Source organism: Saccharopolyspora indica (genome assembly GCF_027853965.1).
Classification (GTDB): Bacteria; Actinomycetota; Actinomycetes; order Mycobacteriales; family Pseudonocardiaceae; genus Saccharopolyspora; species Saccharopolyspora indica.
This window is the reverse complement of record NZ_JAQGLB010000016.1, coordinates 57,672-115,342: the sequence shown is the minus strand read 5'-3', so window position 1 is coordinate 115,342 and position 57,671 is coordinate 57,672. Positions and strand designations below refer to the sequence as shown.

The following is a 57,671-nucleotide window of genomic DNA, read 5'->3' as shown; positions in this document are numbered from 1 at the left end:
GGACCGCGCTCGACGTCAAAGACCTGCGGATGACCTACGGCACGACCGACGTGCTCAAAGGCGTCGACTTCACCGCCCGCCGCGGTGAGGTGGTGGCGCTGCTGGGGCCCAACGGGGCGGGCAAGAGCACCACGATCGAGATCCTGGAGGGCTTCCGGATGCGCTCGGGCGGCGACGTCCGGGTCCTCGACGCCGACCCGGCGCACGGCGACGAGCGCTGGCGGGCGCGGCTCGGCATCGTGCTGCAGTCCTGGCGCGACCACGGCAAGTGGCGGGTGCACGAGCTGCTGTCGCACCTGCGCGGCTACTACACGCCCTACGCCGAGCCGTGGAACACCGACGAGCTGATCCAGGCCGTCGGCCTGACCGAGCACGCGGGCAAGCGGATCCGGCAGCTCTCCGGCGGCCAGCGACGCCGGCTGGACGTGGCGATCGGCATCGTCGGCCGCCCGGAGCTGCTGTTCCTGGACGAACCGACGGTCGGCTTCGACCCGCAGGCCCGCCGCGAGTTCCACGACCTGGTGCACCAGCTCGCCGACGACAACACCACCATCCTGCTCACCACGCACGACCTGGACGAGGCCGAGAAGCTGGCCGACCGCATCCTGGTCCTGGCGGGCGGGCGCATCGTCGCCGACGGTTCCGCCGACCAGCTCTCCCGCCAGGTCGCCGCCGATTCCGAGATCAAGTGGTCCGTCGACGGCACCAGGTACGTGCACTCCGCGGCGGACGCGACCGGTTTCGTCCGGGAGCTGTTCGCGCAGCACGGCGAGGCCGTCGCCGACCTCGAAGTGCGCCGGGCGACGCTGGAGGACACCTACATGGCGCTGGTGCAGGCGCACGAGTCCGGGCGCGGCGAGGCCGCCGCGCTGCAGTTCGCGAACGTGGAGGTGCAGCGGTGAACGCCAACGCGGTGCGCGTCGGACTGCGGCGCGGGTGGATCGAGTTCCGCCAGACCTGGGGCAACCGGCAGGACCTGCTGGGCTACCTGATGCCGACCCTGATCCTGCTCGGGGTGCTGTCCTTCCAGCGCGAAGCCGTGGTCCCGGGCATCTCGCTCGGCGCCACCAGCGTGCCCGGGGTGCTCGGCATGACCATCGCCTTCGGCGGGCTGGTCAGCCTGGGGCAGCTGATGGTCACCGAGCGCGAGGACGGCACGCTGCTGCGCGCCAAGGCCATGCCGCACGGCACGCTCGGCTACCTGATCGGCAAGCTCGTGCTGGTCACCGGCATGACCCTGACCAGCATCGCGATCCTGCTGATCCCGTCGCTGGTGATGTTCGAGGGCTTCACGCTCGGCATCGGCTCGCTGCTGGGCATGCTCGGCATGACGGTGCTGGGCCTGGTCGCGACGATCCCGATCGGGGCGACCGTCGGTTCGCTGTTCACCAGCCCGAGCAGCATGGCGCTGATCATGCTGCCGATGATCGGGCTGATCGTGATCTCCGGGATCTTCTTCCCCATCACCACGTTCCCGGAGTGGGTGCAGTGGATCGCGCAGGTCTTCCCGGTCTACTGGCTCGGCCTGGGCATGCGCTCGGCGCTGCTGCCGGACGAGATGATGGCGGTCGAGATCGGCGAGTCCTGGCGGCACCTGGAGACCATCGGAGTGCTCGGCCTGTGGTCGGTCGTCGGGCTCGTCATCGCCCCGGTGGTGCTGCGCCGGATGGCGCGGCGCGAGTCCGGCTCCACCGTGGCGGCACGGCGCGAGAAGGCCATGCAGCGCGTGGTCTGAGAGGGAACATGAGCGAAACGATCTACAACCGCATCGCGATGCTGCGCGCGGAACGCGGAACCTCCCGCCGCGAACTGGCCGAAGCCCTCGGCGTGCACTACCAGACGGTGGGCTACCTGGAGCGGGGCGAGTACAGCCCGAGCCTCCACCTGGCCCTCCGGATCGCGGAGCACTTCGAAGTCCCGGTGGAAGTGGTCTTCTCCACCCGCCCCTTCCCCCGCCTCGGCACCTGATGCGGCGGAGCCGGGTGACCTGGACGTCCTGGAAGTCGACGTCCGGGCCACCCGGCTCATGACACCGGTGCAGCGGCTAGTTCTCAGCCGGCGTACCAGTACCAACGTCGGGACGGCTGGCGGTTGAAGATGCGTCGCAGCGTGGCCATGGTGCTTCACCTCCTTCCAGGAACGCGCTTCCCCTGGTGGCTCGGGTGGTGCGGTGCAGCGTGAAGGGCCGGGGGACGGCAACCTCCTCCACCGTCGGGCGCGTGTCAGCGCTGGAAACGGCCATGTCGGCATTCCTGGCCACCGCGGTCACGACTTCGACCACCAGCTCCTGCGCGACGGCGGCCCCGGAGCAGATGAACGGCCCTGCGCCGAAGGGGATGTACGGGCCGCGCCCGCCCGGTTCGCTCCAGCGCTCGGGCCGGAATTCACCGGGGTCGGTCCAGTGCTGTTCGTCGTGGTGGAGCAGGTAGGGGCTGATGGACAGCAGGTCGCCCGGCCGGAAGGTGATTCCGGCGATGTCGGTGGCAGCTGGAACGGGGCGGCTGATCATCCACACGCTCGGGCGGTGCCGCGACGATTCGCGCACGACGGCGTCGATCGGCCAGGGCCCCGACGACCCGTGAACGCAGGCCAGCAGCACCGACCACGCCACCGAGGAGCTGATGGGCACCACGATCGCCCTGAAGAACATCAGGTACAGCACAGCGGTATCCCGGTGGGTGAGGGAACCGGGGCGCGCTCGGATGACGGCGTCCAGCATGTCGCGGGGCCCGCGAACAGCAGCGCCAGCTGCCAGCCGCCGCCGCACTTCCTCGGTCAGCGCAGACAGGAACCGCTTGCGCAGCACCTCCGCCCACGCTCGTTGCCGCACGCGTGAAAGGCGGACGATCACGCCACCGCGCACGGCCCGTTCGGCCAGCCGCCGCAGCTCGGGCGGGGAGTCAGGAGCCAGCAGCAGGTCGCCCAGGGCCCGGTGCACGAGTCCGGTCGCCGCTTCGGGCCACCGGCTGTCGGCGGGCAGGCCGGCGACGGCCGCCACGAGCCGGTCGCGGCACTCGGGCATCCGCGCTCGGAGGAAGTCCCGGACGGCGCGGCCGACCTCGACTTGGGACTGCCGCGAGGTCAGCAGCGGCCCGAAGAAGCCGGACGGCCCTTCGTGGAAGTCCGGGTCCCGAAGCAGGTTCCACGCGAGATTCGTGTTCCTGACGCACCAGCCGCCCCCGGGCAGCCGGAACACGTCCGCTGAGGTGCTGCGGTACAGATCCTCCATGAGACCCAGCGGGTCTCGCCGAAGTCGGCGCCTGTCCGCGATCCCCATCGGAAGACCGTCCCCGAGTGCCGGTCTGGTGCTGCGTCAACGAGTACCGGCTCGTGGTCCTCCCCGCCCGCGGCACCACCCGACGGCGCCGGGGTTCACCTCGCGATGGTGGCGCTCACTCACACCGGCGAGCCCCGATCGCCGGATCCGGTTTGCGGTCTTGCGGAAGTCCGCACCGGACGCGGAGATCCGGGTCGCACGAGATCAGCCCGCGAGGTGCTGCCCGGCGAGCCAGGACTCGAAGGTGAGCAGGCCCGGGTGGATCTTGCGGAGGGCCGGGACGTCCACGGCGCTGAGGTCGAGTTCGTTGAGCGCCTTGTAGGCGCGGTACAGGACCGGGTTCTGGTCGCGGAGCGGTTCGAGCGGCATCTCGACGTGGCGGAACTCGCGGCCCGCCGCGCGGGAGAGCGCGGCGGCGATCTGCGGCGGCGTGAGCGAATCACCGGCGATCTCCAGCGCTTCACCGACGTAGGTGTCCGGGTTCTCGAACGCCAGCGCGGCGAAGGCCCCGATGTCCTCCAGCGCGATCAGCGGTTGCGACACGTCCGCCCGGACCGCGCTGACCAGCTCGCCGTCGCGGGCCGACTGGCCCGGCATCATCGCCAGGTAGTTCTCCATGAACGACACCGGCCGCAGCATCGTGGCCGGTACGCCGAGCTCGCGGATGTGCTGCTCGACCGCACGCTTGTTCTCCAGGGTCGGGATGCCGGTCGCCCGCTCCGCGTTGAACGCCGAAGCGTAGACGAGGTGCCCGACTCCGGCGTCCTTCGCAGCACTGGCCACGTTCTCGCCCCACCGGACTTCGTCCTCGGGCTCGATGTCCGGCGTCAGCTCCTGCGTGACGAAGGTCGGCTGAACGCTGAAAACCCCTTGCACACCGCGCATCGCCGAGTCGAGCGCCGCCCGGTCGCCCATGTCGCCTTCGACCACCTCCGCTCCCGCGTCGGCGAGCCTCCGGGCCGCCGCGCCCGCGGCGCTGCGGGTGAAGGCGCGCACTCGCCAGCCCCGCTTCAGCAGGTGGGTCGCCGTGGCACCGCCCTGCTGACCGGTGGCACCGACGACGAGCACGGTCTTGTCTGCTGTGGACACTGCTGCCTCCGCTGATCCGGAACGAAGCGGAACGGTCGCCCCGCTTACCTCCGGCGACTATACGGAACGCACGCCCCGGTTGTCCACGGGCGCGCTAGGATCAGGACGTGACGGCCACGAACAACCAGGGGAAACGACTGCGCGCGGACGCCCAGCGCAATCGGGATCGCGTGCTCGCCGCGGCTCAAGAGCTGTTCGCCGCTGAAGGCCTCGCGGTCCCGCTGGACGACATCGCCCGCCGCGCAGGAGTGGGCCCGGGCACGGTCTACCGCCACTTCCCCACCAAGGAAGCGCTGTTCAACGCGGTCGTCTCCGAGCGGATCCGGCGCATGGTCGACCGGGCCCGCGACTTGGCGGAGGCCGACGACCCCGGCCAGGCCTTCTTCGACTACTTCCGCCTGGTCGTCGAACAGGCCGCGCTCAACAAGGACATCTGCGACGCGCTGGAATCGACCGGCAGCCGAGCGGAAGCGACCTGCCTGGCCCACGACTTCGACATCGCGCTCGGAATCCTCCTCGAACGAGCGCAGCGCTCCGGTGCGGTGCGCGCCGAGATCACCCCGGCGGAGCTCCACTCGCTGATCATCGGCTGCACCACCATGCACCGCCGCGCAGCAGCCGAGAAGCGCGCGCCCCAGGAGATCGAGCTCGTCCTCAACGCCCTCCGCTCGCCCCTCGCCATGCGGTGATGGTGTCCTCCGCCCAGGCGGTGACGCGTTCCGGGAAGCCGTCGGCGGGGAAGGTGCCGTCTCGAGCGACGTCGGCGATGGTGACGCCGAAGACTGCGGGCGGGTCTGACATGCCGGGCCCGCTGTCGGGTAGCGCGGCGCCGCTGTTTCGGTGGGAGTTGGCGCGGCGAACTCGTTCGGTGAGCCGCGTGGTGGCCGCAAGACCTTCGTCGACGTAGGTGTTCAGGATCGCCCAGGCCCGGCCGCGCCCAGAGGCGGGCGAGCGGCGGGGGTGCTGGAGGAGGAAACAGGCGACCGTGACGCCGTGCAGAGGCCCCCATGGCGGACGGCGGGAGTGATCGAGCGCGAGCACGTCTTGGAAGAGCTCCTCGCACGAGCGGGGTTTCGCCGGCGCTCCGCACTCAGGACAGACCAACTCGCTTCCCGGAGCGTCACTTCGAACAGTCATGGCGGCCCCTTCCTCGCGCGATGTGCGGACAGCAGATCAGCCATCGCCAACGTGATGACTCCAGCCGATGGGGAGTCAGCGGCGGGCGTTCGTGCGCGCCCTCGAGAGCGGCGCGCTCGGCGGGTGAACCACTCGGTCCGGTGATGAGTGAAGGGCACCTTTCGCCAACTAACTTGGCGAAAGGTGCCCTTCACCTCGACGAGCTTCGCGTCAGGAGACCACGTGGGGGCGTTCCTCCGCGAAGTGGCAGGCCGAGGGGTGGTTGCCGAGGCGGACCTCCAGCTGGGGGACCTCCTCCGCGCAGCGGTCCTGGGCCTTCCAGCAGCGGGTGCGGAAGCGGCAGCCCGACGGGGGGTTCGCCGGGCTCGGGACGTCACCGGTCAGGCGGATGATCTCGCGCTTGCCGCGCAAGGTCGGGTCCGGAACCGGCACCGAGGACAGCAGCGCCTGCGTGTACGGGTGCTGCGGGTGCTCGTAGATCTGCTCGTCCGTGCCGATCTCGACCATCTTGCCCAGGTACATCACCGCCACCCGGTCCGACAGGTGGCGGACCACCCCGAGGTCGTGGGCGATGAAGACGTAGGACAGGCCGAACTCCTTCTGGAGGTCTCCGAGCAGGTTCATCACCTGCGCCTGGATGGAGACGTCCAGCGCCGACACCGGCTCGTCGCAGACGATCACCTTCGGCTTGAGCGCCAGCGCCCGCGCGATGCCGATGCGCTGCCGCTGACCGCCGGAGAACTGGTGCGGGTAGCGCTGGATGTGCTCGGGGTTGAGCCCCACCACCTCCAGCAGCTCCTGCACCTTGCGCCGCCGCTCGCCCTTCGGCGCCACCTCCGGGTGGATCTCGAAGGGCTCGCCGACGATGTCGCCGACGGTGCGCCGCGGGTTCAGCGAGGTGTACGGGTCCTGCAGCACGATCTGCAGGTCGCGCCGCAGCTTGCGCAGCTCGGCGCCGCGCATCTTGAACATGTCGCGGCCCTCGAACAGCGCGCTGCCGCTGGTCGGCTTCTCCAGCCGCATCAGCACCTGCGCCAGGGTCGACTTGCCGCAGCCGGACTCGCCGACCACGCCGAGCGTCTCGCCCTTGTTCAGGTCGAACGACACGCCGTCGACGGCCCGCACCTGCCCGATGGTCCGCTTGAACAGCACGCCCCGCGTCACCGGGAAGTGCTTGACCAGGTCCTTCACCTGGAGGATCGGCTCAGCCACGGCTCATCAACTCCTCGGCGAAGTGGCAGGCGCTGATCCGGCCCAGCCCGAGCTGGTGGTTCGCTGGAACCTCCGTGCTGCAGCGCTCCTCGGCGCGCGGGCAGCGCGGGTGGAACGGGCAGCCCGGCGGCGCCGCGAGCAGGTTCGGCGGCAGGCCCTTGATCGTCTCCAGCTCCTGGCCCTTGAGGTCCAGCCGCGGGATCGACCGCATCAGCCCCTCGGTGTAGGGGTGACCCGGCTTCTTGTACAGCGAGTACGCGTCGGAGGACTCCACGATCCGCCCGGCGTACATCACCACGATCCGGTCCGCGACCTCGGCGACCACGCCCAGGTCGTGGGTGATCAGGATCAGGCCCATGCCGCGCTCGCGGCGCAGCTCGTCGAGCAGGTCCATGATCTGCGCCTGCACCGTGACGTCCAGCGCGGTGGTCGGCTCGTCGGCGATGAGCAGGGTCGGGTCCAGGGCCAGCGACATCGCGATCATGGCGCGCTGCCGCATGCCGCCGGAGAACTGGTGCGGGTACTCCTTCACGCGCTGCTTGGCGTTCGGGATCTTCACCTGGTCCAGCAGGTCGACCGCCTTGTTCATGGCGTCCTTGCGGGACATGCCACGACGCAGCCGGAGCTGCTCGGCGATCTGGAACCCGACCGTGTAGACCGGGTTCAGCGCGGACAGCGCGTCCTGGAAGATCATCGCCATCGACTCGCCGCGCAGCTCGCGCCGCCGGCTGTCGGAAGCGGCCAGCAGGTCCTCACCGCGGTAGCGGATCGCGCCCCCGGTGATCGCCCCCGGCGGGATGTCGAGGATGCCCATGACGGTCTGCGCGGTGACGCTCTTGCCGGAGCCGGACTCGCCCAGCACCGCCAAGGTCTCACCGGCGTCGACGTGGTAGTTGACGCCGTTGAGGACCTTGGCCACCCCGTCGCGGGTGCGGAACTCCACGTGCAGGTCCTCGACCTCCAGCAGGCGTTCCCCCGCGGTCTTCTCGTCCTCAGTAGACAAAGGGATTCTCCTACTTCTGCTTCGGGTCGAGCGCGTCGCGCACGGCGTCCCCGAGCATCACGAACGCCAGCACCGTGACCACCAGGAACGCCGCCGGGAAGACCAGCAGGTGCGGCGCGACGGTGATGTACTGGCGCGAGTCGGCGATCATCACGCCCCAGGACACCACCGGGGACCGCAGCCCCAGGCCGAGGAACGACAGCGTCGCCTCGACGGCGATGAAGGACCCGAGCGCGATCGTGGCGTACACCAGGACCGGCGCCAGGCAGTTCGGCAGCATGTGCCGCAGGATGATCCGCACCGGTCCGGCGCCCAGGGCGCGCGCGGCCTTGACGTAGTCCTGGTTGCGCGCCGAGATCGCCGCGGACCGCATGATCCGCATCGAGATCGGCCAGGACAGGATCGAGATCGACAGGATCACCAGCGAAGTGATCTTGAAGGCGTCGGGGATCTCGGTCGCCGGGTTCAGCGTGGTCAGGATGACGATCGCGCCGAGCACGAACGGCAGGCCGAGGAAGATCTCGCCGAACCGGGACAGCAGGTTGTCCAGCCAACCGCCGAAGTAACCGGCGATCAGGCCGAAGATCGAACCGATCACCACCGTCAGCAGGGTCGCCATGACGCCGACGATGATCGAGGCGCGGGCCCCGTAGATGGCGCGGGCGTAGATGTCGCGGCCCTGCGTGTCGTACCCGAACCAGGCCTCCGCCGACGGCTTCTGCCGGGACCTGGCCAGGTCCATGTGATTGGGGTCCACCGAGGTGAACAGCTGCGGGAAGGCGGACATCACCAGCAGCACGAAGATGATCGCGATCGAGATCAGGAAGATCGGCCGCTTGCGCAGGTCGCGCCAGGCGTCGCCCCACAGCCCGCGCGCCTTCTGGTTCTTGGCCGGTTTCTCCGCCGCGGTCTCCGGCCCGGTCGGGGCCGGATCTGAGGTCAGGCTGGCAGCGCTGGATTCAGTCATATCGGATCCTCGGGTCGAGCACCGCGTAGAGCATGTCCACGAGCAGGTTCATCAGCAGGTACACCAGGACCAGCAAGGTCACGATGCCGACGACCGTGGTGCCTTCCTTGGTGAGGATGGCCTTGTAGACCAGCCCGCCGATGCCCCGAATGTTGAAGATGCCCTCGGTGACGATGGCACCGCCCATGAGCGCGCCGAGCTCGGTGCCCAGGAACGTGATCACCGGGATCAGCGAGTTGCGCAGCAGGTGCACGCCGACGACCCGCTTCGGCTCGAGGCCCTTGGCCACGGCGGTGCGCACGTAGTCGGCGCGCTTGTTCTCCATCAGGCTGGTGCGGGTCAGCCGCGCCACGTAGGCCATCGACGTGCTGCCCAGCACGAAGCCCGGCACGATCAGCTCGCCCCAGGTGGCCTGGGAGCTCACGCTCGGCGTGATGATGCCCAGCTCGGTGCCCAGCACGACCTGCAGGATGAAGCCGGTGACGAACACCGGAAGCGAGATCAGGAACAGGGTCGAGACCAGCACGAGGTTGTCGGCGAACCCGCGCCCGCGCAGACCGGTCAGGATGCCCGCGCCGACACCGATCAGCGCAGCGAAGGCCAGCGCCACGACGGCCAGCCGCAGGGTGATCGGGTAGGCGTCGGCAACCAGCTGGTTGACCGCGATGCCCGAGAACGTCTCGCCGAAGTCACCTGTGAGGATCTGCCCCAGGTACTTGAAGTACTGAACGATCACCGGGTCGTTCAGGTTGTACTTCTCGGTCATCTCCGCGATGTAGGCGGGCGGGCACGGCCGGTCCCCGCAGCGGCCGGCGAACGGATCACCGGGCAACGCCCAGATAAGGGCGTAGATGATGAACGTCGTCCCGATGAACACCGGGATCAGCTGCAGCAACCGCCGCAGCACGTAGCGTCCCACGTCAACCTCCTCCAGGACGCAAGTCGGGTCCGGCCCGCATCGGGCCGGACCCGGACTCACCCGATCAGGACTTCAGCTTGACCGTCTCGAAGTTCAAGTTCCGGTCAAAGGTCACCGTCGCACCTTCCAGCCGGTCGGACCAGCCGACGACGGCCTTCTGGTTCCAAAGCGGGATGGACGGCATGTCCTTGGCCAGGACCTTCTCGGCCTCGAAGTAGAGCTTGTTGCCCTCTTCCACGCTGGGCGCCTGGTCAGCGCGGTTCATCGCCTCGTTGAACTCGGGGCTGTCGTAGCGCATGTAGTTCGACGACGCACCGGTGCGGTAGATCTTGCCCAGGAAGGTCTCCGCCGCCGGGTAGTCACCCAGCCAGCCGAAGCGGAACGGCCCGTTGTGGGCGTTCTCCTTGTGCATCTTCAGGAACTCGGCGAACGTCGGCACCGGGTTGTAGACGCAGTCCACGCCCAGGTTGTTCTTGAACTGGCCGCAGATCGCCTCGATCCACTCCTTGTGACCACCGTCGGAGTTCGAGGTGATGGTGACCGGGCCCTGGAAGCCCGCCTCGGTCAGCAGCTGCTTGGCCTTCTCCGGGTTGAACTCGCAGAACTCACCGCAGCCGCCGGCCTGGTAGCCCGGGATGGCGTCGGCGATGACCCAGCCGGTGGCCGGCTCGTAGCTGTTCTGGAAGACCGTCGAGGTGATCTGCTTGCGGTCGATGGCCATCGAGAGGGCCTGCCGCACCTTCGGGTTCTGGTACTTCGGGTCGTACAGCGGGACCTGCAGCGCGTTGTTGCTCAGGATCGCCTTGGACTCGCCGCGGTCCTGCAGGTCGGTCTTCCACTTGTCACCGACCATCGCCGACGGCGGCAGCTGGTCGACGAAGTCGAGGTTGCCCGAGACCAGGTCCTGGTAGGCGGTCTCCAGCTCGTTGTAGATGCGGAACTCGATGCCGTTGATCGCCGGCTTGTTCTTGCCCGCGTACTGGTCGTACTTGGTGAGCTTGATGAACGCGTTCGGCTGCCGCGAGTCCCACTTGAACGGACCGTTGCCGACCGGGTGCTCCTCGAACGCCTTCTGGTCGGCGTAGAAGCTCTCCGGCAGCGGCGAGAACGCGGTGTAGCCGAGCATCACCGGGAAGGTGGCGAACGGCGCGTCGAGGGTGACCTCGAAGTTCAGGTCGTCGACGACCTTCAGGCCGGACATCTCCTTGGCGGTGGGAGCCGGGCCATCGCCCTCTTCCCCGCCCGGGTTGACCTCCTTGTAGCCCTCGATGTGCTCGAAGAAGGACGTGGCGGACTGGCCGTTCGGGCCGTAGGCGGCGAAGTTCCAGGCCTTCACGAAGCTGTTCGACGTGACCGGCGTGCCGTCGTGGAAGGTCCAACCCGGCTTGAGCTTGATCTTGAAGACCTTGTTGTCGGTCGTGTCGATCGACTCGGCGACCGCGTTGTACGGCTCGGTCGTCTTCTCGTCGTAGTCGACCAGGCCGGTGAACATCGCCTTCAGCACGTTGCCACCACCGGTCTCGGTGGTGTTGCTCGGCACCAGCGGGTTCTCGGGCTCGGTGTGGTTGACCGAGACGATGCCGTCACCGGCCTGGGCACCACCGCCACCGCCGCAGGCGCTGGCGAACAACCCCACCGCGAGCGGGGCCGCGACCCAGGCGACCAAGCGTCGTTTCCGCATTTAGCGTCCTCCTGTTTCCACGCGCTCCCCGGAGGTTCATTCCCAGGGCATCACGCGCAGCGGATCATTCACCGCCGCGTCAGACGAGCGTAAACATAAGGGAGAACCAGATCACTCCGGTGCACTGTCACAAATCCGTCACTTTCTGATTCGATTCAGAACAGTTGTCACCCAAAAGATGGAATCTGACTTCCACATGGTGAGAACTAGCTGATAGACAGGGCTATACCGTCGAGGATGTCGTGCTCACTGACAGTAACCCCGGTAATCCCGGCCCGCTCCGCCAATTCCTCCGCGAGAACCTTGATCACCAGCGCACCACCGCCGATGACGTCCACCCTCCCGGGGTGCATCGAACCGATTGCGGAGCGTTCATCGTGCGACATGCCGAGCAGATCTTCGGTGATTCGTTCGACCCGGCTCTGGGAAATACGGGAAAGATGAATTGCCGCCGGGTCGTATTCCGGTAGGTCCTGCGCGATCGCCGACAAGGTGGTCGCAGTTCCGGCGACCCCGACCCAGGTCTTCGCGCCCGAGCAGTCCACCGCGGCGAACGCCTCGTCGAGCACCTGCCGGGCCACCTTCTCCGCCTCCCGCACCTCCTCGTCGGTGGGCGGATCGGTGTGCAGGCAGCGCTCGGTCAGCCGCACGCAGCCCACGTCGGCCGAGTGCGCGGCCGCGATGTCGGCGCGCACGCCGTCCCAGGTGCCGACCACGACCTCGGTGGAACCGCCGCCGACGTCGGTGACCACGAACGGGCCGTCCAGCGGGTCGAGGTCGCCGACCGCGCCGGTGAACGACAGCCGGGCCTCCTCGTCGCCGCTGATCACCTCGGCGTCGACGCCGAGCGTGTCCCGCACCATGGCGAAGAAGTCCTCGCGGTTGGCCGCGTCCCTGGTCGCCGAGGTCGCCACCATGCGGATCCGCTCGACGCCCTTGCGGACGGCGATCGCGGCGTAGTCGGCCAGCGCCGCCCTGGTCCGCTCCAACGCCTCGTCGGCGAGCCGCCCGGTGGCGTCCACGCCCTGGCCGAGGCGGACGATCCGCATCCCGCGGTACACGTCGCGCAGATCGCGCCGACCGTCGTCATGCACCGTCACATCGGCCACCAGCAGCCGGATCGAGTTCGTCCCGCAGTCGATCGCCGCAACCCGTGACATCCGAGTCCTCCTCCGCTTCGCGCAGCCCTGATGTCCACGCTACTTGCCGGGTCCACCGGGCCCGGCAAGCCCTGCGGAGCTCACCGCGGAGGCGTGGGAATTCCCGTTGTGCAGGTCGCGAAGGCCCCCGGGCCGAGCTGGACGAAGACCTCCTGGCCCGGCACCAGGGTGGCCGGATCGGTGGTCCCCGGCGCGATCGAGGTGCCCGGCGCAGGCTGCTCGGCGACGAACTCGCCGCGGCGCAGCACGGCCGGATCGCAAGTGCCCGAGGACTCGACGGGCGGCGGAGCGGGGTCGCCCGTTTCGGGCAACGGCTCGGTGACGGACGGTGGCGGCGGCGCAACGCCGGACGGCGGTGCCAACGGCGGTGCGCCGGGGGTCGGCGGAGCGGTTTCCGATGGTGGGGTTACGGCGGGCGGCACCGGTTTCGCGTCGGGCGGCGGGGTGCCGGGGGCCGGCGGAACGGGCTCCGATGCCGGAGGTGCGGCGGGCGGCACCGGTCCCGCGACGGGCGGCGGGGTGCCGGGGCCGGACGCGGGCGGCGGAGCGCCCGGTTCCGACGGAGCACCGGTTCCAGGCGGCGGTGCGCCGGGTTCGGTTGCGGGTGGCGGGGCTCCGGGAGCGGTCGGCTGCGGCGCGGAGGTGTCGGTGGACGGGGGCGCGGACGGCGACGGGGTCAGGTTCGGCGGAGTCGGCTCCGGGATCGTCGGCGGCGCCACGCTGATCTCACCGGCCTGCGCCACCGGACCACCGGTCGGCGTCGGCATCTCCCCGGACGGAATCGGCGGCTCGCCGGACGGCACGGGCGGCCCGGACGACGGTGCCGGTGGCGCGGGAGGCGCGACGGGTTCGGCGGGCAGGGCCAGCACGGCCGGGCCGTCGGGCAGGCGTTCGCCGGCGAGCACGTCGTCGACCTCCGGCGCCAGCTCCGAGGGCGTCGGCGTCACGCCGTTCGCGTAGGCCGCCGCCCAGACCAGCACCGTGCGCACGTAGCTCTCGGAGTGGTTGTAGCGGAACACCGCCGAGGCCAGCTCGCGCGGCGCGCTCAGGTCACCGCCGCCGCTGCAGAGGTACTGCCCCGCGGCGGCGGCCGCGTCGTGGACGTTGTGCGGGCTGGCGGCACCGTCGGCGTTGCCGTCCACCGCGAACTTCCGCCAGGTCGACGGGATGAACTGCATCGGCCCGACCGCGCGGTCCCACACCGGGTCGCCGTCGAGCGCGCCGCCGTCGGTGTCCGGGATCGCCGCGATCCCGGGACCGCCGGACAACCGCGGGCCGAGGATCGCGCGCACCGTGGTGCCCAGCAGGTCGACGCTGCCGGAACGGGCGTGGCCCGATTCGATGCGGCCGATCGACGCCAGCACCGACCAGTGCAGCCCGCAACCCGGAGCGCTCCGGTTCGCCGCGTCCGCGGCCTGGTGGTAGGCGATCAGCACGGGCGCTGGGATGCCGAGCGGACCGGCGGGCAGGTCGATCGGACGTTCGGCGCCACCGGCCAGCTCGCGCGGATCGCCCGCCTGTCCCAGCAGGTCGGGGCCGGGTTGCGGCGCCTGCGGGAGCTGACCGGTCACGCCCAGCTCGCGCGGATCGGTCCGCTCACCCGGCGGGGCCTGCGGTGCCGCGAGGAAGGAGCTGGACGCTCCGACCAGCGTCACCGGGAGCAGCAGCGCAGGCGTCAGCGCGGTGACCGCGACCCACCTCCGCGCCCGTTGCCTGGCCATCCCGCCGAACAGCGGAGCCGTTTTCCACATGTGCTTCCCGTGGCGCTTGCTGCGAGCCGTCACTAGTCCATCCCCCGACGTGGACCGCGAAAACGAATGGCCTCCTGGATACACCACCAGGTGGACGATCGCCGGATGGCGGGCCGGGAGGTCACCCGGACGGCTGGCCGAATGCCCGACCCGTGCTCCGACTGCTCCGTCCGGGCGGTGCGATCCACCGATTTCCCGCTCGGCGGGCGCGATCTGCCTACGCTCCGGACATGACGCTCACCGACGAGCCGCGCGTGTTCGGCACCCACCAGGTGGCCAACCAGCCACCACCGCTGTCCGGATTCGACCCGCTGGCCTGCGACCCGGCGCTGGGCTCGGCGCTCACCCGCTACGCCGTCGGGGACCTCACCGCGCTGGCCAGGGAGGCCGGGTCGGCGGAGGCGCGCGAGCACGGCAGGCTCGCCAACGAGAACCCGCCGCAGCTGCGCACCCACGACCGCTACGGCAACCGGGTCGACGAGGTGGAGTTCCACCCGTCCTGGCACTGGCTGATGTCGCGCGCCGTCGAGCACGGGCTGCACGCCGCGCCGTGGACGCGCGGGCCCGGCGCGCACCTGCGCCGCGCGGCGGGCTTCTACCTGTGGTCGCAGGTGGAGCCGGGGCACAGCTGCCCGATCTCCATGACGTACTCAGCGGTGCCCGCGCTGCGCTACAACCCCGAGCTGGCCGCCGAGTTCGTGCCGAAGCTCGCCGCGACGGAGTACGACTTCGGGCTGCGGCCGCCGGCGGAGAAGGCGGCGCTGCTGGCCGGCATGTCGATGACCGAGAAGCAGGGCGGCTCGGACGTGCGGGCCAACTCCACGACCGCCGAACCGCTCGCCGACGGCACCTACCGGCTGGTCGGGCACAAGTGGTTCACCTCGGCGCCGATGAACGACCTGTTCCTGACGCTGGCCCAGGCGCCCGGCGGGCTGAGCTGCTTCCTGGTGCCGCGAGTGCTGCCGGACGGCAGCCGCAACGAGATCCGGCTGCAGCGGCTCAAGGACAAGCTGGGCAACAAGGCCAACGCCTCGGCCGAGCTGGAGTACACCGGCGCGATCGGCCACCTGATCGGCGAGGAGGGCCGGGGCGTCCGCTGCATCATCGAGATGGTGTCGATGACCAGGATGGACTGCGTGCTGGGCTCGGCGGCCAACATCCGCGTCGCGCTGTCCGAGGCGGCCCACCACGTGCAGCACCGCAGCGCTTTCGGCGAGCGCCTGGTGGACCTCCCGCTGATGCAGAACGTGCTGGCCGATCTGGCGCTGGAGTCCGAAGCCGCGACGACGCTGGCGATGCGCCTGGCCGCGGCGGTGGAGCAGGGCGAGCACGATCTGCTGCGCCTGGCGCTCCCGGCGGCGAAGTTCTACGTCTGCAAGCGCGCTCCCGCGGTGGTCGCCGAAGCGCTGGAATGCCTGGGCGGCAACGGTTACGTCGAGGAATCCGGCATGCCGCGCCTGTACCGGGAGGCGCCGCTGATGTCGATCTGGGAGGGCTCGGGCAACGTCACCGCCCTGGACCTGCTGCGGGCGCTGGGGAAACAACCGTCCACAAGGGACGCGATCGACGCGGAGCTGGACGCGGCGGCGGGCGCGAACTCGCACTACGACGCGGCTCTGCACCGGCTCCGAGCCGAACTCGACGCCCCGGCTCCGGAACGGGCCCGAGCCCTGGCGGAGCTGCTCGCCCTCGTCCTCCAGGCCTCGCTGCTCCTGCGCTACGCCCCGACCAACGTCGCGGAGTCCTTCGCGGCGACCCGCCTCGGCCCGGCGGCCCGCACCTTCGGCGCGACCCCGATCCCCGGCGCCCGCGCTCTCGTCGACCGCATCGCCCCGGCCCGCTGACGGCGAGGAACGCGACGCGATTTCAGGCTCATACGTCGTGTTCGTGGGGGTGAGAGACCTGATGATCGGCGGTAATAGCGGGGTGGAGTCGGTGGGGTGACGGGGCCGGTTGAGTCATGGGGTCGGTTTTGGGTTCGAAGCGGTAGGTGGTTGCTTTGCGGGGGTACGGAGCGTGCAGTAACGAGGTCGCCAATTTCAAGCGAAATCGACGAAGCTCGGCACCGCTGGGACGGTCGTGAACGCGGTCAGCGGTTGAGGAGGTAGCGGTGCTCCGGCCAGCGCTCGGCGATCAGCTCCAGCGCCTCGTCGCCGAACGGGTTCACCCCGGGGCCCTTGGCCAGGGCGTGGGCGATGTGCACGTGGAGGCACTTGACGCGGTCCGGCATGCCGCCCGCGCTGACCTCGGTGCCGAGGGACTCCAGCGCGTTGCGCTCCGCCAGGTAGGAGTCGTGCGCCCGCTGGTACCGCTCGGCCAGCTCGGCGTCGTCGGCCAGCCGGTCCTGCATCTCCCGCATCAGGCCTTCCGCCTCGAAGGTCGAGGCGTGCGAGACCAGCTGCGGCGCGGTCAAGTAGTACAGCGTCGGGAAGGGGGTGCCGTCCTCCAGCCGCGGCCAGGTCTGCACCACCGTCGGCTCACCGGCCGCGTCGCGGGCCGCGATCGCGTGCAGGCCGCGCGGCGGGCGGCCGAGCTGCCTGCGGATGCATTCCCGGTCGGCGTCGCTGATCGCCGGCGCACCCGAGTTCAACGTCAAGATTCCTTCCCAGTGACCGAATTCCAGAGCTCTTCGTACCACGGCAGGCCGTCGTCGGCGGACTCCGCGGGAGGCGGCGGCGGGGCCGGTGCGGTGGGCACCTGCACGATGTAGGGCGTCTCGCCGGGCCGGACGTACCCGAGCCTGGCCCGCGCCTCGGCCTCCAGCTGGGCCGGGTCCGAGAGCTCTTCCTTGCGCTTCTCCAGATCGCCGACCTGCTGCGTCAGGTCGGCGATCTGCTGCTCCTGCGCGCTCAGGTCGGCGCGCTGGCTCAAGTAGGTGCGCAACGGCACCGAAACGCTCAGCGCCATCACGCAGAACAGCATGGCCAGCCCGGCGGCCCGGCGCGTCGAGGAGAGCTTGAACGCACCACCGGTGCTCGACCTCGGGCGGGGCCGGGACGACGACTGCCGCCCCGGCCGCTTGCCCGAGCTCTTGCCGCCGGCGGCGTTCCGGCGGGCGCGCTCGGCCCGGCGCTGCGCCGGGGTCTCCCCCTGGCTGCGCCTCCGCGGATCCGATGCGCGCCCGACCGGCATGGCTCAGCTCTCCGGGGTGAACCGCGGGAAGGCCAGCTCGCCCGCGTACCGGGCCGCGTCGCCGAGGGCTTCCTCGATGCGCAGCAGCTGGTTGTACTTGGCGACCCGCTCGCTGCGGGCGGGGGCACCGGTCTTGATCTGGCCGCAGCCGGTGGCCACCGCCAGGTCGGCGATCGTGGTGTCCTCGGTCTCGCCGGAGCGGTGGCTCATCATGCTCTTGTAGCCGCACGAGGTCGCCAGGGCGACCGCGTCCAGGGTCTCCGACAGGGTGCCGATCTGGTTGACCTTGACCAGCAGCGCGTTGGCCGCGCCCCGCGCGATGCCGTCGTCCAGGCGCTCCGGGTTGGTGACGAACAGGTCGTCGCCGACCAGCTGCACCTTGTCGCCGACCTGCTCGGTCAGGCTGACCCAGCCGTCCCAGTCGTCCTCGGACAGCGGGTCCTCGATGGAGACCAGCGGGTAGGCGCCGATCAGCTCCTGGTAGTACTCCGCCATCTGCTCGGCGGAGCGCTTGGAGCCCTCGAAGTTGTAGGCGCCCTCGGAGTGGAACTCGGTGGCGGCGACGTCCAGCGCCAGCACGATGTCGCGGCCCAGCTTGTAGCCGGCCTTCTCCACCGCGACCGCGATCAGGTCCAGCGCCTCGCGGTTGTTCGGCAGGTCGGGGGCGAAACCGCCCTCGTCGCCCAGGCCGGTGGCCAGGCCCTTGGCCTTGAGGACCGACTTCAGCGCGTGGTAGGTCTCCGCGCCCCAGCGCAGCGCCTCCGAGAAGGTGTCCGCACCGATCGGCGCGATCATGAACTCCTGGATGTCGACGCCGGTGTCGGCGTGCGCGCCACCGTTGAGGATGTTCATCATCGGCACCGGCAGCACGTGCGCGTTCGGCCCGCCGACGTAGCGGAACAGCTCCAGCCCGGAGGTCTCCGCGGCGGCCTTGGCCGTCGCCAGCGAGACGCCCAGGATCGCGTTGGCGCCCAGCCGGGACTTGTCCGGCGTGCCGTCCAGGTCGACCAGCCGCTGGTCGACGACGCGCTGCTCGGTGGCGTCCAACCCGACCAGTTCCGGCCCGATCTCGTCCAGCACCGCCGCGACCGCGTTCTCCACGCCCTTGCCGCCGTAGCGGCCTGCGTCGCCGTCGCGCAGCTCGACGGCCTCGTGCTCGCCGGTCGAAGCGCCGGACGGGACCGCGGCGCGGCTGAGCGTGCCGTCCTCCAATGCCACCTCGACCTCGACGGTGGGGTTACCGCGGGAGTCCAGGATCTCGCGGGCACCGACCTGCTCGATGATCGCCACGTGTGCTCCTAACCAGCCTTTGAACTATGGACGAAGCGGGCCGCCCCGGCGTTCCCGGGCACGGCGAACCGGCCGAGCGCCCGACGACCGCCTACGAGCCTAACCGGGCCGGTAGCACGGCCGCCGGAGGCTCGCACGCCTGGCGATCGAGCTACCCGTTCCGTCCCCGTCCGGATACCCGCCGTTCGGCTGCCGTTCGCCCGGGCACGACGCCGAAGACCATCCGTACGGAGGTCTCGGAACACCGAATCGATACGTAACGTTGTGCCCGCCATGACGACCGAAGGCACCGTCGAAGCGTTCCGCCGGGCGGAGGAACTGCTGACGCAGCGACGCCCGCTCGAAGCCCTGCGCGTCATCCAACCGGTGCTCGACGTCGATGCCGACAAGCCGAGCGTCCAGCTGCTCCTCGGCCGCGCGTACTTCTTCTCCGCCCAGCTGCGCCGAGCGGAGCGCGCCTTCCTGCGGGTCCTGGAGTTCGACCCGTCGGACCACTACGCGCGCCTGGTCCTGGGCCGGACGCTGCAGCGCCAGGGGCGCCTCGACGAGGCCCGCGCGCAGATCCGGCTGGCCGCGATGATGTGCCCGTCCCCCGCCTACCAGGAAGCCCTGGGCGAGATCAACGCGCACATCGCCACCCGCGACATGTGACTCAGCCGCGGCTCTTGTCGATGACGCAGAACCGGTTGCCCTCGGTGTCGGCGAGCACGACGAAGTCGGGGTCGTCCGGGTAGCTGTCCCACTCGACGAGCTCGGCGCCGAGCTCGACCAGCCGCGCCACCTCGGCGGCCTGCTCCTCGGTGTAGAGGTCCAGGTGGACGCGCGGGTGCTCCTGCACCGGTGTCCCGCTGAGCCCGAGCGCCAGCCCCGGCCCCACCCCGTTCGCGGGCACGAGGACCGTCCAGTCGTCCTGCACCTCGTCGCGGGGCACGTAGTCGAGGGCCCGCCCCCAGAAGGCCGCGGCCCGGCGGACGTCGGACGCTCCCAGCACGATCGTTCCGAGATTCAGCACGCACCGATCGTAGGTGCGGTCAGCGGCGCCGGTTGCCCGCTTCGGCGTAGGACTCGGCCAGGGCGAACACCTTCTGCGCGTACTCCACCGAGTTGTTGTAGGACATCACCCCGGCCCACCAGCCGCCGCCGGTGGTCATGTCGCGGCCGCCCGCGCAGAGGTAGCGGGCGGCGGAGGCCGCGGCATCGTCCATGTTCTGCGGGTCGCCGAGCCCGTCGCCGTTGCCGTCGGTGGCCCACCTGCGCCAGGTCGACGGGATGAACTGCATCGGCCCGACCGCCCGGTCGTGCACCGGGTCGCCGTCGAGCCGGCCGCCGTCGGTGTCCAGGATCTCGCGGATCCCGGGGCCGCCGTTGAGCGGCACGCCGATGATCGGGCTGGACGGACGGCCGTCCTCGCGCAGGATCCGCCCGGCGAAGCGGCCGTGGTTGGACTCCACCCGACCGATGCCCGCCAGCGTCGCCCAGGAGATCCGGCAACCGGGCTGGTGCTGGCGCATCGCCAGGTCGGCGTTGACGTAGGAGACGATCGCGCGCGCCGGGATGTCGACCACGGTCGCGATCTCGTCGGCCCACTGGCGCACCGGGTCCGCGCCCGGTTCGAGCTGCCCCGGGTCCACGCCCGGGATCGCCTCCTGCGGCGGCTCCTCCACCGGCGGCGCGGTCGAACCCGGTTGCACCGGCGCGGGTTCCGGTTCGCGCTCCAGCGGCGGTCCGGCCCAGGGCGCCGACGGGGGCGCGCCGAGGATGTTGACCAGGCCGACCCCGATGACCATCGCGGCCAGCAGCCCGAGCGCGGTGGCCAGCCGTCCGATGGCGGCGAACGCGCCGGTAGTGGTCCTGATCACCCAGACAGGCTACTCAACAGTAGGCCCGGGGATCCAGCCTCCGAACGAGGATCAACGGCCGCTGGCCACGACGGGGACGTCGTGGCTGGACCTGCCGTAGTGGTCCGCCCAGTCCAGGACTTCCTGGCCGTAGCTGCGGCTCTGGTTGTAGGTCAGCAGGGCCTTCCAGAACACGTCCACGTCGCGGAGGTCGCCGCCGCCCGCGCTGCACAGGTAGCGGCCCGCGGCCAGCGCCGCGTCGTCGATGTCCTGCGGGTCGGCCACGCCGTCGCCGTCCGCGTCGACCTGCCACTTCGCCCAGGTGGTGGGGATGAACTGCAGCGGGCCGACCGCCCGGTCCCACACCACGTCGCCGTCGAGCCGGCCGCCGTCGGTGTCCGGGATCCGCTTCACGCCTTCGCTGCCGTCCAGCGGCAGCCCGATGATCGGCTCGCTCGGGCGCCCGGTCACGTCCAGCCGGGCGCCGCCGTGCCTGCCGTGGCTCGATTCGACCGAGCCGATCCCGGCCAGCACCGTCCAGCTGAGCCCGCACTCCGGGAGGCTCTCCTCGATGGACCGCTGCGCGTAGCCGTAGGCCTGCAGCGCGGCGCGCGGGATGTTGAGCTCGTCGGCCAGCGACTCGGACCAGTCGGTGAGCTGGCTCTGCGGTCGCTGCGACGGGGGCAGCGGCGGGCCGCCGGGGGCGAGCAGCTGCACTTCGGGAGGGGCGATGCCGGGATCCGGCGGGGCGGTCGCCGATGGCGGGGCGAACGGCGCCTGCTCCACCACCCGCGGGGAAGCCGGCGGCGCGCACGACGCCACCAGGGTGAGCGCAGGGCATAACAGCAGCCAGAGCCGACGCGACACCAGAGTTCCTCCCTCGCGCACTTCAGGGCGTCGGAGCCAGTAGACCGCCCACCAGTGGATACATCGCCGCGTTCGTCAGCCGACGCGCCAGCGGCCAGTGTGCGTCACGGTTCGGAGCGCACCGCGACCGGGTCAGACAAATCCGACATCAGCTCGCGCCACTCGGCCGCCACGAGCTCCGCGGGCTCCCGGCCGGACTCCCGGGCCCGCCGCTCGGCCGCGCGGATCCGCTCGGCGAAAGCCAGCGCCACCGCGCGCAGTTCGTCCTCCGGATCGCCACCGGCGAGCTTCGCCCGCGCGGCGATGGCGAACAGCGCCTCGCCCGGCGATTCACCGGACGGCAGCGCTTCCGCCGGGATTCCGGCGCGGTCGGCGCGCTGCACCAGCTTGGCCGCGAGCGCCACCGCGGGCTGCGCCAGCGCCACTCCATCCACAATGGACTCGCGCTGCTTCTCCTGCTGCTTCAGCTCTTCCCAGCGGGCGTGCTGCGATTCCGCGTCGAGCAGCGCCGCACCGTCGGCGAACACGTTCGGGTGCCGCGACACGAGCTTGCTGACCAGCCCCGCGGCGACCGCGTCGATGTCGAACGGATCGGCCGCGTCCTCGGCGGCGACCCGCGCGTGGAACAGCACCTGCAGCAGCACGTCGCCGAGCTCCTCGCGAAGCGCCTCCCGATCGCGGTCGGCGATGGCGTCCAGCAGCTCGTAGGTCTCCTCGACGAGGTACTTGCGGAGCGTGTCGTGGTCCTGCTCGGCGTCCCACGGGCAGCCGCCCGGCGAGCGCAGCCGGTCCATCACCGTCACGGCGTCCAGCAGCTCCAGCCCGGCCGGAGCGGGCGCGCCGATCACCCGGGCACCGGCGGCGCGCAGCGCTTCGGCGTCGGCGCAGCCGAGGTCGCCGACGAACAGCACGACCGGCTCACGAGCGGCCCGGTCCAGCAGGTCGGCGGGCGGTTCGGGCGCGCCGAGCGCCTCGCGCGCAGCAGGGGCGAGGCCGGGTTCGGCGAAGACGACGGCGCCGCGGAGCAGCGGCACCGCCGCGGCCGGCACGACTTCACCCAGCCGGTCGTCTACCAGGACGACCGCAGAACCTTCCGCCACCCGCGCCTCGCTCATGCTGCAATTGTCGCAAGACCCGGACACGCCCCGTGGCCGCATCCACCGAGTCGTTGGTCACCTCAGGACTGCTGGGCGGACCCCTGCAGGCGGAAGCCGGTGGTCTCGCCCTCGCTGGGCACCGCCGCCAGGCCCACCGGGTCCCACACGCCGTACCGCGGGCTGAGCTGGATCCCGGCCCGGTCGGCCGTGATGCCGAGCAGGTACGTCCCGAACTGCTGAAGCGCGCCGTCCTCCAGGCCGTTGACCTGCTGCGGCGCGGCGTCGACCTTGCGGTCCTTGATCCGCACGACCAGCCACTGGCTGCTCTGCGGCGTCTGCTCGAAGGCCAGCACGGTGCCGGGCGCGGCGCCGAAGAGCGGCGTGGTCGCCGCCAGCTGGAGGCTCTCCGCCGGGCGCAGCTGCTGATCGATCCCGGCCAGCAGCCCGGCCGCCTTGTCCTCGGCGACCAGCGCCGCGGCCTCCTGGGGGCCGAGCGCCATGCGCCGGGCCTTCTCCTCCGCCTGCCTGCGGGTGCTGGCCTGGGTGAGGTCGAAGGTGACCGACAGCCGGTCGATGTACTTGCGGCCCAGCTCGGCGGTCAGCAGCTGGGTGCGGACCATCTCGCCGGCCTCCTGCGGGCCGTAGATCATGCCCTCGGTGGCCGCCTCCGGCCCGCCCAGCTCGGCGAGCCGCGCCGCGATCTGCTGATCGGTGACGGTCAGCCGCTCATCGCGCGCGGCCTGCTCCAGCAGCTCCTGCCGCACCAGCTGCGAGGCCAGCTGCCGCCCGAGGTCGTCCATCGCGCCCTGCTCCCGCAGCTGCGGCTTGACCTCCGGCTGCCGGTCGAGCACCTCGGTGAACCAGGACTGCACGTCGGTGACCGGGATCCGGGTGTCCCCGACGATCGCGGCGGCACCGGCCTGGCTGGGCCCGGAGCCGCAACCGGCGAGCAGCAGTCCGGCCGCGGCGATCGAAGCGAGAAGGCGCCCATGGCGCGTGCGGAAGCTCACAGCCGCACCCTCTCACGAGATCAACCTCCGGTGAAGGCGCTTTTCGGAGTCCCATCGGTTGATCTCGCGGTCGGGTCGTCCCGGCCGGTCAGGCGGACATGTTGACGATGACCTTCTCGCCCTCGACCTTGACGTCGTAGTCGACGTCGCGGGACAGGCCGATGGTCAGCTCACCGGTGCCGTGGGAGTTGTCGTTCACCACCGCGCTCTTGACCAGGGACTGGCCGAAGGTCTCCGGGCCCGCCATGCGGCGCTCCGGGTCGGCGACCTCGATGCGGATGTGCAGGAACTTGGTGCCGGTCATGCCCTCGACCTTCTCGCCGGAGCCGCCCCAGACCGGCGACTGGCCGTTGAGCTCGTGGTTCATCAGCTTCACGCCGTCGACGCCCGACAGCCCGCTGAAGTCGAAGACCACGCGCTCCTCCTTGCCGTGCACTCCCGCGCGGATGGCCGGCTCGTCCGCGGCGGCCTGGAAACCGCTCGGGGTCCCGGACTGCAGGGACTGGACCTGCGGCGGCGCATCCACGGGCTCCGACTGGACGCCCGCCGAGCAGCCCGTCACCGCCAGCGCGATCGATCCGGCGGCCAGGAACAGCTTGCTGCGCAACAACATCGGTAGAACCTCTCCACCACGGGGAACCTTTTCCACTGAGACGCAACTCGCCGCGCGCGGTTCCCGCCGGAGCGAACTGATCTTCAGCACATCTCGCGGCCCTCCTGGCGAACCGGAGATCAGCCGGAAGTCCTCTGTGGACATGAACCGATCGGTCCTCGGGTGATGGAGCGGAGCGCGTCGGCGAGGCGTTCGCGGTGCTCCTGCAGGACTTCCGGATCCACGCCGCCCGCCGTGATGTCCACCAGCTCGTCGGTCGCCGCGCGCAGCGCCGCGCTCACGGCGGCGGCCTGCATCCGGATTTCGAGCGCGCTGCCCGGAACGCCCAGGCGCTCGGCGAGGACGTCGACGAAGGTGGGTTCCGCGCGCTCCCTCAGCACCAGGTAGGCCGCGCGCAACGCGGGCTCGTCGTGCGTCATGCGGATGACCGCGAGGACCGCTTCGACGTCGGACCACTCGGGCGTCAGCGTGTAAGCGGCGCGCAGGTGCTCGGCCAGCTCCAGTTCGGGCGGCCAGCTGCGCAGCACTTCCTGGAAGGCGTCGAGCGTCTTGGTCAGCAGCGGCTCGACGCAGGCCTCCTTGCTGCGGAACCAGCGCCACAGCGTGCGCTCGGAAACGCCCGCGGCCCGCGCGATCTGCTCGCCGGACGTCGCCGCCACGCCCTGCTCGCGGAACAGCCGCACCGCGTGGCGGGAGATGTCGAGCCGCTGCTGCCCGCGCTGCTCCTCGCTCACCGGCGGCCGCCCGCGACGGGCTGTCCGCTGGACCATCTGCACCTCCAACGGGCGAACGGGCGTTGACACACCCTAGCCGACCCGAACATTATTGGCAGTGTCTGCCAATAAATGCGGGAGGAACCATGAGCGTTGCCGCCGAACGCCTGCAGCTGCCCTTCGAGCGGCCGAACATCCTCGACATCGCCCCGCTGTACGAGGTGCTGCGCCGCACCGCGCCGGTCACCCCGGTGACGACTCCGGCAGGCGACCCCGCGTGGCTGGTCACCCGCTACGACGAGGTCCGGGCGCTGCTCGGCGACAAGCGGCTCGGGCGCTCCCACCCCGAGCCCGAGCGCGCTTCGCGGATCACCACCGCCGCGGTGCAGGACGGGCCCACCGGCAGCTACGAGACCGAGGAGGCCGACCACGCGCGGATGCGCAGGCTGCTCACCCCGGCGTTCTCGGCCAAGCGGATGCGGATGCTCTCCGAGCACGTGCAGGAGCTCGTCGACGGTTACCTGGACCGGCTGATCGCCGAGCACGACGCCGCGCCGGACGGGGTGGTCGACCTGCACGCGGGCCTGGCGTTCCCGCTGCCGGTGGCGGTCATCTGCCGACTGCTGGGCGTGCCGGAGAGCGATCGCGAGCTCTTCCACTCGCTGTCCGAGCGGATGGCCAGCCCGTCGGCGGACGGCGAGGCGCACCGGGCGCGCGAGGAGTTCAGCCGCTACATGGCCGGGCTCGCCAAGGCCAAGCGCGGTGCGCTGGGCGAGGACGTCATCTCCGACCTCGTGCGCGCCCAGAGCGCCGACGAGACCTTCGACTACGCCGAGATGGTCCGGCTCTGCGTCGGGCTGCTCTTCGCCGGGCACGAGACCACGGTCAACCGCATCGGCCTGGGCGTGCTGTTCCTGATGACCCGCCCGGAGCAGTGGGCGGCGCTGACCTCCGACACCGGCCGGGTCGACGCCACCGTCGAGGAGATCATGCGGCTCGGGGCACCCGGTGATCTCGGGCTGCTGCGCTACGCGCACACCGACCTCGACGTCGGCGGCGTCGAGATCCGCGCAGGCGATGCCCTGATCCTGTCGGTCAACGCCGCCAACCGCGACGAGTCCGCCTACGCCGACGCCGAGACCTTCGACCCCGATCGCGCCGAACGCACCCACCTCGGCTTCGGCCACGGGGCACACTTCTGCATCGGAGCCAGTCTCGCCCGCACCGAGCTGCGGATCGTCTTCGCCACCCTCGCCCGGCGCCTGCCCGGGATGCGGCTGGCCGAGAACGCGGACGAGCTGCCGGTGCGCCCCACCATCACCGGAGGCGTCTCAGAGCTCCCGGTGACCTGGTGACCAACGAGGAGGAAGACATGAAGGTGACCGTGGACCAGGACCGGTGCGTCGGATCCGGCCAGTGCGTGCTGACCGCCGAGGCCGTGTTCGACCAGCGCGACGAGGACGGCGTGGTCGTCCTCCTCAACGCGAACCCGCCCGAGCACCTGGCCGACGACGTCCACCAAGCGGCCGCCATATGCCCGGCCGCAGCCATCACCACCGAACCCTGACCAGGCGAAGGGCACCTTTGACCAAATATGCAGGCGAAAGGTGCCCTTCACGCTTCCCTCCCCCGAGTGAGCGCGAGCCGCCGAGCGACGCGGGCTCTCGATCGAGGCGAGGCGAAGGGCACCTTTGACCAAATGTGTTGGCGAAAGGTGCCCTTCACCTGGGCTCGCCGTCGTCCTCGACCGGGCCGACCTCGAGCTGGAAGTCGCCGCCGTGGCGTTCGGTGCCGGCGATGACGGCTTGTTCGAGGACTTGGGCGCCCTTCTCCTCGCGCTGCATCATCGGGTCTTCGCGCAGGTCCTTCATGAGCGCTGTGCAGAGGAGGACCATGACCACCGCGAACGGGGCCGATGCCAGGAAGGTCAGGTTCTGGATGCCGCTGAGGGCGTCCTCGCCGCCCACGATGAGCATGATCGCGGCCACCGCGCCCGTCGCGGCGCCCCAGAAGACCACGATCCAGCGCTTCGGCTCGATGGAACCGCGTTGGGACAGGGTGCCCATCACCACCGACGCCGCGTCCGCGCCGGAGACGAAGAAGATCGCGACCAGCACCATCACCAGGATCGTGGTGACCGTCGACAGCGGCAGCGTCTCCAGCACCCGGAAGGTCTGCGCCTCCTCGCCGCCGCTGCGGAAGACGTCGGTGCCGCGCTGCTGCACGTTGATCGAGCTGCCGCCGAAGATCGCGAACCAGACCAGGCTGACCACGCTGGGCACCAGGATCACGCCGCCGACGAACTGGCGGATGGTGCGGCCGCGGCTGATCCGGGCGATGAACATGCCGACGAACGGCGTCCAGGAGATCCACCAGGCCCAGTAGAAGATCGTCCAGCTGGACAGCCAGTCGTTCATCGCCGCGCCGCCGGTGGCGCCGGATCGCGAGGCCATCTCGCCGAAGTCGCGCAGGTAGACGCCGATGGAGGTGGGCAGCAGGTCGAGGATGAACACCGTCGGGCCGACCACGAACACGAAGACCGCCAGCACCGCGGCCAGCACCATGTTGATGTTGGACAGCCACTGGATGCCCTTGGACACGCCGGACACCGCCGAGGCGATGAAGCACACCGTCAGCACCACGATGATCAGCACCAGCACGGTGTTGCCGACCGCGCCGATCCAGCCGGCCGCCTGCATGCCGCTGCGGATCTGCAGGGTGCCCAGCCCGAGCGAGGCCGCCGAGCCGAACAGCGTCGCGAACAGCGCGAGGATGTCGATCAGCTTGCCGATCGGGCCCTCCGCGCCGCGCTTGCCGATCAACGGCGTGAACACCGCGCTGATCAGCTGCTTGCGGCCGCGGCGGAAGCTGCAGTAGGCGATGGACAGGCCGACCACCGCGTAGATCGCCCACGGGTGCAGCGTCCAGTGGAACAGCGAGGTGGCCATCGCGGTCTCCACCGCCGCGTCGCTGAGCGGCGCGACGGTGCCGGGCGGCGGCTCCACGAAGTGCGCCAGCGGTTCGGCCACGCCGAAGAACATCAGCCCGATGCCCATGCCCGCGCTGAACATCATCGCGATCCACGACACGGTGCGGAACTCGGGTTCCTCGTCGTCCTTGCCGAGCGGGATGGCGCCGTAGCGGCTGAACGCCAGCCACAGCGCGAACACCACGAAGCCGGTGGAGGCGAGCACGAAGCCCCAGCCGATGTTGGTCACCAGCCAGGACAGCAGCGAGCTGGACACCACGGCCAGCGACTCGGTGGAGACCACGCCCCAGCCGACGAAGACCAGCGTGATGACCGCGGTGACGCCGAAGACCAGCAGATCGGTGCGGTGCGCGGCGGCGAAGGCTTCCGGCGACCGCGGGATGTCCGGGCGAGCTTTGTCCGGTTCAGAGGCCTTCCTGGTCATGATCCGCGCCTCCTCGTGACCGATGCGGAGCCGGATCAACGGTCACGCCACCTGCCGATCTCGGCAACTCAGGACCGGTCGCCGCAGCGGCCACCACCGGAGCGAGCTCCGTTTCCGCTGGTAAAGGCCCGTGAGTGGTTTGGGGTGCTATAGCCCCACAAACCACTCACGGGTGCTGAACAGCGGAAACGGAACGTCAGGCGGTGGGGGCCGGGGCCGTGGTGAGGTCCGCGAGGAACTTCTCGCACCACTCCAGGAGGGCGTCGTCGCGCAGCGGCGGGGCGCCCATGCGGCCGCCGGCCGCACCTTCGGTCGGGCGCGGCACCGACACCGTGCGCACCGCCGGCTTGTAGACCGCCTTCGGGTACAGGCGCTTGAGGCGCACCTGCTTGGAGTCCAGCAGTTCCAGCGGCGCCAAGCGCAGCGACGTGCCCTGCAGCGTCACCTCGCGGACACCGTGCTCCCGGCAGCGCTGCCGGAACCGCGCCACCTTCAGCAGCCGCTCCACCGGCTCCGGCAGCGGTCCGTACCGGTCGACCAGCTCGGCGCGCACCGCTTCCAGCGCCTCCTCGTCGGCGGCCGCAGCGAGCTTGCGGTAGGCCTCCAGGCGCAACCGCTCCCCCGGCACGTAGTCGTGCGGGATGTGCGCGTCGAGCGGCAGGTCCACCCGGACGTCGGTGAGCTCCTCCTCCGCCTCGCCGGGCTCGGCGCCCGCGTGCTTGCGGAAGGCGTCGACCGCCTCGCCGACCAGCCGGACGTACAGGTCGAAGCCCACGCCCGCGATGTGCCCGGACTGCTCGGCGCCGAGGATGTTGCCCGCGCCGCGGATCTCCAGGTCCTTCATGGCCACCGCCATGCCCGCGCCCAGCTCGGAGTTCTGCGCGATGGTCGCCAGCCGGTCGTGCGCGGTGTCGGTCAGCGGCTTCTCCAGCGGGTACAGGAAGTAGGCGTAGCCCCGCTCCCGCGCGCGCCCGACCCGGCCGCGCAGCTGGTGCAGCTGGGCGAGGCCGAGCAGGTCGGAGCGGTCCACGATGAGCGTGTTGGCGTTGGAGATGTCCAGGCCGGTCTCCACGATCGTGGTGCACACCAGGACGTCGTGCTCGCGCTCCCAGAACCCCTGGATGATCTTCTCCAGCCGGTCCTCGTTCATCTGCCCGTGCGCGGTGACGATCCGCGCCTCCGGCACCAGCTCGCGCAGCTGCCGCGCCACCTTCTCGATGTCGTGCACCCGGTTGTGCACGAAGAACACCTGGCCGTCGCGCAGCAGCTCGCGGCGGATCGCGGCGGCGACCTGCTTCTGGTCGTAGCCGCCGACGTAGGTGAGGATCGGGTGCCGCTCCTCCGGCGGGGTGAGGATGGTCGACATCTCGCGGATGCCCGCCATGCTCATCTCCAGCGTCCGCGGGATGGGCGTCGCGGACATGGTCAGCACGTCCACGTGCGTGCGGAGGGCCTTGATGTGCTCCTTGTGCTCGACGCCGAAGCGCTGCTCCTCGTCGACGATCACCAGCCCCAGGTCCTTGTAGCGGATGCCGGTCTGCAGCAGCCGGTGGGTGCCGATCACGATGTCGACCTCGCCGTCGGCCAGGCCCTTGACGGTCTGCTCGGACTCCATCGGGTCGGTGAACCGGGACAGGCCCTTGATCTTCACCGGGAACGAGCGCATCCGGTCGGTGAAGGTGTTCAGGTGCTGCTGGGCGAGCAGCGTGGTCGGCACCAGCACGGCGACCTGCTTGCCGTCCTGCACCGCCTTGAACGCCGCGCGCACCGCGATCTCGGTCTTGCCGTAGCCGACGTCGCCGCAGATCACCCGGTCCATCGGCACCGCGCGCTGCATGTCCGCCTTGACCTCGTCGATGGCGGCCAGCTGGTCACCGGTCTCGGTGTAGGGGAAGGCGTCCTCCAGCTCCCGCTGCCACGGGGTGTCCGCGCCGAAGGCGTGGCCGGGCGAGGACTGCCGGGCGGCGTAGAGCTGCACCAGCTCCGCGGCGATCTCCTTGACCGCCTTGCGGGCCTTGGCCTTGGTGTTCTTCCAGTCCGAGCCGCCGAGCTTGTTCAGCGTCGGCGTCTCGCCGCCGACGTAGCGGCTGACCTCGTCGAGCTGGTCGGTGGGCACGAACAGCCGGTCGCCGGGCTGGCCGCGCTTGCTCGCCGCGTACTCCAGCACCAGGTACTCGCGGGTGGCGCCGCCGACGGTGCGCTGCACCATCTCCACGTACTTGCCGATGCCGTGCTGCTCGTGCACCACGAAGTCGCCGGCCTTGAGCGCCAGCGGATCGACCGCGTTGCGCCGCCGCGAGGGCATCCGCCGCATGTCCTTGGTGGACGTCCCGCCGCGACCGCCGGTCAGGTCGGCCTCGGTGAGCACCACCAGCGCGATGCCGGGCGCGGCGAAGCCGTCCTCCAGACCGCCGCGCACCACCGTGACGACGCCGGCTTCGGGCTCGGTCTCCAGCCCGTCCTCGGCCAGCCGCGCGGGCAGCTCGGCCTCGCGCAGCTGCTGGACCGCGCGCTGCGCGGTGCCCGCGCCCGCCACGACCAGCATCGCCGCTCCGCCCGACGCGGTGTGCGCGCGCAGGTCGGCGAAGGCCCGCTCGATCTCGCCGCGATAGGCGTCGACCTGCTTGAGGACCAGCCGGATGACCTCGTCGTCCTCGCCCTCTTCGCTGGTCAGCTGGGTCAGCGGCCACCACGGCAGGCCGATGGACACGGTGTGCTCGGCGACCTCGGCCAGGCTCCGGTAGGCCGACGCGCCGAGGTCGATCGGCGCCTTGCCGCCGTCGGCGGCCACCATCCAGGACGCTTCCAGGAACTCCTGGCCGGTGCGCACCAGGTCCGCGGCGCGCGCGTGGATCTTCTCCGGATCGGCCAGCAGCACGTGCGTGCCGGTCGGCAGCAGATCCGTCAGCAGCTGCATCTCGCCTTCGCACAGCGCCGGGATCAGCGCCTCCATGCCCTCCACCGGCGCACCGCCGGCGATCTTGCCGAGCATCTCCGCGAGGTGGGTGTCGGTCTGGTGCTGCTCGGCGAGCTTCGCGGCGCGCTCCGCGACCTGGTCGCTGATCAGCAGCTCCCGGCAGGCCGGGGCGAACAGCTCGGTGTCCTGCGCGTCCGCCAGCGAGCGCTGGTCGGCCACCGCGAACGGGCGGATCTCGGTGACCTCGTCGCCCCAGAACTCCACCCGCAGCGGGTGCTCCTCGGTCGGCGGGAACACGTCGACGATGCCGCCGCGCACCGCGAACTCACCGCGCTTCTCGACCATGTCGACCCGGTCGTAGGCCAGCGCGGCGAGCCGCTCCACCAGCTCTTCGAAGTCGTGCTCGACGCCGACCGACAACCGCACCGGGCGGAGCTCGCCCAGGCCCGGCGCGATCGGCTGGATCAGGCTGCGCACGGTCGTCACCAGGACCTGGACCTGGCCGTGCGCGTGCTCTTCGGGGTGCGCGAGGCGGCGCAGCACCGACAACCGCCTGCCCACGGTGTCCGCGCGCGGGGAAAGCCGTTCGTGCGGCAGGGTTTCCCAGGACGGGAACACCTCCACGCCGCCCGGCCCGAGCAGGTCGGAGACCGCGGCGGCGGCCTCCTCGGCCTCCCGGCCGGTGGCGGTGACCAGCAGCACCGGACGGTCGGCGCCGTCCGCGGCGGCCAGCGACGCGGCGGTCAGCGAGCGCGCCGCGACCGGGCCCTCCAGGACCAGCCGCGGCCGGCCTGCGGCCTTGACGACCTGCTGGAACGCGGGATCGCGCAGCACGATGTGGAGCAGTCCGCGCAGGGGACCGGCCTGGCTCATGGAGCTACCTCGCAGCAGAGATCGCGAAATGCGGACACACCCCTGCCCGGGACGGAGACGTCACGCCGGGAGGAGCGACGACCCCAGACTACGACTCGCCCCGGACACCGACCCAGCGACCCGACGCCGCGGGAACTACTGCGCGGGCTCGAGCAGCGCCAGGAGGATCCTCCGCAGCTCGGTGCGATCGCGAGGCGCGATCCGGGCCAGCCTGCGGTCGAACTCCGCCGCGAGCGCCACGAGCGCGCGGTCCCGCGCCGCCTCGCCCTCGGCGGTCAGCACGAGCCGGTGCCGCCGCAGGTCCGCGTCGTCGATCTCGCGTCGCACGAACCCCTTCGCGACGAGGCTGCGCACGTAGACCGTCATGCTCGCCTTGGGGATCATCAGCGTCGCCGCGAGCTCGGCCGGGTACGGCGACGCGGCCACCTCGGCGAGCACGAAGAACTCCTTCGTCTCGAGGCCGAGCGCGGCCAGTTCGGCGCTGCAGGCGTTCATCACGACGGTCAGCAGGCGGTGGTTCATCGTCCACAGCTGGGCGGCGTCGACCGGCACGCGACCCCCCTCATCAGGTGGTACAGTTCTGAACTAGTTCAAGAACGTACTAGTGCTCATCTCGGACTATCGGACGAACCTTACGCGGAAGGTGCCGCCAGGTGCTCCAGCACGTCACGATCCCGCGCGGGCCGATCGAGCTCGCGGCCGACCTCCACCTGCCCGACGACATCGACGGCGCCGCACCGCTGCGCGCTGTCGTGCTCTCCACGCCCGGCAGCAGCGTGAAGGAGCAGATCGGCGCGAACTACGCATCCCGCCTCGCCGCCCGCGGAATCGCGGCGCTCGTGTTCGACCCGGCCCACCAGGGGCAGAGCGGCGGCGAGCCCCGCGACCTCGAAGACCCGTACCGCCGCGGCGAGGACATCTCCTACGCGATCGACGAGCTCAGCACGATCCCCGGCATCGACCCGGAGCGCATCGGCGTCCTCGGCATCTGCGCCGGCGGCGGCTACGCGGTGCACACCGCCCGCACGGACCACCGCATCAAGGCGGTCGGCGCGGTCGTCCCGGGCAACATGGGCACGTCGTTCCGCAGCTTCCAGCCGGACGGCCCGGCGGCGGCGCTCGACGCCATGGCCGCCGCGCGCATCGACGAGACCCGCACCGGTGAGCTGACCCGCGTGAACTGGCTGCCCGACACCTCGGAAGACGCCGCCGCGGCCGGGCTGACCGATGTCGACACGACCCAGGCGATCACGTACTACCGCACCGAGCGGGGCCGCAACGAGCACTCGACGAACCGCCGCCTCGCGCGCGGCGACTCGCTGCTCCTCGGCTACGACGCGTACCACCTGGTCGAGCAGCTCCTGACCCAGCCGCTGCAGGTCGTCCTCGCCGGACGCATCGGCAGCACCGGCTCCTACGAATCCGGCATGGAGCTCTGGAAGCGGGCGCCCAACCCGGTCGACCTCATGGTGGTCGAGGGCGCCGGCCACTACGAGATGTACGACGAGCCCGAGCACGTCGACGCCGCCGTCGACCGGCTCGCCGCCTTCTACGCCGACAACCTGTGAGTCACTTGGTGGACAGGCGGGGCTTGTGCTCCAGGTGGGACAGGCCGTTCCAGGCGAGGTTGACCAGGTGCGCGGCCACCTCTTCCTTCTTCGGCTTGTGCGCTTCCAGCCACCACTGGCCGGTCAGCGCCACCATGCCCACCAGCGCCTGGCTGTAGAGCGGGGCCAGCTTCGCGTCGTAGCCGCGGGCGCTGAACTGCAGCGCGAGGATGTGCTCGACCTGGCTGGCGATGTCGTTGAGCAGGCTGGAGAAGGTGCCGCTGTTGCTGGCCACCGGCGAGTCCCGGACCAGCACGCGGAAGCCGTCGGTGTTGTTGTCGATGTAGTCCAGCAGCGCCCGCGCCGCCTGCTCCAGCAGATCCCGCGGGTGGCCCGCCGACAGGGCGGAGACGACCAGGTCCAGCAGGTTGCGCATCTCGCGGTCCACCACGACCGCGTACACGCCTTCCTTCCCGCCGAAGTGCTCGTACACCACGGGCTTGGACACGCCGGCGCGGTGCGCGATCTCCTCGATGGAGGTGCCGTCGAAGCCCTTCTCCGCGAACAACGCGCGGGCCACGTCGAGCAGCTGCTGCCGACGTTCCTTCCCCGTCATCCGGACCCGTGCGGTGCGCCCCGAAGGCTGCGCTCCCGGTTCGGGCGCATTCCGCCCGCGTCGCCGTGATACCACTCGCACCACCCTAGGCGGCAAGACCGACAGCCGTGTGCCGACCCGCGCGAAAAAATTACCGCTCGGCAACCGCCGAACGGGCACTTCTCGATTCCGGTCCAGACGCGCGTGAGCACTCCGGGCATCGGCACCCGGAGTGCTCACGTGCTGCGGACGGTCAGCCCTTGTACTCGGTGACCGCGATCCGCGCGAGGCGCTTCTCGTTGGGCCAGCGGACCTTCCAGGCCCAGCCGACCTTCTCGAAGAACCAGATCACCCGCGCCGAGATGTCCAGCTGGCCGCGCAGCACGCCGTGCCGGGCGCAGGTCGGGTCGGCGTGGTGGGAGTTGTGCCAGGACTCGCCGAAGGACAGGATCGCCAGCGGCCAGAAGTTCGCCGCCTTGTCCCGGCTCTTGAACGGGCGCTCGCCGATCATGTGGCAGATCGAGTTCACCGACCACGTGATGTGGTGCAGGAACGACACGCGCACCAGACCGGCCCAGAAGAAGGCGGTCAGCGCGCCCCACCAGGACCAGGTGATCAGGCCGCCCAGCAGCGCGGGCAGCAGCAGGCTCAGCGCCGTCCACACCGGGAACAGCTTGTTGAGCACGACGAGCTCGCGGTCCTTGAGCAGGTCCGGGGCGAACCGGTCCTCGTTGGTCATCTCCCGCTTGAACATCCAGCCCATGTGGGAGTGCCAGAAGCCCTTGGTCAGCGCCACCGCCGAGGTGCCGAACAGCCACGGCGAGTGCGGGTCGCCCTCGCGGTCGGAGAAGGCGTGGTGCCTGCGGTGGTCGGCGACCCAGGTGATGACCGGGCCCTGCACCGCCATCATCCCGGCGATCGCCAGTGCGATCTTCACACCGCGGTTGGCCTTGAACGACCCGTGCGTGAAGTAGCGGTGGAAGCCGACCGTGACACCGAGGCCACTGATCATCCAGAAGGCCACGGCCAGCGCGATGTCGACCGGTCCGATCCCCCAGCCCCAGAGCACCGGGACGGAGGCGATCAGCGCGGCCATCGGAATCAGGAGGAACGCGTACACGAGGGACGCACGCCCAGCGGACTGGGGCCCCGTCGTCAGCGGTTTGGGCCCGGATTCGGCCTTCGGAGGAGCAACACCCTCGGTTGCTGCGGTCATGCTCAATACCTCGAATGGCGTTGAGGAGGTGGGAAAACTGCGAATCGGCGCCGGGCTGCACGGCCCCGCAACACCTCCACCCTACGGGACCGTAACCTACGCTAGCGTAAGTTCTTCGATGCCGAATCGTCACCCCCGCGCGGCAAATTCGCGGCGTGTCTTGCCCGTCCGGGCGTGTCCGGTTCGCCCCCGTTCACCCGAACAGACTGATCGGGAACGCAACCCCGCCCCCGCGGATCACGTCCCACCTACGTGCGAAACCGCCCCGGACCCCGCGGCTCGGCGAGCCCGACGCCCTCCCGCCCCGACCGCCATGTCACGATGTCGGCCGGGCACCACCGCCTGTCGCCCCGGGCCGGTAAGCTCGGGCAGCGGTGCCGGGCGTCACAAGCCGGCACCGAGGGGCGACGACGCCCGATCCGCCGTGGTGTAAAGGCAGCACCTCGGATTTTGGTTCCGATGGTCCAGGTTCGAATCCTGGCGGCGGAGCGAGCGGTCCTCCCGGACTCGACGCGGCGCGCGGCGAGGCGCACCAGCCGGGAGGCGAGGTGAACAGGGGGTGTGCGCCGCTGCGCGACGACACGACCACCGTGCCCAAAGACCCGGTGACCACGCTGAGCGAGGTGTCCGACGCGTGGTTGGTGGGACGCGCACGTGAACTGAACGCGGTCGGCCAGCACAGCGACCCGGCCGGCCAGCGCAGCACCATCCGCGAGGCCGACAACCTGCTCGCCGAGGCTCAGCGCCGCGGTGAACCCAGGATCGTCGCCCAGCTGCTGAGGCACTGCGCTTCGATGCGGCTGGCCACGCCGGGCCTGGTGGACAGCGCCGACCCGCTGCTCGACGAACTCCTCCTGCACTCCCGCCGGCACGGCCTGGACGTGCTGCAAGCCGACGCGCGCGCCCTCCGCGGCCGCCGCGCGCTGCTGGGCGGCAGCGAGGACACCGCGCTGACCGAGATCGCCTACGGACTGGCGATGCTCGACGAGGAGCTCGTCCCCGACCGCACCCTCGGCCGCCGCTCCTGGGAGCGGCTGCTGGCCACCGCGCTGATCGACATCGGCCTGGTGCTCACCCAGCTCGGCGTCTACGAGATGGCCGACGAGGTGATGGCCCGCGCCCACCAGCGGATCCGCGAGAGCGGCGGCCCGCACGAGATCGCGGTGCACATGATCAACCGGTGCCGGATGCTGCTCGGCTGGGGACTGCGGCTGGAGCGCATCGGGCAGGACGAGGAGGCCGCCGCCCGCTTCGCCACCGCATCGGCCATCGCCGTGGCCGTCGAGGGCCCGTGGCGCGAGTCGCTGTTCCCCCGCGTCTCCGACCGCCCCGCCGCCGAGCAGATGCCGGTGCTCGGCGCCGCGCACGCGCTCGCCCAGCCGCACGCCGAGCACATCGAGCGGCTGGAGGTGCTGCGCGACCTGGACCGCGCGATCCACCCGCGGGAGAAGATCATCGTCGCGATCGCCCTCTCCCGCTGCCTCACCCGCGCCGACCGCGGCGACCAGGCCGTGCAGGTGCTCTCCGAGACCAGGGCCGACCTGGACACCGACACCTCCGAGCCGACGCTGCGCATCTCGCTGGCCCGCGAGTACGCGCACCTGACGGACCTGGACAGCGCCGACATCCACGAAGCGCTGCGCGAGTACGCGCTGGAGCTGGAGACCGAGCTGTGGACCATGCGCCAGGCGCGGCTGTCCACTCTGGTCACCCGGCTGGAGCACTCCAGGCTCAGCCACAAGCACGACGCGATCACCCGGCAGGCCCTGCAGGACCCGCTGACCGGCCTGTCCAACCGGCGAGCCCTCGACGACCGGCTGGAAGCGCTGCTCAACGAGCCCGACGCCGACCCGCTGACGGTGGCGCTGGTCGACCTCGACGGGTTCAAGGGCGTCAACGACCGCTGCTCGCACGCGGAGGGCGACGACGTGCTGCGCATCGTCGCGCTGACCTTGCGCGACACGCTGCGCACCGACGACTTCGTCGCGCGCTACGGCGGCGACGAGTTCGTCGTGCTGCTGCCGGGCGCGACGCTGGGCGCGGCCGAGGCCGCCCTGCAGCGCGCGGTCGAAGCGGTGGACCGGCTGCCTGCCGAGCACATCCACGGCGTGACGCTGTCGATCGGCGTCGTCGCGATGCGCCCGCAGGAGTCGGCGGCGCAGGTGCTGGCCCGCGCGGACGCCGCGATGTACCAGGCGAAGCGCGGCGGCGGCAACCGCGTGGCGGCGCTGGCGGGCGGGACGATCCCGCCGCCGAACCAGCCTTCCGAGGATCACTCCGTGTGGATCCCGCCGGACGCTCTCTAACCCGATCGAGTAGGCGACCCCGGGCGTCCCGAACCGGACAGGTCGACCGAAAGTGCTCACCGCCCATCGCGCGCAGGAGTGGGAACGGTCACTGACGAACCGTTCCGAAGATCACATTTGCCCAGCTCGGGGCGCCTGTCAGAACTCATCTCCCACCTGTTCAGCGGTACCATCGCACCCGCCGGAAGTCCCGCAGGGGCACTGGACCAGCAGCCGTACCGGTCCGGTTACCCTTCACCCGCTTGGACGCAAACAGGCACTTGCCGGCCACCTCCAGCCGCACAGAGATAAGGGAGAGCGCAGATGCTCCAGGGCGACACCGCCCCGCCCTCCTCCCGCCGCGCTGACGCGCATCCGGACCCGGTCAGCACGATCGTGCTCGCCGCGGGCGAGGGCACCAGGATGCGATCGGCGACCCCGAAGGTGCTGCACCGGCTCGCGGGCAGACCGCTTGTCGAGCACGCCGTCCGGGCTGCGGCCGGAGTCGAACCCGATTCGCTGGTGGTCGTGCTGGGGCACGGCCGCGATGCGGTCGCCGAGCACCTCGACGGCGTGGCCGCGGCTCTCGACCTCCCGATCAGCACCGCCGTCCAGGAGCAGCAGCTGGGCACCGGGCACGCGGTGTCCTGCGGGCTCGGCGCCCTGCCGTCCGGGCTCACCGGCACCGTCCTGGTCAGCTACGGCGACGTGCCGCTGCTCGACGGCGAAGCGCTGCGCGGGCTGCTCGCCGAGCACACCGGCGCGGGCAACGCGGTCACCGTGCTCACCGCCGTGGTCGACGAGCCCACCGGCTACGGCCGGATCCTGCGCGACGCCGACGGCGGCGTCACCGGGATCGTCGAGCAGAAGGACACCACCCCGGAGCAGGCCGAGATCGCCGAGATCAACTCCGGTGTCTACGCCTTCGACGCCGAGGTGCTCACCGATGCGCTCAAGCGGCTGTCCACCGACAACGCCCAGGGCGAGCTCTACCTGACCGACGTGCTGGCCATCGCGCGCGGCGACGGCCGCCGGGTGGGCGCGCTGGTGTGCGCCGACCAGTGGCTGGTGGAGGGCGTCAACGACCGGGTGCAGCTGGCCCGGCTCGGTGCCGAGCTCAACCGCCGCCTGCTGCTGCGCTGGATGCGCGCGGGCGTCACGATCACCGACCCCGGTTCGGTGTGGCTGGACTGCGACGTGGTGCTGGACCGCGACGTGCTGATCGAACCGGGCGTGCAGCTGCGCGCCGGGACGACCGTCGGCGAGGGCGCCACCATCGGCCCGGACACCACGCTGACCGGCTGCACCGTGCACCCCGGCGCGTCCGTCGTGCGCACCCACGGCGAGGGCGCCGAGGTCGGGCCGGGCGCGAGCGTCGGACCGTTCGCGTTCCTGCGCCCCGGCACCGAGCTCGCCGCGAAGGGCAAGATCGGCACCTTCGTGGAGACCAAGAACGCCCAGATCGGTGCGGGCACCAAGGTGCCGCACCTGACCTACGTGGGCGACGCGACGATCGGCGAGCGCACCAACATCGGCGCGGCCACGATCTTCGTCAACTACGACGGGGTGAACAAGCACCGCACGGTGATCGGGTCGCACGCCCGCACCGGTGCGGACAACACCTTCGTCGCCCCGGTCGAGATCGGCGACGGCGCCTACACCGCCGCCGGCTCGACGATCACCCAGGATGTCCCGCCGGGGGCGATGGCCGTCGCCCGCGGCAGGCAACGCAACGTCGAGGGCTGGGTGGCCAGGCGCCGCTCCGGCACCCCGGCGGACGAGGCCGCACAGCAGGCCTTGGCGAAGGAACCCACCACGAATCCGACGGAAGACGTCCAACGCCGGACGTCGAACGGGGAGGGACGATGACCGTGAGTGCCATGTCTGCGACGCCGAAGAAGAGCCTCAAGCTCTTCTCCGGCAGCAGCCACCCGGAACTTGCCGAGGAGGTGGCCAAGCAGCTCGACGTAACGGTCACGCCCCAGGCTGCCTACAAGTTCGCCAACGGCGAGATCTTCGTGCGCTACGACGAGTCGGTGCGCGGCTGCGACGCCTTCGTCATCCAGTCGCACTGCAACCCGCTCAACGACGCCATCATGGAACAGCTGATCATGGTGGACGCGCTCAAGCGGGCCAGCGCCAAGCGCATCACCGTGGTCATGCCGTTCTACGGCTACGCCCGGCAGGACAAGAAGCACAAGGGCCGCGAGCCGATCTCGGCGCGCCTGATCGCGGACCTGTTCAAGACCGCGGGTGCCGACCGCATCATGGCGATCGACCTGCACACCGACCAGATCCAGGGCTTCTTCGACGGTCCGGTAGACCACCTGATGGCCCAGAAGCTGCTGGCCAGCTACATCCGGGACACCTACTCGGACGAGCAGATCACGGTGGTCTCCCCCGACTCCGGCCGCGTCCGGGTGGCGGAGAAGTGGGCCGACGACCTGGGTGGCACGCCGCTGGCGTTCATCCACAAGACCCGCGACCCCAGCAAGCCCAACCAGGTGGTCACCAACCGCGTCGTCGGTGACGTCGAGGGCCGGCTGTGCGTGCTGGTCGACGACATGATCGACACCGGCGGCACGATCACCAAGGCCACCGAGCAGCTGCTGGCCGCGGGCGCCAAGGACGTGATCATCGCGGCGACGCACGCGGTGCTGTCCGGCCCGGCGGTGGAGCGCCTGTCCTCCTGCGGCGCGAAGGAGGTCGTGCTGACCAACACGCTGCCGATCCCGGAGGAGCGCCGCTTCCCGAACCTCACGGTCCTGTCGATCGCCCCGCTCGTCGCGGAAGCGATCCACCAGGTCTTCGAGGACGGCTCCGTCACCAGCCTCTTCGACGGCCGCGCCTGAGTCTTGAGGGAATTCCAGGCTCGTTCTGCGTAGCGGTGCGGGTGGCGGAACCTCAGAGGTCGCCTGGCTGCGGGATCCCGTTTTTATGTATGTCCAAACACGGCAAACGGGCTGTCCTCGCCAGGCGACCTCTGAGAACCCGCGGCGGTGCCGGTTGCGAGGGCGGGTTATGCGCCTGCGGCGCATGCGACCACCTCCGGCCGGTGCGAGCTGAGCTTCGCGGATGCGGTTCATTTCTTGAATGTTGTGGACCAACGAAACGGCCCCGGCTCCACCTCGGTGGAACCGGGGCCGTTCCATGTCCAGCCTCACCTCACGGGGCGGGATGGTCAATTTCGCACGAAATTGACCATCACCCGGGTGAACGTCAATTTCGTGCGAAATTGACACCACGCCGGGTGACGGAGCTGCTCAGACGGTGGTGACGACCTCGGAGTAGTCGAGGCGCGGGAGGCGGTCGAACCAGGCTCCCTCAGCCGCCGGCTTGCCGATGTTGACCGCGACCAGGACCTGCTGCTTGCCGCCCGGGAAGAACTCCGCGTTGATGCCCGCCGGGTCGAAGCCGGTCATCGGGCCCGCCGCCAGACCGGCCGCGCGGACGCCGAGGATGAAGTACGCGACCTGCAGCGAGGCGTTGAGCTTCGCGTTCTGCTCGCGGAAGCCGTCGTCGGCGAAGATGTCCTTCGCGTTCGGGTTCGGCGGGAAGACGCGCGGCAGGTTCTCGTGGAAGTCGGTGTCGGCGGCCAGCAGCGCCACCAGCGGGGCCTTCTCGGACTTGCCCCGGTTGCCCTCCATCAGGTGCGGCAGCAGCCGCTGCTTGCCCTCGTCGGAACGCACCAGCACGATCCGCAGCGGCTGCTGGTTCATCGACGTCGGAGCCCACTTGACCAGGTCGTAGATGGCCTGGACCTGCTCGTCGGACACCGGCTCGTCGGTGAACGCGTTCGCGGTGCGGGCCTCGCGGAACAGCAGGTCCTGCGCCTCGGCGGCGAGCACGAGCTGCGCCTGGTCGGTTGCGGTCATGGTGCTTCTCCATACGGGTCGGTTCGCGGGGGTGGGCCCGCCTGCGGGCGGACCCATCCCACGACAACAACGTGAACCTTCAAATATTCCCGCGCGGGACGGCTCACTCGCTGAAGATGCCGACCAGTTCGTTGAAGGCCACGCCGACGAACAGCGCCAGGCACAGCACCAGCATCGTGTTCGACAGCCACCGCGACCGGTGCTCGGCGGGCATCATCGTCTTCGAGTTCAGCAGCACCAGCAGGGTTCCCGCCAGGAACGGCATGAACAGCGCGCCCAGCACGCCGTAGACCACGGTCAGCTGGAACGGCTTGCCCAGGAACAGCAGCAGCATCGGCGGGAAGGTCAGCCACAGCAGGTACACCCGGTACGCGGTGCTGTTCATCCCGGCCTTGTGGTCGTAGTCGCCCGCGCTCTCCGGCGGCGCCTCCTTGGGCAGCCGCCAGGTGCGCCACCAGTCCGCGAACAGCAGGCTGACGCCGTTCCACACGCCGATCACCGAGCTGAACGCGACGGCGAAGAAGCCGACCAGGAACGGGATGCGGGCCCACTGCCCGTAATCGGCGGCCAGCGTGTCGCTCAGCTGGAGCAGGCCCTTGTCGCCGCTGGTCAGGTCGTGCCCGAGCAGGATCTCCGCGCCGACCACCAGCATCGCGACCACGAAGATCCCGGTGGTGATGTAGCCGACGGCGTTGTCCGCGCGCATGAACGGCATCCAGCTCGGGGCCCGCCAGCCCTTGGCGAAGGTCCAGTAGCCGTAGGCGGCCATGGTGATCGTGCCGCCGACGCCGCCCATCAGCCCGAGGACGTAGGCGACCGACCCCTCCGGCAGCGTCGGGACCAGGCCCGCGCCCAGCTCCAGCAGGTTCGGCCCGACCATGATCGCGGTGCCCACCACGGTCACGAACATGATGCCGACCAGGACCGTCATGATCTTCTCGAGCAGCGCGTAGCGGCCGAACCAGACCAGCGCCAGCCCGAGCAGACCGCAGATGATCCCCCACGCGCTGACCGGCAGCACCGGGAACAGCGCGTTCAGCGGCAGCGCCGAGGCCGACATCGCGGTGGCGCCGTAGACGAAGCCCCAGATCACGGTGTAGATGCCGAAGTAGCCGACGGCCCAGCGGCCCATGGTCCGCCAGCCGGCCAGCATGGTGCGCCCGGAGGCCAGGTGCCAGCGCCCCACGGCCTCGCCGAGCGCCAGCTTGAACAGGGTGCCCAGCACGATCGCCCAGAACAGGGCGTACCCGAAGCGGGAACCGGCGACGAGGGTGGCGACCAGGTCTCCGGCCCCGACACCGGTGGCCGCGGCCATGATGCCGGGACCGACCTGCTTGAGCCTGGCCTTCCAGGTCGGTTCGGGCGCGGTGGCACCCGAGGAGTTCACGTCAGCAGCAGACATGCCGGGGAAGTTAACCCGGAATTCCTGGAATTACCGGTCCAGTCGACCGAACCGTGACGTCACCGCGCACCACCGATACCGCGCGCGGCTGATCAGTAGCCGACGGTGAAGCGCTGCCGCTGGTGGGCGGGCTGTTCGAGCTCGTCGACGAACGCGATCGCGTAGTCGTCACCACCGATCGAGGAGTTCCCGTCGGCGTCGGTCACCAGCACCTCCCCGCCGAGCCGGTAGGAACCGGTGCGCTCGCCGGGCGCGTAGGCGCCGAACGTGCCCGCGGGGCTGAGGTAGAACCAGTCCACCTCCTCCGGCGCCTCGCGCAGCGCCGCCAGCACCTCGGCGTGCGCCCCGGCCTCCGGCTTGAACTCCGCCGGGAACTCCGGTGTGTCGATCACCCGCGGCCCGTCCGCGGAAACCCGCAGGCTGCCCGCGCCGCCGACCACGCCGATCCGCGCGCCGTGCCGCTGCGCCGCGGCGAACAGGGTGGGCAGCGCGTCGAGCAGCTTCGTGCCGTCGGGCATCGGGCGGCCGGGGATCGCCACGACCACCGCATCCGCCCCGGCCGTCACGTCGAGCACGAACTCCGCGTCGTGCAGCGAACCCGCCGCCTTCGGCTCCGGCAGCGATTCGGCGTTGCGCGCGATGCCGAGCACGTCGTGCCCGCGCCGCCTCGCTTCCGCACCGATCCGACCGCCCGCGTAACCGGTGGCGCCGAACAGAACCAGTCGCATCAAATCCTCCTGAAGTCCAGGTCAGCGACGATAACCAGTGGTTACCGGTGACTTCAAAGTGCGCCGCGCACCTGGCGGTAACCATCGAGCTCAGCGGCGTGTCCCGCAGCCCGGCGCCCCCGCCGGGTCACCCGTGCGAAAACGACTATGCGAGCACCGTTTAGACTGTTCGGGTTGCCTCGGCGAGGTCGGGACGTTCGCCCGGCGTGATCGGCGCGGTGGCACGGTGGCCGCCGACCAATTCGGTTGGCGCACTGATGTCGCTCATACCCCGGGGTGCCGTGTTTTCGGCACCGCGTCGATTCGCTCCAGTAGCGCGCCCCACCGCCGCAGGCCAGCGACCAATTCACGTTCGCCCGACGTCATGAGGAGTGCACCACCGTGTCCGAGGTACGTATCGCCGTCGAACAGCGCACCGAGTTCGGCAAGGGTGCGGCCCGCCGCACCCGTCGCGCCGGCAAGATCCCCGCGGTCCTCTACGGCCACGGCTCCGACCCGAAGCACCTGTCCCTGCCGTCCGTGGAGTTCGCCCGCGCCATCCGCGAGAACGGGCACAACGCGGTCCTCACGCTCGACGTGACCGGCGGTGACAGCGAGCTCGCGCTGACCAAGACCATCACCACCCACCCGATCAAGAACTACATCGAGCACGTCGACCTGCTGCTGGTCAAGCGCGGCGAGAAGGTCACCGTCTCGGTGCCGGTCGTGCTCACCGGCGACGCCGGCCCCGGCGGCCTGGTCAGCCAGGAGACCACCGAGGTCGAGATCGAGGCCGAGGCCCTGAACATCCCGGAGCAGCTGGAGCTGTCCATCGCGGGTGCCGAGGTCGGCACCCAGCTGCACGCCTCCGACATCCAGCTGCCGGCCGGTTCGGCCCTGCAGTCGGACCCGGGCACCCTGATCGTCAACGTCACCGAGGCCGCCGCCTCGATGACCGAGGAGCCCGCCGCGGGCGAGGCCGAGGGCGAGTCCGCCGAGGCCTGAGCCTCCGACGTCGGGCGCACCGCGCGCTGTCCCACCGGGTGGGGCAGCGCGCTGCGCGTTCGCGACAATGGTCTGCGCACCCAGGTAGAGCAGGAGACTCACGGTGACTTCTCCGGATGCGGTTTCGCTGATCGCCGGTCTCGGCAACCCGGGCCCGCGCTACGTCGGCAACCGACACAACATCGGCTTCCTGGTCGCCGACGAGCTCGCCGACCGGGTCGGCGGGAAGTTCAAGGCGCACAAGTCCGGCGCCGAGGTCGTCGAGGGACGGCTCGGCGGGGCGCGCGCCGTGCTGGTGAAGCCGCGTTCGTTCATGAACCTCTCCGGCGGCCCGGTGGCGGGCGCGGTGAAGTTCTACAAGGTGCCGCCGGAATCGCTGATCGTGATCCACGACGAGCTGGACCTGCCGTTCGGCACGATCCGCCTCAAGCGCGGCGGCGGCGAGAACGGCCACAACGGCCTGCGCTCGATCAGCAAGTCCCTCGGCACCCGCGACTACGTTCGGGTGCGCTTCGGCATCGACCGCCCGCCGGGCCGGATGGACCCGGCCGACTACGTGCTCAAGGACTTCGGGACCGTCGAGCGCAAGGAGCTGGCGTACTTCATCGACGTCTGCGCGGACGCGGTGGAAGCGGTGGTCACCAAGGGCCTCGAAGCCGCCCAGAACCAGTTCCACTGACCCGCCGGGCATGCCCGGGTGCGGGGGAACCCGTGCGATTTCCATGGAAATCGCGCGTGGCCAGCACCGGACCGGTGGTCAGGCCTCCGGGACGAGGGCTGCGGTGGCGGCTCGGCGGAGCTTGCCGGACGGGGTCTTCGGCAGCGAGCCAGGTGCGAGCACCACGACCGCCGACGGGCGGACGCCGACCGCGTCGACCACGCGGGCCGCGACCTCCTTGCGCAGCGCCTTCTCCGCCGCTTCGTCGCCCGCCAGGCGGGACTCCAGCACCACCGCGAACCGCTCGCGACGGCTCCCGGCCTCCTGCCGGACCGCGGCGGCGTTGCCCGCCCGCACTCCTTCGACCTCGCAGGCGGCCCGCTCGATGTCGATCGGGTAGATGTTGCGCCCGCCCATGATGATCACGTCCTTGCGCCGCCCGCAGATCACCACCTGCCCGTCGACCAGGTAGCCGTCGTCCCCGGTGTCCAGCCACCCAGCGCTGTCCTGAGTGGACAGCGGACCGTCGACGGTGAGGTACCCGGGCGTCACGGCCGCACCGCGGATGCGCAACCGCCCGACCTGCCGCTCCCCCAGCGGCCGCCCCTCGTCGTCCACCACGCCGACCTCCAGCCCCGGCAACGGCCCGCCGAGCAGCGCGAACTGCCGCGCCCTCGCGGTGTCCGGAGGCACGGGCTCCGCCCGTCGCTGCTCCAGCGCTGCGCCGTCGACGACGTCGACCTCCAGCCCGCGCCCGAGCGGCGCGAAGGAGACCGCGAGGGTCGCCTCGGCCATCCCGAAGGCGCACACCATGCTGGTCGGGCTCAGCCCGAAGCGGGCGCCCGCCTCGGTGAAGGTCCGCACCGCCGCGGGATCGATCGGTTCCGCGCCGTTGAGCGTGAAGCGCACGCTGGACAGGTCGAAGTAGCCGTCGTCGGCGTGGGCCATCCGGCGACCGACGATCGCGTAGGCGAAGTTCGGCGCCGCCGTCACGGTGCCGCGGTACTTGGTGATCAGCTCGGGCCACAGCAGCGGGCGGGCCAGGAAGTCCGCCGGGGTGACCTTGACCGCCGACATGCCGATCGCCATCGGCACCGTCAGGCACCCGACCATGCCCATGTCGTGGAACAGCGGCAGCCAGGACACCGCCACATCGCGCTCGGCGTCGAGCTCGGCGGCCTCGACCATCGCCAGCAGGTTCGCGTGCAGGTTCCCGTGGGTGATCCGCACCGCCTTGGGATCGGCGGTGGAGCCGCTGGTCAGCTGCAGCAGCGCGGTGGCTTCCTCGTCCACCTCGACCGGCCCGGCCAGCGGCGCGGCACCGGAGGCGGCGAGCTCGGCCAGATCCCGGTGCGCGATCGAATTCTCGTCCAGCAGCCCGGAAAGCTGCTCGAACGGCGGCCCGAGCAGCACCAGCCGGGCGCCGATCATCTTGAGCACCCGCAAGGTGTCCTCGGCCCAGTGCGCGAGGTCCGTCCGGGGAGTCGGCTGGTGCAGCATCGTCACGCTGCCGCCGCCGAGCCACACGGCCTGCACGGCGGGCGCGATCAGCCCCGGATCTGCGGCCAGGACCGCGACGGCGGCACCGGGCCCGAGCTCCCCGCCGAGCGCCCCGGCGATCCGCAGCGCATCGGCGTGCACCTGTCCCCACGTGCGGAACCAGGGCTCCGCGGGCTCACCCGTGGTCAGCCCGCGCCCGTCGTCCCCGGAGTTGCGCTGGGCGGACGCCACAAGAGTCTCCACGAACCGGCTCATGTGACGCAGCTTACGTTCCGCGCGATCAACTGCATATCGCGCGGAAAACCCGGGGCTCCGACGTCGACGCGCACGAGCCCGCAGCGTCGACGCGCCCCATCGCTGAACGCTGCCGGAGCTGCTGGTGATCCGGCGAGCAGGTCGACTGCATCCCGTCCCTGGCCAAGGGCCGCGCGGTGTCCGACCACGTCAACGCGCAGTCGTCGTGCCCCTATCACGCCGCCTTCGGACTCAGAGCAAATCTTTCAGACGGTAGGAATCGAACAATAGGAGCATCCGGGTTCCTCCACATCGACGAGGTTCGACGCGCCCAGCCCCTGCAGGCCGGGCGCGTCGCCCGTGAGCGGCACCCGAGCGGAGGCGGGGCCGAAACAGGTCTACCCGACCTCACGGCCGCCACCTGCTGCAGTTTCGCGTGAAATCGCCACCTCAACGTCGCGGTCCCGAGTTCCACCCAACCGCACCTCAGGGGACCGTGACGCAACCCAGCCACAAGAAGCCCCGAAAACGCGAGACAACGCCCCAACGCCACCACCACTGAAAATCGCGGAGAGGCGGGACTGTCAGCCCAGCTGGTCGGCGAGCTCCATCCAGCGGGCTTCGACGTCGTCCTTCTCCTGGTGCAGGCCGAGCAGTTCGGCGTTCAGCTTCGCCAGCCGCTCCGGCTCCGTCGCGGCCTCCGCGAGCTTCTCGTGCAGCGCCTGCTCGCGCTGCGCGAGCTTGTCGAGCTGCCGCTCGCAGCGCGCGAGCTCCTTGCGCGCCGCGTGCTCCTCCGCACCCGAGAGCCCGCGCGGCTCCGCCGCATCCGTGGCCTGCTTGCCGACGACGCTGTCCTCCGCGGCCAGCAGCGACTCCCGGCGAGCCAGGTACTCGTCGATGCCGCCCGGCAGGTGCGTCAGCCGACCGTCGCCGAACAGCGCGTGCACGCTGTCGCACACCCGCTCCACCAGGTACCGGTCGTGCGAGACGACCACCAGCGTGCCCGGCCAGCCGTCGAGCAGGTCTTCCAGCTGCTGCAGGGTGTCGATGTCCAGGTCGTTGGTGGGCTCGTCCAGGACCAGCACGTTCGGCTCGGCCATCAGCAGCCGCGCCAGTTGCAGCCTGCGGCGCTCACCACCGGAGAGGTCCTCGACCGGCGTCCACTGCCTGCCCTTGCCGAACCCGAACTTCTCGCCCAGCTGCGAGGCGGACAGCTCGTACTTGCCGAGGGTGACCCGCTCGGCGACGTCCTCGATCGCCTCCCGCACCCGCCACTCGCCCGGCAGGTCGTGCAGTTCCTGGGTGAGGTGCGCCAGCCGCACCGTCTTGCCCTCGATGCGCTTGCCCGCGTCCGGCTCGCGCTCACCGGCGAGCAGCTTCAGCAGCGTCGTCTTCCCGGAGCCGTTGACGCCCACCAGGCCCAGCCGGTCGCCGGGCCCGATCCGCCAGGTCACGCCGTCGAGCAGGGTGCGGTCGGCGATGCGCAGGTCGACGTCCTCCAGCTCCAGCACGGTCTTGCCCAGCCGCCGCTTGGCGAAGGCGACCAGCTCCGCGGAGTCGCGCGGTTCCGGCACGTCGGAGATCAGCGCCTCGGCCGCCTCCACCCGGTAGCGCGGCTTGGAGGTGCGGGCCTTGGCGCCGCGCTGCAACCAGGCGAGCTCCTTGCGGGCCAGGTTCTGCCGCTTCTCCTCGACGGCCTGCGCGATGCGGGCGCGCTCGGCGCGGGCGAAGATCCAGTCCGCGTAGCCGCCCTCGTACTGCTCGACCCGGCCGTCGACGACCTCCCAGGTCCGGTTGCAGACGGTGTCCAGGAACCAGCGGTCGTGGGTGACGACCACCAGCGCGCACCTGCGCTCCAGCAGGTGGTCGGCCAGCCAGCGCACGCCTTCGACGTCGAGGTGGTTCGTCGGCTCGTCCAGCACCAGCAGGTCGATGTCGCGGACCAGCGCAGCGGCCAGCGCGACCCGGCGGCGCTCGCCACCGGAGAAGTCCTTGACCGGGGTGTCCAGCCCGAGCCTGGTCATGCCGAGCCCGCCGAGCACGGACCGCACCTTCGCGTCGGCGGCCCACTCGTGCTCGGCGGTGAAGCCGTGCGGGTCGAGGACGGCGTTGCGCACGGTGGCGTCCTCGGGGAGCTCGGTGCGCTGCGTGACCACGGCCATCCGCAGGTCGCGCGCCTGGCTCACCCGGCCCTCGTCCGGTTCGGCGATGCCGGCGAGCACCTCCAGCAGCGTCGTCTTGCCGCCGCCGTTGAGCCCGACGACCCCGATCCGCTCGCCTGCGGACACGCCGAGGGACACCCCGTCCAGCAGCGGGCGCACGCCGTAGCTCTTGTGGACCGATTCGAGATTGACCAGGTTCACCATCGAGTGCTCGTCTACTCCATCAACTGCGTTGCGTCATCAAGGCCGGGCGGGCTGGTCAATTTCGCACGAAATTGACCGTCACCCGGGTGAACGTCAATTTCGTACGAAATTGACGCGCCGCTCAGGCGTGGACCTGGGGCGGGGTGGGGCGGTGCGCCGGTTCTTCGGACACGAGCTTGGCGCCCGGCACCGGGCCGTGGGCCACGCGGACCGTGCGGCACACACCGGCGCCGGAGAGCTCCGCGGCCACCCGCACCGCCGCGTCGGCGTCCGTGCACAGGAAGGCGCAGGTCGGGCCGGAGCCCGAGACGATGCCGGCGAGCGCGCCCGCCTGCACGCCCGCGCGCAGCGTGCGGCGCAGGCCCGGGCGCAGCGAGACCGCGGCGGCCTGCAGGTCGTTGCCCAGCAGCAGCGCGAGCTGGCGGGGATCTCCGGAGGCCAGCGCCTCCAGCAGCGGCTCGACCTCGCCCACCCGGTTCGGCCGGGACTCCTCCCGCAGCCGGTCGAGCTCGGTGTAGACGGCGGGCGTGCTCAACCCGCGCCTGTCGAGCGCGATCACCCAGTGGAACGTGTGCCGGGCCAGCACCGGGACCAGTCGCTCACCGCGGCCGGTGCCCAGCGCGGTACCGCCCTGCAGCGAGAACGGGACGTCGCTGCCCAGCTTCGCGCCGAGCTCGCTGAGATCGTCGCGCCCCAGCTCCAACCGCCACAGCTGGTTGAGCGCCAGCAGCGTCGCGGCCGCGTCCGCGCTGCCCCCGGCCATGCCCCCGGCGACCGGGATGCCCTTGTTGATCGACAGCCGCACACCGGGTTCCTCCGGGTCGCGACCGCTGTGCTCGGCGAGCAGCTGCACCGCCTTCCACGCCAGGTTGCTGGCGCCGGTGGGCACCGAGTCCGCGCCCTCGCCGTGCACGTCGATGCCGGGTTCCTCGGCGACCAGCACGGTCACCTCGTCGGTCATCGACAGCGCCTGGAAGACGGTGACGAGTTCGTGGTAGCCGTCCGGTCTGGCGTCGCCGACCGACAGGTGCAGGTTCACCTTGGCCGGGACGCGAACGGTGATGGGGGTAGGAACCACGGAGAGCACAACTAGAGCGTACGTGCCCACGCCACTCCACCGCCGACTTCCCTGGGCAAGATGTTGTCTCAGCTCGATTTGCGTGGCGGTGCAGGTAGCGGAACCTCAGACGCCGCCTGGTCTGCGGGAGCCCGTTCTTATGTGTGTCCGATACACGGCGAACGGGACTGGCCTCGCCAGGAGCCCAGGTCTGGGCGGGCACAGCCTGAGAACCCGCGGCGGTGCCGGTTGCGAGGGTGGGCTAAGCGGCTTCGCCGCTTCAAGGCAAAGACAAAGACCGAGATCAGGACGGTCAAGACCGGGATCCGACGCCGGAACGGCGGGAGGGCACCGCCCGGGCCGTGGCCCGGAGGGTGCCCTCCGCAGGTGCTGCCGATCAGGAAGCCGGGATGACGGCCACGCCGCCCCACTTCTGGTTGATGAAGTCCTTCACCTGCTGGGAGCGCAGCAGCTCGGCCAGCTTGGTGATCCGCGGGTCCTTGGCCAGCGCGGGCGAGGTCACCAGGCCGTTGGCGTACGGGTTGTTCTCCGCGCTCTCCACCGCGATCGGGTTCTGCAGGTTGGCCTTGATCGCGTAGTTGCCGTTGACCACCGCGACGGCGGCGTCGTCCACCGAGCGCGGCAGCTGGTCCGGCGAGAGGTCCTTGAAGTCGATGTTCTTCGGGTTCTCCGCGATCGCCGACGCCAGCCGGGTGCCGACCGCCGCCTCCGGCTTGAGCTTGATCAGGCCGCCCTGCTCCAGCAGCTTCAGGCCGCGGAACTGGTTCGCCGGGTCGTTGGACAGCGTCACGGTGGCGCCGTTGGGCACCTCCTGCAGCGTCTTGAACTGCTTGGAGTACGCCGCCAGCGGCTCCAGGTGCACCGGCGCGATCCACTCGAAGTCGCCGCCGCGCTGCTTGCGGTACTCCTCCAGGTACGGGACGTGCTGGAAGAAGTTCGCCTCCAGCTCGCCGTGCGCCACCGCCTCGTTGGGCCGGTTGTAGTCGTCGAACTTGACGATCTCGATGCCGATCCCGGCCTGCTCGGCCAGGTTGTCCTTGACGTACTCCAGGATCTCGCCGTGCGGGGTCGGGCTGACGCCGACTCGGATCGGGGCGTTGGGGTCGTCGGCGGCGGACGTGCCGCCGCCGCACGCGGTCAGCGCCAGACCGGCGGCGGCCACCAGGGCAGCGAAGCGCAAACGCATCAGGAAATGTCCTTTCTGGACGTTCAGAACGGGAACGAGGTCCCGGACGAAGAAGAATCGGGTCCCACGTTCTGAAGATCGTCGAGCTTGGTTCTTGTCTTTGAAGCGGCGCAGCCGCTTAGCCCACCTAAGGCGCTTGCACCGCCGCGGGTTCTCAGCGTTCGCCTGGCGAGGACAGCCCGCTCGCCGTGTATTGGTCATACATAAGAGCGGGATCCCGGAGCCAGGCGGGCGCTGAGGTTCCGCCACCCGCACCGCCACGCAAGGCGAGTCTGGAAAACCTGCATCAGCCCGCGGCGGTGCGGCGGCGGTCGACCAGCTTGGCCGTGAGGTCGGTGATCAGCTGCATGCCGAAGGCGAGGACCGCGAGGACCACGACCGAGCCGTAGAGCAGCCGGTCGTCGTAGCCCTGGTAGCCGTCCTGGATCGCGGTCGTGCCCAGGCCACCGCCGCCGATCGCGCCCGCCATCGCGGCGTAGCCGATCAGCGCCACCGCGGTGACGCCGACCGCGCCGACCAGCGCGGCCCGCGCCTCGCCGAGCAGCACCGTCCACACGATCCGCAACCTGCTGGATCCGGTGGTGATCGCCGCCTCCACGACGGTGAAGCTGACCTCGCGCAACGCGTTCTGCGTCAACCGCGCGAAGAACGGGATGGCGCCGATGGTCAGCGGCACGATCACCGCGGTGCTGCCGATCGACGTGCCGATCAGCAGCCGGGTGAACGAGGCCAGCACCACCAGCAGCACCACGAACGGCACCGAGCGCACGACGTCGACCACGACGCCGAGCACCCGGTACAGCACGGGTTTCGGGTTCAGCCCGACCGGCGAGCTCAAGTGCAGCAGGACACCGAGCGGCAGGCCTCCGAGCACTGCCAGCAGGGTGGACACCAACACCATGTAGAGCGTGCCGAGCGTTGCTTCACCGAGGGTTGCGAAGACCTCCGACCAGGGGGTCACATCACTCACGCAGCAACTCCGTCAACGCACACCGGGGCGCGTCGCACGTGCGCGTCCCGTTCGACCATCCACTTCAGCGCGGCCTCGGCGCGTTCGCCGCTCAGGCCGACCTTGAACTTCGCGACCGGCGTGTCGCCGAGGCGGGTCAGCCCGCCGCCGAGGATCGCCAGGTCGATGCCGAACCGGCTGGCCGCCTCCGGCAGTAGCGCGCCGACCGCGGCGAAGCCGACCAGCACGACCTCGGCGACCACGTCGTGGCGGCCGTCGGTCGGGCGCAGCGGCTCGGCCTGGTCGGTGGCGGGCAGCAGCGTCGAGCTGACCCGGCTGCCGGGCTCGGCGACCAGGTCGAGCACCTTGCCGTGCTCCACCACGCGCCCGCCGTCGAGCACCGCGACGTCGTCGGCGATCTTGCGCACCACGGCCATGTCGTGGGTGACCACCAGCACCGTGACGCCCAGTTCGGCGCGAGCGCGGTCCAGCACGGTCAGCACCGAGTCGGTGGTGCTGGGGTCCAGCGCGGAAGTCGGTTCGTCGGCCAGCAGCACCGACGGCTTGGCGGCCAGCGCCCGCGCGACCGCGATCCGCTGCCGCTGCCCGCCGGAGAGCTGGTCGGGGTAGACCGAGGCCTTGTCGGTCAGGCCGACGAGGTCGAGCAGCTCGCCGACGCGGCTGCGGCGCTGCGGGCCGGACATCCCGGCCGCCTCCAGCGGCAGCGCGACGTTGCCCGCGGCGGTGCGCTGCCGCAGCAGCGAATCTCCTTGCGGCACAACGCCGATCTGCCGGCGTGCGGCGCGCAGGGCCTTGCCGTCGAGGGAGACCAGGTCGGTGCCGTCGACCCGGATGGCACCCGCGTCCGGCTTCTCCAGCAGGGCGATGCAGCGGGCGAGCGTGGACTTGCCCGCGCCGCTGGGGCCCACCACGCCGCACACCGCGCCGGCCGGGACCTCCATGGTCACGCCGTCGAGGGCGCGAACGGTGCCGTTGTTGTGCTGGAAGGACTTGGTCAGGTTCTCGACTGTGATCACGATCGGCTCCACATCAGCTCGCGACGGCCGCGCTCCGCGCAGGAGCAGCAGGCCAGGGAACTTCGGAAAGGGAGGAAGGGCTGGGTCACATCTCGTGACGACAGGCGGTGGTGGTCCGCCGCCCGTGGTCGATGACGCGACGCTGCGTCAGCAGCCTCCGGATGTGGCTTTGCGATGACCGTGCCGAAAACGTCCGGGTCTGCCCCGCGGTCGAGCCGGCTAACAGCGCGTTGGAATCCACAGCTACTCCATCGGTCCTGGCGTTAGCACCTGCCCGTCGGGTGGTTGCTGCGGCGTCTGGGAGCCAGGTCTCTCGGCCGCTCGGGATGGATTTCCCGAATAGTAGAACCCACTGGCGGATTCCAGCGCAAGTTGATAGTCGTCACTTTCCGAAATCGTTCGCCAAATCACACACCCGGACGAGCGGGAATTTTCCCGACGCACTGGGTGTTAGCGGTGACTCCGAGTAGTGGATCAGCTCCGGTTGGCAAGCGCCCGTACGGGTGGTTCAGCGGTCCTCGGCAGCGAGCTCCGCGATGCGCGCGAAGTCGGCGACCCGCAGCTGCTCCCCGCGCGTCATCGGGTCCACGCCGGCCGCCCGCAGCAGCTCCTCAGCGCGCGCGGCCGAGCCCGCCCAGCCGGACAGCGCACCGCGCAACGCCTTGCGCCGCTGGGCGAAAGCCGCGTCCACGACGCGGAAGACGTCCTCGCGCCGCGCGCTCGACGGCGGCTCGACGCGCCGGAACGACACCAGCCCGGAGTCCACATTGGGCACCGGCCAGAACACCTTGCGCGGCACCGGACCCGCGCGCCGCACGTCGGCGTACCACGCCGCCTTGACGCTCGGCACGCCGTAGACCCGGCTGCCGGGCTGCGCGGACATCCGGTCGGCGACCTCCGCCTGCACCATGACCAGCCCGTGCTCCAGGCTCGGCAGCTCGGCGAGCAGGTGCAGCACGACCGGCACGGCGACGTTGTAGGGCAGGTTGGCGACCAGCGCGGTCGGCGGCGCGGGGAAGTCCTCGGCGCGGACCCGCAGCGCATCGGCCTCGATCACGGTGAGCCGGTCGGCCAGGCCGGGGGCGAACTCGGCGGCGGTGCGCGGCAGCCGGGCGGCGAGCACCGGATCGATCTCGACGGCGGTCACCGCACCGGCGGCGGGCAGCAGGGCCAGCGTCAGCGAGCCCAGGCCGGGCCCGATCTCCAGCACGACGTCGTCCGCGGTGACCGACGCCGAGGACACGATGCGCCGCACCGTGTTCGGGTCGTGCACGAAGTTCTGCCCGAGCTTCTTCGTCGGCCGGATGTCGAGTTCCTCGGCCAGCCGGCGCACGTCGGCCGGGCCGAGCAGCGCAGCCTGCTGGTCGTCCACGGGAAAAACGTACCCGCAGCCCCTCCCGAGCCCCCGACCAGGTGCGCCGCCGGTGAAGGACGTCGCGGTCAAGGCCCCGGTCATGGCACCGTCCGCCCTGCCAAAAAGCCCGTGAGCACTTCGTGGGGCTATCGCACCACGAAGTGCTCACGGGCCATGGACTACCGAAGCTTTCGCGCCAACCGACCGAGGGTCAGTTCAGGCCGAGCTTGGAGGAGCAGCCGGGCCAGGCTCCGTAGCCGCCACCGCGGGCCGCGCGGACCTTCTCCGCCACGGCGATCTGCTGCTCGCGGCTGGCCTGGTGGGGGTACGGGGCGTACTGGTCGCCGCCGTAGGCGTCCCACGTCGACTTGTTGAACTGGAGGCCGCCGTAGTAGCCGTTGCCGGTGTTGATCGACCAGTTGCCGCCGGCCTCGCACTGCGCCAGCTTGTCCCAGACACCGCTGGTCGGCGGCTGCTTGCCACCGACGCGCACGACCTTCTCCTGGGCTTCCTTGGTGATCTTCTCGCCGACCGTCTCGCGGTTGACCTCTTCGCCGTTGCGGGTGGTCACGCGGGTGGTCACGATCTTCTCGCCGGCGACGCCCGGGAACTCGACCCGCTCCTCGCCCTTGAACATCGTGTTGTCGACGATCTCGCGCACCGGCGGCTCGACCGGCATCGTCACGTTGATCACCGTGCTGCTGGTGCGGACGATGCGGATCTCCGCACCGCTGACCAGCCGCTGGTCGCCGCCCGGCGTGATGGAGTCCTCGGCGCCGAGCTGGAGGTTCTGCTCCTTGACCAGCTCGTCGATGTTGGCGGCGGTGGTGGTCAGCTGCCGCGGCTCACCGGCGCCGTCGATGATGGTGATGTCCTTGCTGGTCTTGATGACCAGCTCCATGCCGTCGGCGGGCACCGCCATGCCGCGGTCGGCGGAGAGCCACGCGCCGTCGGTGGGCACGCCGAGCTGCTGCAGCGCCTGCCCGACGGTGACCGAGCGGACCCACTCCTCGCGGACCTCGCCGTCGACGTTGAGCGTCAGCAGGCGGCCGCGGTCGAGCGTGATGGTGTCGCCGTGGCCGACCTTGGCCTGCGGCGACGGGCTGAGCGCGTCGTGCTGGCCGATGTCGATGCCCTCGTCGGCCAGGACCTCGCCGACGGTGCTCTCGTAGGTGTTGATGGTGCGCTCTTGGCCGTCGATCTCGACGGTCACCGACTTGTCCATCGCGGCGGCCGCGCCGCCGGTGCCGGTGAGGGTGAGCAGCACGCCGGCCACCGCGCCCTTGAGGAAGCGCCGCTTCCAGACGGTGACCGCCTCGACGACCTCCTGCGGCGGGACGCCGCTCTCCTCGGCCTCCGGGAGCACGTCCGGGATGACCAGCGGGGGGAGGACGGTGGTCTCGGCGTTGATCAGCCGGATGACCTCGTCGACGTCGATCTCGGCGGTGTTGAGCATGTCCTCGGCGTCCGGGCCGAGCGCCTCGTAGATGTCCGCCGGGGTGATGTCCAGGGCACCCGGCGGGAAGCTCGGGTGGTCCTCGGCCGGGTAGCGCTCCGGCTCGGGCCGGTCGAGCAGACCGACGGCCGTGTGCTGCTCGGGCGCCGCGACCGGGGTGAACCAGTCCGTCGCAGAGTCGAAGGAGTCGGCCCAGTAGTTCTCGGTTCGATGACCGGGATAGCTGGGCTCGCCGCGTCCGTTCACAGGGTCGTTACCTCCCGAAGGCGGAAGTCGCGCTGGTGCGGGACGGGGAATGCGTCGGGCGAGACCATGTCGTCGCTCAACTCCCTCGTTCCCTGCAGGCGCACAACCTTCGTGCTTCGTGTCTGTATCCGACTCCCGCAAGCCAACTGCCGTCCTAGCCGACCGGGGCGTCGTTGCCCGCGGCCCGCTTCCCCGACGTACACCGGCGAGACTAACGGGCGTTCCCCATGACTGGTTGTCATCGGTTACGAGGCCGAGACTCTAGCGTGATCAAGCGGAGCAGCCAAGCACCCGGGTCTCGCCTGTGATCTGCGTTACGCCGGTTTGCCGGGCAACCAACCACGATCAGTAAGCGAGATCGCCCGAATTTGGCCCGTTCGGAGGTACCGAAGCGGTTCGTGAACAGATTTCCCGCAGGTCGAGGTGATGTAACACACGGCCCCGGCATCCGGTGTCAACGCAGCGGAATCAGCCTTCCGGCGGGCCCCGGACGCGAGTCCGGCCCGAGCGCGCTGCGTGCTCGGGCCGGGCTCCCCTCCCCTCACCGTGGGAACTACACACCCACGGCGAGTCGTACGGCTCAGGTTCTGTTGGTGGCTGGTCTGCGTGGCGGTGCGGGTGGCGGAACCTGAGTGCTTCCCCGGACTGCGGGTGCCCCTCCTGATGTATGACCAGATACACGGCGGAGGGGCCGTCCTCGCCAGGAAAGCACTCAGAACCCGCGGCGGTGCGAGCTGCGTGCCCACTCCAAGCGGCTGACGCCGCTTACAAGGCGCGGACGGCTACGCCGACAGGCCTTTTGCTATCTCGGCAGACCGAGCTTCCTGGCGCAGGCCGGCCAGGCGCTGAAGCCGCCGTTGGCCGCGCGCAGCACTTCGGCGATGGCGATCTGCTGCTCGCGCGTCGCCCGGTGCGGGTACCGGTGGAACTGCTCACCGCCGTAGGAGGCCCACGTCGCGCGGCTGAACTGCAGCCCGCCGTAGTAGCCGTTGCCGGTGTTGATCGACCAGTTCCCG

General features: G+C 70.7%; 50 protein-coding genes, 1 tRNA gene, 1 pseudogene and 1 riboswitch (2 of these 53 cut by a window edge). Of the genes and pseudogenes, 15 read left to right on the top strand and 37 right to left on the bottom strand.

Going from position 1 to position 57,671, the window contains the following annotated elements; translation table 11 throughout:
- The 3 genes in view from OU416_RS28755 to OU416_RS28745 are tightly spaced (at most 8 nt apart) and all read left to right on the top strand, a layout consistent with a single transcriptional unit that may run on beyond the window.
- Window positions 1-902 carry the 3' portion of an ABC transporter ATP-binding protein gene (locus tag OU416_RS28755; protein ID WP_270930162.1) on the top strand. The gene continues 34 nt to the left of window position 1, outside the view, so the window shows 902 of its 936 coding nt (coding positions 35-936); its start codon lies off the left edge, out of view; the stop codon is at window positions 900-902.
- A complete protein-coding gene (locus OU416_RS28750) occupies window positions 899-1,735 on the top strand; it encodes an ABC transporter permease (RefSeq protein ID WP_270930161.1) in 837 nt (278 codons plus the stop codon). The genes OU416_RS28755 and OU416_RS28750 overlap by 4 nt, the downstream gene beginning before the upstream one ends.
- A gap of 8 nt (window positions 1,736-1,743) precedes the next feature.
- The gene (locus tag OU416_RS28745; protein WP_270930160.1) at window positions 1,744-1,968 is read left to right on the top strand and encodes a helix-turn-helix transcriptional regulator; all 225 of its coding nucleotides are present in this window, start codon (window positions 1,744-1,746) and stop codon (window positions 1,966-1,968) included.
- Window positions 1,969-2,044: 76 nt separating this feature from the next.
- Here OU416_RS28745 and OU416_RS28740 read toward each other — a convergent pair whose 3' ends face one another.
- On the bottom strand, window positions 2,045-3,229 hold the full coding sequence (locus OU416_RS28740; RefSeq protein ID WP_270930159.1) for a cytochrome P450: 1,185 nt from the start codon (window positions 3,227-3,229) through the stop codon (window positions 2,045-2,047).
- Window positions 3,230-3,481: 252 nt separating this feature from the next.
- Window positions 3,482-4,366: an NmrA/HSCARG family protein gene (locus OU416_RS28735; RefSeq protein WP_270930158.1), complete on the bottom strand. Its 885-nt coding sequence runs from the start codon at window positions 4,364-4,366 to the stop codon at window positions 3,482-3,484.
- A gap of 107 nt (window positions 4,367-4,473) precedes the next feature.
- Here OU416_RS28735 and OU416_RS28730 point away from each other — a divergent pair, with 107 nt between their 5' ends.
- Complete coding sequence (locus tag OU416_RS28730) at window positions 4,474-5,055, top strand: TetR/AcrR family transcriptional regulator (protein WP_270930157.1); 582 nt, start codon at window positions 4,474-4,476, stop codon at window positions 5,053-5,055.
- Here OU416_RS28730 and OU416_RS28725 read toward each other — a convergent pair.
- The 8 genes from OU416_RS28725 to OU416_RS28690 all read right to left on the bottom strand — a co-directional run bounded on the left by OU416_RS28725 (window position 5,021) and on the right by OU416_RS28690 (window position 14,196).
- Window positions 5,021-5,407: a DUF5946 family protein gene (locus OU416_RS28725; protein ID WP_270930156.1), complete on the bottom strand. Its 387-nt coding sequence runs from the start codon at window positions 5,405-5,407 to the stop codon at window positions 5,021-5,023. The genes OU416_RS28730 and OU416_RS28725 overlap by 35 nt on opposite strands.
- A gap of 306 nt (window positions 5,408-5,713) precedes the next feature.
- Window positions 5,714-6,715 (bottom strand): ABC transporter ATP-binding protein, encoded by a 1,002-nt coding sequence (locus OU416_RS28720; RefSeq protein WP_270930155.1) that lies wholly within the window; start codon window positions 6,713-6,715, stop codon window positions 5,714-5,716.
- Window positions 6,708-7,718, bottom strand: coding sequence for an ABC transporter ATP-binding protein (locus OU416_RS28715; RefSeq protein ID WP_270930154.1), 1,011 nt, complete (start codon window positions 7,716-7,718; stop codon window positions 6,708-6,710). The genes OU416_RS28720 and OU416_RS28715 overlap by 8 nt, the downstream gene beginning before the upstream one ends.
- Before the next feature lie 10 nt (window positions 7,719-7,728).
- On the bottom strand, window positions 7,729-8,685 hold the full coding sequence (locus OU416_RS28710; RefSeq protein WP_270930153.1) for an ABC transporter permease: 957 nt from the start codon (window positions 8,683-8,685) through the stop codon (window positions 7,729-7,731).
- Complete coding sequence (locus OU416_RS28705; protein WP_270930152.1) at window positions 8,678-9,604, bottom strand: ABC transporter permease; 927 nt, start codon at window positions 9,602-9,604, stop codon at window positions 8,678-8,680. The genes OU416_RS28710 and OU416_RS28705 overlap by 8 nt, the downstream gene beginning before the upstream one ends.
- 64 nt (window positions 9,605-9,668) lie before the next feature.
- Window positions 9,669-11,285 carry a peptide ABC transporter substrate-binding protein gene (locus OU416_RS28700; RefSeq protein WP_270930151.1) on the bottom strand — a complete coding sequence of 539 codons (1,617 nt, stop codon included), beginning with the start codon at window positions 11,283-11,285 and terminating at the stop codon, window positions 9,669-9,671.
- Between the two features lie 206 nt (window positions 11,286-11,491).
- Window positions 11,492-12,445 (bottom strand): Ppx/GppA phosphatase family protein, encoded by a 954-nt coding sequence (locus tag OU416_RS28695; protein WP_270930150.1) that lies wholly within the window; start codon window positions 12,443-12,445, stop codon window positions 11,492-11,494.
- A gap of 80 nt (window positions 12,446-12,525) precedes the next feature.
- Window positions 12,526-14,196: a lytic transglycosylase domain-containing protein gene (locus OU416_RS28690; protein WP_270930149.1), complete on the bottom strand. Its 1,671-nt coding sequence runs from the start codon at window positions 14,194-14,196 to the stop codon at window positions 12,526-12,528.
- Between the two features lie 230 nt (window positions 14,197-14,426).
- Between OU416_RS28690 and OU416_RS28685 the strand changes: the two genes are divergently transcribed.
- Complete coding sequence (locus OU416_RS28685) at window positions 14,427-16,040, top strand: acyl-CoA dehydrogenase family protein (RefSeq protein WP_372907214.1); 1,614 nt, start codon at window positions 14,427-14,429, stop codon at window positions 16,038-16,040.
- Between the two features lie 245 nt (window positions 16,041-16,285).
- On the opposite strand, the gene OU416_RS28680 is transcribed toward OU416_RS28685, so the two are convergent.
- Genes OU416_RS28680 through eno form a run of 3 tightly spaced genes read right to left on the bottom strand, consistent with a single transcriptional unit; the run spans window position 16,286 to window position 18,618 of the window.
- Window positions 16,286-16,786 (bottom strand): DUF501 domain-containing protein, encoded by a 501-nt coding sequence (locus OU416_RS28680; RefSeq protein ID WP_270930255.1) that lies wholly within the window; start codon window positions 16,784-16,786, stop codon window positions 16,286-16,288.
- A 2-nt stretch (window positions 16,787-16,788) separates the two neighbouring features.
- Complete coding sequence (locus OU416_RS28675; protein WP_270930148.1) at window positions 16,789-17,328, bottom strand: FtsB family cell division protein; 540 nt, start codon at window positions 17,326-17,328, stop codon at window positions 16,789-16,791.
- A 3-nt stretch (window positions 17,329-17,331) separates the two neighbouring features.
- Entirely contained in the window at window positions 17,332-18,618 is a 1,287-nt protein-coding gene (eno, locus tag OU416_RS28670; protein ID WP_270930147.1) for a phosphopyruvate hydratase, read from the bottom strand.
- 273 nt (window positions 18,619-18,891) lie between these two features.
- Between eno and OU416_RS28665 the strand changes: the two genes are divergently transcribed.
- The gene (locus tag OU416_RS28665; RefSeq protein WP_270930146.1) at window positions 18,892-19,269 is read left to right on the top strand and encodes a tetratricopeptide repeat protein; all 378 of its coding nucleotides are present in this window, start codon (window positions 18,892-18,894) and stop codon (window positions 19,267-19,269) included.
- A gap of 1 nt (window position 19,270) precedes the next feature.
- Here OU416_RS28665 and OU416_RS28660 read toward each other — a convergent pair whose 3' ends face one another.
- The 7 genes from OU416_RS28660 to OU416_RS28630 all read right to left on the bottom strand — a co-directional run bounded on the left by OU416_RS28660 (window position 19,271) and on the right by OU416_RS28630 (window position 24,813).
- Window positions 19,271-19,630 carry a VOC family protein gene (locus OU416_RS28660; RefSeq protein WP_270930145.1) on the bottom strand — a complete coding sequence of 120 codons (360 nt, stop codon included), beginning with the start codon at window positions 19,628-19,630 and terminating at the stop codon, window positions 19,271-19,273.
- A gap of 19 nt (window positions 19,631-19,649) precedes the next feature.
- A complete protein-coding gene (locus OU416_RS28655; protein WP_270930144.1) occupies window positions 19,650-20,477 on the bottom strand; it encodes a lytic transglycosylase domain-containing protein in 828 nt (275 codons plus the stop codon).
- A gap of 51 nt (window positions 20,478-20,528) precedes the next feature.
- Window positions 20,529-21,278: a lytic transglycosylase domain-containing protein gene (locus OU416_RS28650; RefSeq protein ID WP_270930143.1), complete on the bottom strand. Its 750-nt coding sequence runs from the start codon at window positions 21,276-21,278 to the stop codon at window positions 20,529-20,531.
- A 149-nt stretch (window positions 21,279-21,427) separates the two neighbouring features.
- Window positions 21,428-22,438 (bottom strand): MazG family protein, encoded by a 1,011-nt coding sequence (locus OU416_RS28645; RefSeq protein WP_270930142.1) that lies wholly within the window; start codon window positions 22,436-22,438, stop codon window positions 21,428-21,430.
- A gap of 62 nt (window positions 22,439-22,500) precedes the next feature.
- Window positions 22,501-23,430, bottom strand: a complete 930-nt coding sequence (locus OU416_RS28640; protein ID WP_270930141.1) for a SurA N-terminal domain-containing protein — start codon at window positions 23,428-23,430, stop codon at window positions 22,501-22,503.
- Between the two features lie 88 nt (window positions 23,431-23,518).
- The gene (locus OU416_RS28635; RefSeq protein ID WP_270930140.1) at window positions 23,519-24,043 is read right to left on the bottom strand and encodes an AMIN-like domain-containing (lipo)protein; all 525 of its coding nucleotides are present in this window, start codon (window positions 24,041-24,043) and stop codon (window positions 23,519-23,521) included.
- A 119-nt stretch (window positions 24,044-24,162) separates the two neighbouring features.
- Entirely contained in the window at window positions 24,163-24,813 is a 651-nt protein-coding gene (locus OU416_RS28630; RefSeq protein WP_270930139.1) for a TetR/AcrR family transcriptional regulator, read from the bottom strand.
- 89 nt (window positions 24,814-24,902) lie between these two features.
- Between OU416_RS28630 and OU416_RS28625 the strand changes: the two genes are divergently transcribed.
- Both OU416_RS28625 and OU416_RS28620 read left to right on the top strand, forming a co-directional pair.
- On the top strand, window positions 24,903-26,111 hold the full coding sequence (locus tag OU416_RS28625; protein ID WP_270930138.1) for a cytochrome P450: 1,209 nt from the start codon (window positions 24,903-24,905) through the stop codon (window positions 26,109-26,111).
- A 17-nt stretch (window positions 26,112-26,128) separates the two neighbouring features.
- Window positions 26,129-26,323 (top strand): ferredoxin, encoded by a 195-nt coding sequence (locus OU416_RS28620; protein WP_270930137.1) that lies wholly within the window; start codon window positions 26,129-26,131, stop codon window positions 26,321-26,323.
- A gap of 154 nt (window positions 26,324-26,477) precedes the next feature.
- Here the strand turns inward: OU416_RS28620 and OU416_RS28615 are convergent, their stop codons facing one another.
- From OU416_RS28615 to OU416_RS28605, 3 genes are all read right to left on the bottom strand, one after another.
- Entirely contained in the window at window positions 26,478-28,169 is a 1,692-nt protein-coding gene (locus tag OU416_RS28615; RefSeq protein ID WP_270930136.1) for a BCCT family transporter, read from the bottom strand.
- A 196-nt stretch (window positions 28,170-28,365) separates the two neighbouring features.
- A complete protein-coding gene (gene mfd / locus OU416_RS28610; RefSeq protein WP_270930135.1) occupies window positions 28,366-31,959 on the bottom strand; it encodes a transcription-repair coupling factor in 3,594 nt (1,197 codons plus the stop codon).
- A gap of 135 nt (window positions 31,960-32,094) precedes the next feature.
- Window positions 32,095-32,511, bottom strand: a complete 417-nt coding sequence (locus OU416_RS28605; protein WP_270930134.1) for a MarR family winged helix-turn-helix transcriptional regulator — start codon at window positions 32,509-32,511, stop codon at window positions 32,095-32,097.
- A 101-nt stretch (window positions 32,512-32,612) separates the two neighbouring features.
- Here OU416_RS28605 and OU416_RS28600 point away from each other — a divergent pair, with 101 nt between their 5' ends.
- Entirely contained in the window at window positions 32,613-33,527 is a 915-nt protein-coding gene (locus OU416_RS28600; RefSeq protein WP_270930133.1) for an alpha/beta hydrolase, read from the top strand.
- 1 nt (window position 33,528) lies between these two features.
- Here the strand turns inward: OU416_RS28600 and OU416_RS28595 are convergent, their stop codons facing one another.
- Together OU416_RS28595 and OU416_RS28590 are read right to left on the bottom strand one after the other, a co-directional pair.
- Window positions 33,529-34,122, bottom strand: coding sequence for a TetR/AcrR family transcriptional regulator (locus tag OU416_RS28595; RefSeq protein WP_093155753.1), 594 nt, complete (start codon window positions 34,120-34,122; stop codon window positions 33,529-33,531).
- A 232-nt stretch (window positions 34,123-34,354) separates the two neighbouring features.
- Complete coding sequence (locus OU416_RS28590) at window positions 34,355-35,317, bottom strand: acyl-CoA desaturase (protein ID WP_270930132.1); 963 nt, start codon at window positions 35,315-35,317, stop codon at window positions 34,355-34,357.
- 418 nt (window positions 35,318-35,735) lie between these two features.
- On the opposite strand from OU416_RS28590, the gene OU416_RS28585 reads away from it, so the two are divergent.
- From OU416_RS28585 to OU416_RS28570, 4 genes are all read left to right on the top strand, one after another.
- Window positions 35,736-35,806 (top strand) — tRNA-Gln (locus OU416_RS28585).
- A 59-nt stretch (window positions 35,807-35,865) separates the two neighbouring features.
- Window positions 35,866-37,623, top strand: coding sequence for a GGDEF domain-containing protein (locus OU416_RS28580; RefSeq protein WP_372907215.1), 1,758 nt, complete (start codon window positions 35,866-35,868; stop codon window positions 37,621-37,623).
- Window positions 37,624-37,926: 303 nt separating this feature from the next.
- On the top strand, window positions 37,927-39,471 hold the full coding sequence (gene glmU, locus OU416_RS28575; protein ID WP_270930131.1) for a bifunctional UDP-N-acetylglucosamine diphosphorylase/glucosamine-1-phosphate N-acetyltransferase GlmU: 1,545 nt from the start codon (window positions 37,927-37,929) through the stop codon (window positions 39,469-39,471).
- A gap of 11 nt (window positions 39,472-39,482) precedes the next feature.
- The gene (locus tag OU416_RS28570; protein WP_270930130.1) at window positions 39,483-40,454 is read left to right on the top strand and encodes a ribose-phosphate diphosphokinase; all 972 of its coding nucleotides are present in this window, start codon (window positions 39,483-39,485) and stop codon (window positions 40,452-40,454) included.
- Between the two features lie 411 nt (window positions 40,455-40,865).
- On the opposite strand, the gene OU416_RS28565 is transcribed toward OU416_RS28570, so the two are convergent.
- The 3 genes from OU416_RS28565 to OU416_RS28555 form a co-directional block, all read right to left on the bottom strand.
- Window positions 40,866-41,477, bottom strand: a complete 612-nt coding sequence (locus OU416_RS28565; protein WP_270930129.1) for a malonic semialdehyde reductase — start codon at window positions 41,475-41,477, stop codon at window positions 40,866-40,868.
- A 103-nt stretch (window positions 41,478-41,580) separates the two neighbouring features.
- Window positions 41,581-42,879 carry an Nramp family divalent metal transporter gene (locus OU416_RS28560; RefSeq protein WP_270930128.1) on the bottom strand — a complete coding sequence of 433 codons (1,299 nt, stop codon included), beginning with the start codon at window positions 42,877-42,879 and terminating at the stop codon, window positions 41,581-41,583.
- A gap of 92 nt (window positions 42,880-42,971) precedes the next feature.
- On the bottom strand, window positions 42,972-43,610 hold the full coding sequence (locus tag OU416_RS28555; RefSeq protein ID WP_270930127.1) for an NAD(P)-dependent oxidoreductase: 639 nt from the start codon (window positions 43,608-43,610) through the stop codon (window positions 42,972-42,974).
- Between the two features lie 378 nt (window positions 43,611-43,988).
- Between OU416_RS28555 and OU416_RS28550 the strand changes: the two genes are divergently transcribed.
- Window positions 43,989-44,591 carry a 50S ribosomal protein L25/general stress protein Ctc gene (locus OU416_RS28550; RefSeq protein WP_270930126.1) on the top strand — a complete coding sequence of 201 codons (603 nt, stop codon included), beginning with the start codon at window positions 43,989-43,991 and terminating at the stop codon, window positions 44,589-44,591.
- 103 nt (window positions 44,592-44,694) lie between these two features.
- Window positions 44,695-45,270: an aminoacyl-tRNA hydrolase gene (pth, locus tag OU416_RS28545; RefSeq protein WP_270930125.1), complete on the top strand. Its 576-nt coding sequence runs from the start codon at window positions 44,695-44,697 to the stop codon at window positions 45,268-45,270.
- Between the two features lie 78 nt (window positions 45,271-45,348).
- Here the strand turns inward: pth and OU416_RS28540 are convergent, their stop codons facing one another.
- The 9 genes and pseudogenes from OU416_RS28540 to OU416_RS28500 all read right to left on the bottom strand — a co-directional run.
- Entirely contained in the window at window positions 45,349-47,004 is a 1,656-nt protein-coding gene (locus tag OU416_RS28540) for a fatty acyl-AMP ligase (RefSeq protein WP_270930124.1), read from the bottom strand.
- 563 nt (window positions 47,005-47,567) lie between these two features.
- On the bottom strand, window positions 47,568-49,349 hold the full coding sequence (locus OU416_RS28535; RefSeq protein WP_270930123.1) for an ABC-F family ATP-binding cassette domain-containing protein: 1,782 nt from the start codon (window positions 49,347-49,349) through the stop codon (window positions 47,568-47,570).
- A gap of 121 nt (window positions 49,350-49,470) precedes the next feature.
- The gene (locus tag OU416_RS28530; RefSeq protein WP_270930253.1) at window positions 49,471-50,427 is read right to left on the bottom strand and encodes a 4-(cytidine 5'-diphospho)-2-C-methyl-D-erythritol kinase; all 957 of its coding nucleotides are present in this window, start codon (window positions 50,425-50,427) and stop codon (window positions 49,471-49,473) included.
- 376 nt (window positions 50,428-50,803) lie between these two features.
- Complete coding sequence (locus OU416_RS28525) at window positions 50,804-51,613, bottom strand: MetQ/NlpA family ABC transporter substrate-binding protein (protein WP_270930122.1); 810 nt, start codon at window positions 51,611-51,613, stop codon at window positions 50,804-50,806.
- A 286-nt stretch (window positions 51,614-51,899) separates the two neighbouring features.
- Window positions 51,900-52,583, bottom strand: coding sequence for an ABC transporter permease subunit (locus tag OU416_RS28520; RefSeq protein WP_170210204.1), 684 nt, complete (start codon window positions 52,581-52,583; stop codon window positions 51,900-51,902).
- Window positions 52,580-53,599 (bottom strand): methionine ABC transporter ATP-binding protein, encoded by a 1,020-nt coding sequence (locus OU416_RS28515; RefSeq protein ID WP_093156006.1) that lies wholly within the window; start codon window positions 53,597-53,599, stop codon window positions 52,580-52,582. The genes OU416_RS28520 and OU416_RS28515 overlap by 4 nt, the downstream gene beginning before the upstream one ends.
- Window positions 53,600-53,844: 245 nt before the next feature.
- A riboswitch (SAM riboswitch) is annotated at window positions 53,845-53,932 on the bottom strand.
- Window positions 53,933-54,107: 175 nt separating this feature from the next.
- The gene (rsmA, locus tag OU416_RS28510) at window positions 54,108-54,971 is read right to left on the bottom strand and encodes a 16S rRNA (adenine(1518)-N(6)/adenine(1519)-N(6))-dimethyltransferase RsmA (protein ID WP_270930121.1); all 864 of its coding nucleotides are present in this window, start codon (window positions 54,969-54,971) and stop codon (window positions 54,108-54,110) included.
- A 193-nt stretch (window positions 54,972-55,164) separates the two neighbouring features.
- Window positions 55,165-56,655, bottom strand: coding sequence for a resuscitation-promoting factor (locus OU416_RS28505; protein WP_270930120.1), 1,491 nt, complete (start codon window positions 56,653-56,655; stop codon window positions 55,165-55,167).
- 802 nt (window positions 56,656-57,457) lie between these two features.
- Window positions 57,458-57,671 (bottom strand): annotated as a pseudogene (locus OU416_RS28500) (transglycosylase family protein); its annotated part runs 32 nt beyond the window's last position; the annotation flags it as partial.

Coding starts and splice junctions, on each gene's coding strand:
- OU416_RS28745 (WP_270930160.1), top strand. CDS start 1,744: ATGAGCGAAACGATCTACAACCGCATCGCGATGCTGCGCGCGGAACGC.
- OU416_RS28535 (WP_270930123.1), bottom strand. CDS start 49,349: ATGGTGAACCTGGTCAATCTCGAATCGGTCCACAAGAGCTACGGCGTG.
- OU416_RS28635 (WP_270930140.1), bottom strand. CDS start 24,043: ATGTTGTTGCGCAGCAAGCTGTTCCTGGCCGCCGGATCGATCGCGCTG.
- OU416_RS28540 (WP_270930124.1), bottom strand. CDS start 47,004: ATGAGCCGGTTCGTGGAGACTCTTGTGGCGTCCGCCCAGCGCAACTCC.
- OU416_RS28595 (WP_093155753.1), bottom strand. CDS start 34,122: ATGACGGGGAAGGAACGTCGGCAGCAGCTGCTCGACGTGGCCCGCGCG.
- OU416_RS28665 (WP_270930146.1), top strand. CDS start 18,892: ATGACGACCGAAGGCACCGTCGAAGCGTTCCGCCGGGCGGAGGAACTG.
- OU416_RS28685 (WP_372907214.1), top strand. CDS start 14,427: ATGACGCTCACCGACGAGCCGCGCGTGTTCGGCACCCACCAGGTGGCC.
- OU416_RS28690 (WP_270930149.1), bottom strand. CDS start 14,196: ATGTGGAAAACGGCTCCGCTGTTCGGCGGGATGGCCAGGCAACGGGCG.
- OU416_RS28570 (WP_270930130.1), top strand. CDS start 39,483: ATGTCTGCGACGCCGAAGAAGAGCCTCAAGCTCTTCTCCGGCAGCAGC.
- OU416_RS28695 (WP_270930150.1), bottom strand. CDS start 12,445: ATGTCACGGGTTGCGGCGATCGACTGCGGGACGAACTCGATCCGGCTG.
- glmU (WP_270930131.1), top strand. CDS start 37,927: ATGCTCCAGGGCGACACCGCCCCGCCCTCCTCCCGCCGCGCTGACGCG.
- OU416_RS28625 (WP_270930138.1), top strand. CDS start 24,903: ATGAGCGTTGCCGCCGAACGCCTGCAGCTGCCCTTCGAGCGGCCGAAC.
- mfd (WP_270930135.1), bottom strand. CDS start 31,959: ATGAGCCAGGCCGGTCCCCTGCGCGGACTGCTCCACATCGTGCTGCGC.
- OU416_RS28710 (WP_270930153.1), bottom strand. CDS start 8,685: ATGACTGAATCCAGCGCTGCCAGCCTGACCTCAGATCCGGCCCCGACC.
- OU416_RS28525 (WP_270930122.1), bottom strand. CDS start 51,613: ATGCGTTTGCGCTTCGCTGCCCTGGTGGCCGCCGCCGGTCTGGCGCTG.
- OU416_RS28740 (WP_270930159.1), bottom strand. CDS start 3,229: ATGGAGGATCTGTACCGCAGCACCTCAGCGGACGTGTTCCGGCTGCCC.
- OU416_RS28620 (WP_270930137.1), top strand. CDS start 26,129: ATGAAGGTGACCGTGGACCAGGACCGGTGCGTCGGATCCGGCCAGTGC.
- OU416_RS28590 (WP_270930132.1), bottom strand. CDS start 35,317: ATGACCGCAGCAACCGAGGGTGTTGCTCCTCCGAAGGCCGAATCCGGG.
- OU416_RS28645 (WP_270930142.1), bottom strand. CDS start 22,438: ATGAGCGAGGCGCGGGTGGCGGAAGGTTCTGCGGTCGTCCTGGTAGAC.
- OU416_RS28700 (WP_270930151.1), bottom strand. CDS start 11,285: ATGCGGAAACGACGCTTGGTCGCCTGGGTCGCGGCCCCGCTCGCGGTG.
- OU416_RS28615 (WP_270930136.1), bottom strand. CDS start 28,169: ATGACCAGGAAGGCCTCTGAACCGGACAAAGCTCGCCCGGACATCCCG.
- OU416_RS28560 (WP_270930128.1), bottom strand. CDS start 42,879: ATGTCTGCTGCTGACGTGAACTCCTCGGGTGCCACCGCGCCCGAACCG.
- OU416_RS28630 (WP_270930139.1), bottom strand. CDS start 24,813: ATGGTCCAGCGGACAGCCCGTCGCGGGCGGCCGCCGGTGAGCGAGGAG.
- OU416_RS28565 (WP_270930129.1), bottom strand. CDS start 41,477: ATGACCGCAACCGACCAGGCGCAGCTCGTGCTCGCCGCCGAGGCGCAG.
- OU416_RS28675 (WP_270930148.1), bottom strand. CDS start 17,328: ATGCCGGTCGGGCGCGCATCGGATCCGCGGAGGCGCAGCCAGGGGGAG.